This window comes from Flavobacterium sp. LAR06 (assembly GCF_041946075.1).
In the GTDB taxonomy this organism is placed as follows: Bacteria; Bacteroidota; Bacteroidia; order Flavobacteriales; family Flavobacteriaceae; genus Flavobacterium.
In genome coordinates this window covers 115,056-172,726 of the sequence record NZ_JAUTYT010000007.1, presented here as the reverse complement: position 1 = coordinate 172,726, position 57,671 = coordinate 115,056, and the positions used below count along the sequence as shown (strand labels likewise).

At 34.2% G+C, this 57,671-nt stretch carries 51 protein-coding genes; 45 read left to right on the top strand and 6 right to left on the bottom strand.

The genetic code is table 11. The features are described from left to right. Positions 1–85: 85 nt before the first annotated feature. From Q7C23_RS12050 to Q7C23_RS12005, 10 genes are all read left to right on the top strand, one after another. Entirely contained in the window at positions 86–3,217 is a 3,132-nt protein-coding gene (locus Q7C23_RS12050) for a SusC/RagA family TonB-linked outer membrane protein (RefSeq protein ID WP_375032754.1), read from the top strand. Between the two features lie 15 nt (positions 3,218–3,232). Then, positions 3,233–4,705 (top strand): RagB/SusD family nutrient uptake outer membrane protein, encoded by a 1,473-nt coding sequence (locus Q7C23_RS12045; protein ID WP_375032753.1) that lies wholly within the window; start codon positions 3,233–3,235, stop codon positions 4,703–4,705. A 28-nt stretch (positions 4,706–4,733) separates the two neighbouring features. Continuing rightward, a complete protein-coding gene (locus Q7C23_RS12040; protein WP_375032752.1) occupies positions 4,734–6,659 on the top strand; it encodes an arylsulfatase in 1,926 nt (641 codons plus the stop codon). Positions 6,660–7,030: 371 nt separating this feature from the next. Further along, complete coding sequence (locus Q7C23_RS12035; RefSeq protein WP_375032751.1) at positions 7,031–8,092, top strand: sterol desaturase family protein; 1,062 nt, start codon at positions 7,031–7,033, stop codon at positions 8,090–8,092. A 105-nt stretch (positions 8,093–8,197) separates the two neighbouring features. Then, the gene (locus Q7C23_RS12030) at positions 8,198–8,917 is read left to right on the top strand and encodes a thioredoxin domain-containing protein (protein WP_375032750.1); all 720 of its coding nucleotides are present in this window, start codon (positions 8,198–8,200) and stop codon (positions 8,915–8,917) included. A gap of 244 nt (positions 8,918–9,161) precedes the next feature. Then, positions 9,162–9,650: a hypothetical protein gene (locus Q7C23_RS12025; RefSeq protein WP_375032749.1), complete on the top strand. Its 489-nt coding sequence runs from the start codon at positions 9,162–9,164 to the stop codon at positions 9,648–9,650. Positions 9,651–9,660: 10 nt separating this feature from the next. Next, complete coding sequence (locus Q7C23_RS12020) at positions 9,661–10,425, top strand: YeiH family protein (protein WP_375032748.1); 765 nt, start codon at positions 9,661–9,663, stop codon at positions 10,423–10,425. A 50-nt stretch (positions 10,426–10,475) separates the two neighbouring features. Next, the gene (locus tag Q7C23_RS12015; protein ID WP_375032747.1) at positions 10,476–12,131 is read left to right on the top strand and encodes an arylsulfatase; all 1,656 of its coding nucleotides are present in this window, start codon (positions 10,476–10,478) and stop codon (positions 12,129–12,131) included. Between the two features lie 353 nt (positions 12,132–12,484). After that, the gene (locus Q7C23_RS12010) at positions 12,485–15,472 is read left to right on the top strand and encodes a SusC/RagA family TonB-linked outer membrane protein (protein ID WP_375032746.1); all 2,988 of its coding nucleotides are present in this window, start codon (positions 12,485–12,487) and stop codon (positions 15,470–15,472) included. Positions 15,473–15,483: 11 nt separating this feature from the next. Beyond that, positions 15,484–16,875, top strand: coding sequence for a RagB/SusD family nutrient uptake outer membrane protein (locus Q7C23_RS12005; protein ID WP_375032745.1), 1,392 nt, complete (start codon positions 15,484–15,486; stop codon positions 16,873–16,875). 128 nt (positions 16,876–17,003) lie between these two features. On the opposite strand, the gene Q7C23_RS12000 is transcribed toward Q7C23_RS12005, so the two are convergent. After that, positions 17,004–17,456: a DUF1810 domain-containing protein gene (locus tag Q7C23_RS12000; protein WP_375032744.1), complete on the bottom strand. Its 453-nt coding sequence runs from the start codon at positions 17,454–17,456 to the stop codon at positions 17,004–17,006. Between the two features lie 235 nt (positions 17,457–17,691). Continuing rightward, a complete protein-coding gene (rocD, locus tag Q7C23_RS11995; RefSeq protein ID WP_375032743.1) occupies positions 17,692–18,945 on the bottom strand; it encodes an ornithine--oxo-acid transaminase in 1,254 nt (417 codons plus the stop codon). 216 nt (positions 18,946–19,161) lie between these two features. On the opposite strand from rocD, the gene Q7C23_RS11990 reads away from it, so the two are divergent. From Q7C23_RS11990 to Q7C23_RS11965, 6 genes are all read left to right on the top strand, one after another. Further along, on the top strand, positions 19,162–19,614 hold the full coding sequence (locus tag Q7C23_RS11990) for an Lrp/AsnC family transcriptional regulator (protein WP_026984584.1): 453 nt from the start codon (positions 19,162–19,164) through the stop codon (positions 19,612–19,614). A 25-nt stretch (positions 19,615–19,639) separates the two neighbouring features. After that, positions 19,640–20,503, top strand: coding sequence for a cyanophycinase (locus tag Q7C23_RS11985; RefSeq protein ID WP_375032742.1), 864 nt, complete (start codon positions 19,640–19,642; stop codon positions 20,501–20,503). A gap of 2 nt (positions 20,504–20,505) precedes the next feature. Next, complete coding sequence (locus tag Q7C23_RS11980) at positions 20,506–22,707, top strand: penicillin acylase family protein (protein WP_375032741.1); 2,202 nt, start codon at positions 20,506–20,508, stop codon at positions 22,705–22,707. A gap of 98 nt (positions 22,708–22,805) precedes the next feature. Next, positions 22,806–23,579, top strand: coding sequence for a dienelactone hydrolase family protein (locus tag Q7C23_RS11975; RefSeq protein WP_375032740.1), 774 nt, complete (start codon positions 22,806–22,808; stop codon positions 23,577–23,579). A 39-nt stretch (positions 23,580–23,618) separates the two neighbouring features. Then, on the top strand, positions 23,619–24,629 hold the full coding sequence (locus tag Q7C23_RS11970) for a DUF3667 domain-containing protein (RefSeq protein ID WP_375032739.1): 1,011 nt from the start codon (positions 23,619–23,621) through the stop codon (positions 24,627–24,629). 8 nt (positions 24,630–24,637) lie between these two features. Continuing rightward, a complete protein-coding gene (locus Q7C23_RS11965; RefSeq protein WP_375032738.1) occupies positions 24,638–25,654 on the top strand; it encodes a M28 family peptidase in 1,017 nt (338 codons plus the stop codon). A gap of 151 nt (positions 25,655–25,805) precedes the next feature. On the opposite strand, the gene rho is transcribed toward Q7C23_RS11965, so the two are convergent. Beyond that, positions 25,806–27,626, bottom strand: a complete 1,821-nt coding sequence (gene rho / locus Q7C23_RS11960) for a transcription termination factor Rho (protein ID WP_375032737.1) — start codon at positions 27,624–27,626, stop codon at positions 25,806–25,808. 183 nt (positions 27,627–27,809) lie between these two features. Here rho and Q7C23_RS11955 point away from each other — a divergent pair, with 183 nt between their 5' ends. The 3 genes from Q7C23_RS11955 (at position 27,810) to Q7C23_RS11945 (ending at position 29,111) form a co-directional block, all read left to right on the top strand. After that, on the top strand, positions 27,810–28,229 hold the full coding sequence (locus Q7C23_RS11955; protein ID WP_375032736.1) for a DUF4293 domain-containing protein: 420 nt from the start codon (positions 27,810–27,812) through the stop codon (positions 28,227–28,229). A gap of 144 nt (positions 28,230–28,373) precedes the next feature. Then, positions 28,374–28,595, top strand: coding sequence for a hypothetical protein (locus tag Q7C23_RS11950; protein ID WP_375032735.1), 222 nt, complete (start codon positions 28,374–28,376; stop codon positions 28,593–28,595). A 309-nt stretch (positions 28,596–28,904) separates the two neighbouring features. Then, positions 28,905–29,111, top strand: coding sequence for an ATP-binding protein (locus Q7C23_RS11945; protein WP_375032866.1), 207 nt, complete (start codon positions 28,905–28,907; stop codon positions 29,109–29,111). Positions 29,112–29,120: 9 nt separating this feature from the next. Here the strand turns inward: Q7C23_RS11945 and Q7C23_RS11940 are convergent, their stop codons facing one another. Next, positions 29,121–29,615: a metallophosphoesterase family protein gene (locus Q7C23_RS11940; RefSeq protein WP_375032734.1), complete on the bottom strand. Its 495-nt coding sequence runs from the start codon at positions 29,613–29,615 to the stop codon at positions 29,121–29,123. Positions 29,616–29,816: 201 nt separating this feature from the next. Beyond that, complete coding sequence (locus Q7C23_RS11935; RefSeq protein WP_375032733.1) at positions 29,817–31,730, bottom strand: SPFH domain-containing protein; 1,914 nt, start codon at positions 31,728–31,730, stop codon at positions 29,817–29,819. 366 nt (positions 31,731–32,096) lie between these two features. Here Q7C23_RS11935 and truA point away from each other — a divergent pair, with 366 nt between their 5' ends. The 11 genes from truA to Q7C23_RS11880 all read left to right on the top strand — a co-directional run bounded on the left by truA (position 32,097) and on the right by Q7C23_RS11880 (position 43,901). Beyond that, positions 32,097–32,831, top strand: a complete 735-nt coding sequence (gene truA / locus Q7C23_RS11930) for a tRNA pseudouridine(38-40) synthase TruA (protein WP_375032732.1) — start codon at positions 32,097–32,099, stop codon at positions 32,829–32,831. Positions 32,832–32,900: 69 nt separating this feature from the next. Then, positions 32,901–34,655, top strand: a complete 1,755-nt coding sequence (locus Q7C23_RS11925; protein ID WP_375032731.1) for an ABC transporter ATP-binding protein — start codon at positions 32,901–32,903, stop codon at positions 34,653–34,655. Positions 34,656–34,798: 143 nt separating this feature from the next. Beyond that, positions 34,799–35,383 (top strand): NUMOD4 domain-containing protein, encoded by a 585-nt coding sequence (locus Q7C23_RS11920; protein WP_375032730.1) that lies wholly within the window; start codon positions 34,799–34,801, stop codon positions 35,381–35,383. Between the two features lie 341 nt (positions 35,384–35,724). Then, a complete protein-coding gene (lpdA, locus tag Q7C23_RS11915; RefSeq protein ID WP_070907207.1) occupies positions 35,725–37,113 on the top strand; it encodes a dihydrolipoyl dehydrogenase in 1,389 nt (462 codons plus the stop codon). A 142-nt stretch (positions 37,114–37,255) separates the two neighbouring features. Further along, complete coding sequence (locus Q7C23_RS11910) at positions 37,256–38,155, top strand: arginase family protein (RefSeq protein WP_375032729.1); 900 nt, start codon at positions 37,256–37,258, stop codon at positions 38,153–38,155. 119 nt (positions 38,156–38,274) lie between these two features. Next, positions 38,275–38,937 (top strand): carbonic anhydrase, encoded by a 663-nt coding sequence (locus Q7C23_RS11905; RefSeq protein ID WP_375032728.1) that lies wholly within the window; start codon positions 38,275–38,277, stop codon positions 38,935–38,937. A 181-nt stretch (positions 38,938–39,118) separates the two neighbouring features. Beyond that, positions 39,119–39,658, top strand: coding sequence for a DUF2975 domain-containing protein (locus tag Q7C23_RS11900; RefSeq protein ID WP_375032727.1), 540 nt, complete (start codon positions 39,119–39,121; stop codon positions 39,656–39,658). 2 nt (positions 39,659–39,660) lie between these two features. Continuing rightward, on the top strand, positions 39,661–39,864 hold the full coding sequence (locus Q7C23_RS11895; protein ID WP_375032726.1) for a helix-turn-helix domain-containing protein: 204 nt from the start codon (positions 39,661–39,663) through the stop codon (positions 39,862–39,864). A gap of 316 nt (positions 39,865–40,180) precedes the next feature. After that, a complete protein-coding gene (locus Q7C23_RS11890; protein ID WP_375032725.1) occupies positions 40,181–40,570 on the top strand; it encodes a DUF1801 domain-containing protein in 390 nt (129 codons plus the stop codon). Between the two features lie 71 nt (positions 40,571–40,641). Continuing rightward, entirely contained in the window at positions 40,642–43,065 is a 2,424-nt protein-coding gene (locus Q7C23_RS11885; protein WP_375032724.1) for a hypothetical protein, read from the top strand. A gap of 155 nt (positions 43,066–43,220) precedes the next feature. After that, positions 43,221–43,901: a DUF4919 domain-containing protein gene (locus Q7C23_RS11880; RefSeq protein WP_375032723.1), complete on the top strand. Its 681-nt coding sequence runs from the start codon at positions 43,221–43,223 to the stop codon at positions 43,899–43,901. Positions 43,902–44,187: 286 nt separating this feature from the next. Here Q7C23_RS11880 and Q7C23_RS11875 read toward each other — a convergent pair whose 3' ends face one another. Further along, positions 44,188–46,695, bottom strand: a complete 2,508-nt coding sequence (locus Q7C23_RS11875; RefSeq protein ID WP_375032722.1) for a M14 family zinc carboxypeptidase — start codon at positions 46,693–46,695, stop codon at positions 44,188–44,190. 178 nt (positions 46,696–46,873) lie between these two features. Here Q7C23_RS11875 and Q7C23_RS11870 point away from each other — a divergent pair, with 178 nt between their 5' ends. The 15 genes from Q7C23_RS11870 (at position 46,874) to Q7C23_RS11800 (ending at position 57,655) form a co-directional block, all read left to right on the top strand. Beyond that, the gene (locus tag Q7C23_RS11870) at positions 46,874–47,368 is read left to right on the top strand and encodes a DinB family protein (RefSeq protein ID WP_375032721.1); all 495 of its coding nucleotides are present in this window, start codon (positions 46,874–46,876) and stop codon (positions 47,366–47,368) included. A 12-nt stretch (positions 47,369–47,380) separates the two neighbouring features. Further along, positions 47,381–47,977, top strand: a complete 597-nt coding sequence (locus Q7C23_RS11865) for an NAD(P)H-dependent oxidoreductase (RefSeq protein ID WP_375032720.1) — start codon at positions 47,381–47,383, stop codon at positions 47,975–47,977. 143 nt (positions 47,978–48,120) lie between these two features. Continuing rightward, positions 48,121–48,594, top strand: coding sequence for a hypothetical protein (locus Q7C23_RS11860; RefSeq protein WP_375032719.1), 474 nt, complete (start codon positions 48,121–48,123; stop codon positions 48,592–48,594). Between the two features lie 42 nt (positions 48,595–48,636). Then, positions 48,637–48,978: a nuclear transport factor 2 family protein gene (locus Q7C23_RS11855; RefSeq protein WP_375032718.1), complete on the top strand. Its 342-nt coding sequence runs from the start codon at positions 48,637–48,639 to the stop codon at positions 48,976–48,978. A gap of 269 nt (positions 48,979–49,247) precedes the next feature. Next, positions 49,248–49,733 (top strand): SRPBCC domain-containing protein, encoded by a 486-nt coding sequence (locus Q7C23_RS11850; RefSeq protein WP_375032717.1) that lies wholly within the window; start codon positions 49,248–49,250, stop codon positions 49,731–49,733. An 80-nt stretch (positions 49,734–49,813) separates the two neighbouring features. Then, positions 49,814–50,227 carry a hypothetical protein gene (locus tag Q7C23_RS11845; RefSeq protein ID WP_375032716.1) on the top strand — a complete coding sequence of 138 codons (414 nt, stop codon included), beginning with the start codon at positions 49,814–49,816 and terminating at the stop codon, positions 50,225–50,227. 189 nt (positions 50,228–50,416) lie between these two features. After that, on the top strand, positions 50,417–50,785 hold the full coding sequence (locus Q7C23_RS11840) for an ester cyclase (protein ID WP_194656880.1): 369 nt from the start codon (positions 50,417–50,419) through the stop codon (positions 50,783–50,785). A 43-nt stretch (positions 50,786–50,828) separates the two neighbouring features. Then, positions 50,829–51,878: a serine hydrolase domain-containing protein gene (locus tag Q7C23_RS11835; RefSeq protein ID WP_375032715.1), complete on the top strand. Its 1,050-nt coding sequence runs from the start codon at positions 50,829–50,831 to the stop codon at positions 51,876–51,878. 3 nt (positions 51,879–51,881) lie between these two features. Continuing rightward, positions 51,882–52,307, top strand: a complete 426-nt coding sequence (locus Q7C23_RS11830; protein ID WP_375032714.1) for a DUF1801 domain-containing protein — start codon at positions 51,882–51,884, stop codon at positions 52,305–52,307. A 7-nt stretch (positions 52,308–52,314) separates the two neighbouring features. Further along, the gene (locus tag Q7C23_RS11825; RefSeq protein WP_375032713.1) at positions 52,315–53,412 is read left to right on the top strand and encodes an MBL fold metallo-hydrolase; all 1,098 of its coding nucleotides are present in this window, start codon (positions 52,315–52,317) and stop codon (positions 53,410–53,412) included. Between the two features lies 1 nt (position 53,413). After that, a complete protein-coding gene (locus tag Q7C23_RS11820) occupies positions 53,414–53,944 on the top strand; it encodes a GNAT family N-acetyltransferase (protein WP_375032712.1) in 531 nt (176 codons plus the stop codon). 24 nt (positions 53,945–53,968) lie between these two features. Next, a complete protein-coding gene (locus tag Q7C23_RS11815; RefSeq protein WP_375032711.1) occupies positions 53,969–55,093 on the top strand; it encodes a lactonase family protein in 1,125 nt (374 codons plus the stop codon). A gap of 138 nt (positions 55,094–55,231) precedes the next feature. Beyond that, positions 55,232–55,759: a GNAT family N-acetyltransferase gene (locus Q7C23_RS11810; protein WP_375032710.1), complete on the top strand. Its 528-nt coding sequence runs from the start codon at positions 55,232–55,234 to the stop codon at positions 55,757–55,759. Positions 55,760–55,761: 2 nt separating this feature from the next. Beyond that, the gene (locus tag Q7C23_RS11805) at positions 55,762–56,343 is read left to right on the top strand and encodes a TIGR00730 family Rossman fold protein (protein WP_375032709.1); all 582 of its coding nucleotides are present in this window, start codon (positions 55,762–55,764) and stop codon (positions 56,341–56,343) included. An 85-nt stretch (positions 56,344–56,428) separates the two neighbouring features. After that, complete coding sequence (locus tag Q7C23_RS11800) at positions 56,429–57,655, top strand: tRNA modification GTPase (RefSeq protein ID WP_375032708.1); 1,227 nt, start codon at positions 56,429–56,431, stop codon at positions 57,653–57,655. Positions 57,656–57,671: the final 16 nt, after the last annotated feature.

Genomic DNA, 57,671 nt, shown 5'->3' with positions numbered 1-57,671 from the left:
TATCGCTAAATCAAGAACACATTTATAGGTGCTGAAAAATCAGTGCCCAAGGAGTCTTGTTAATTACTTAAACCAGTACAAAGAAATGAAAAATAATTTAAAAATATACTCACTACTATTTCTCCTGCTTCTGACGGCAGGGATTAATGCTCAAAATACGACGCCATTAATTCAGTCAAAATTAGATGGAACTATTGTTGATGACGTTACAAATCAACCCATTATTGGAGCTTCCGTTATTATTAAAGGAACAACTCACGGAGTGCAGACAGATGCAGAAGGAAAGTTTTATTTTCAAACCGGTCAGAAATTACCTTATACTTTAATCATAAGTTATATTGGATACAAAAAAACCGAAGTTATTGTTGATAAAAATCCGGTAACGATAGGCATTAAAGAAGAACGCCAGGAACTAGATGAATTAGTAGTTGTAGGATACGGTTCTCAAAAGCGAAAAGACATTACAGGTTCTGTAGCTTCGGTTCCAAAAGCCAATCTTTCGCAGGTTACCTCATCGGCAGATAACTTATTGCGTGGTGCCATTCCAGGCGTGGTAGTTACACAAAGTTCTGGTCGTCCCGGCTCGTCGTCCAGTGTGCGTATTAGAGGAGGAAACTCAATTACGGCGGGTAATGAGCCGCTGTATGTTTTAGATGGAATCTTAATTTACAATGACAATAACAACAGTACTGCCGGAGTAACAAATGCCGGAGCAACTCTCAATGTATTATCAACTATTAATCCCGCGGATATCGAATCGATTGAAGTCTTAAAAGATGCTTCTGCGACAGCTATTTACGGATCACGTGGAGCTAATGGAGTTGTAATTATCACCACAAAAAAAGGAACAAAAGGTCAGGATATTATTTCTTACCAGGGCTATTTTGGATTTCAAAATGTTTCTAAAAAACTAGATTTAATGAATGCCAGCCAATGGGCTAGCTTACGTAATGATGTTCAGGCAAGTGTTGGTCAGGCGCCTTCTTTTTCAGCTGATCAAATAGAAGCGTTTAAAACTTCAGGAAGTTATGACTGGCAAGATGCTGTTTTTAGAACTGCTGCACCAATACAAAATCATCAATTATCTTTTTCAGGCGGAGATGAGAAATCACGCTACTCCATTTCAGCAGGTTACTTTCAACAGGAAGGAATTGTAATCGCTTCCGATTTTAAACGAATCTCTCTTCGTGCTAATTACGAAAGAAATTATTCTCAGAATTTTAAATTTGGAGTAAATGCAAACTATAGTAATTCGATATCCAATGGTATCGGTACTAATGGTGGTTCTTCTGCAGGAAGACAGCCAAACCCGTTAGTTGTAGCCTTGTATCAGCCTCCGGTAGTGCCAATCAAAAACCCTGATGGAAGTTATAATTTAACCGATAATCCTTACGCTACAGCTGTTAACGGTATTGTTCCTAATCCAATTAATGACTTAGAAAATACTATTAACGAAACTAAAATCAACAGAATTTTGGCGAGTTTATTTGGTGAATATAAGATTACTAAAAAACTTACTGCAAAAGTGGCTGTGAGCGGAGATGTCCTTGATACCAAACAAAACTATTATGCTCCATCAACTACCACTACCGGAGCCGGAACTAAAGGTTTAGCTTCTGTTGGAAACAGATTAGTAAGTTCTGTTTTGAATGAAAACACTTTAAACTACAACACTAATTTTGGCGAAAATCACAAGTTCTCTGTTTTAGGAGGATACACACTTCAATACACAAAAGGAGAAGTTGTAAATGCTGGTGCCAATACTTTTGTAAATGATGCCAATACGTACAATGCTTTACAAGATGGTGTTCCGGTAAAACCTTATAGTGATGCTTTTGAAAGTGTTTTAAAATCATGGTTAGCCAGAGTAAACTACTCGTATAAAGGAAAATACAACTTTACGCTTTCAGGACGTGCAGACGGTTCTTCAAGATTTGGTTCAGAATCGCTTTGGGGTTACTTCCCATCGGCAGGATTTTCATGGAATATTACGGATGAAGAATTTGCGAACAACATCAAAGGTGTAACAGAAGCCAAACTGAGAATAACAGCAGGAACAACCGGAAATCAGGAAATTGGAAACTACCTTTCTTTAGCGCAAATGGGTTCTGTAAATTATGCTTTTGGAGGAACATTGCAAACAGGTTTAGCTCCTACCCGATTGGCCAATCCGGATTTGAAATGGGAAAAAACAAATCAATATAATATAGGTTTGGACTTATCCTTACTGGATAGAAAAATCAATTTTGTTTTTGATGTTTATTACAAGAAAACTAATGATTTGCTGATCAATGTGCCAATTCCGTTGACTTCTGGTTATGCAACCGTTCTACAGAATATTGGTGGAGTTGAAAATAAAGGTCTTGAAATTGGTTTGATTACTGAAAACATCAAAACAGATCATTTCTCATGGAATTCTAATTTCGTATTCTCTACCAACAAAAACAAAGTCGTTTCTATTGGAAATGGAGTTAATCAGTTTTTCCCGGTAGTTCCAAACGGTTCGTTATTGCAACAACAGCCTGTAACCGTAAAAGTTGGTTTGCCTTTAGGAACTTTCTGGGGATACAGAACGAATGGAATTTTCCAGACTCAGGAAGAAGTTAACACACAACCAAAAATAAACAGTCTAGCCAACACAAAAGTTGGAGACAGAAGATATGTTGATACCAATGGAGACGGTGTAATTACGGCTCTTGATAAAGGAAATCTTGGAAGTTCTCAACCAAAATTTGTTGGAAGTTTCAGCAACACGATTTCGTACCACGATTTTGATTTGAATTTCTCTTTTCAGGGCGCTTCTGGCGGAAAAATATTCAATGCACTGAATCAGCAATTAGAAATTTCAACTCTTGGAACAAATGCCAATGTTACGCTTGAAGATCGTTGGACACCAACAAACCCAAGTAATGAAATTCCGAGAGCAACAAGTTCTCCTCTTGGAATTGTTTCAGAACGTTATGTTGAAGATGCTTCTTTCTTAAGATTAAAACTGATCACATTAGGCTATACTTTACCTAAGAGTATTTCAACAAGATTAAAAGCAAAGAGTATTAAATTCTACGTTTCTGCAGAGAACTTAATTACATGGACAAAATACACTGGCTATGATCCAGAGGTAAGTTCATACGAACAAAACAACTTATACCCGGGAATTGACTTTGGTTCTTATCCAAACTCTAAAACATTCATTTCGGGACTGAACATAACTTTCTAAGTAAAAAAATAAACGATGAAAAAGATATTTATAACATTCCTATTAAGTGCCGGTCTATTTGTATCGTGCGCAGATTTAGAGGTAACACCAACCTCTTTTGTAACCGAAGATAATTACTTCAAAACACAAGACGACGCTGTTGCAAGTGTAACTGCCATTTATGCTTCTTTAAGCCTTGATCCGGGAGAGCAAAGTTTATTCGGAAGAAATCTTTATTTCCTAACCGATATGGGATCTGATTATGCGGCGGCAGGAGTTTCTGCAACTAATCCTCAGGTAAGGGCAATGAGCAGTTTAACGCACGATGCCACTAATGACCGTGTTCAGGTGGCCTGGCGCCAAATTTATGCAGGAATCAACAGGGCGAATGTATCGATTGATAATATCCCAAAGGTTGCTGGTACGGAAGCGGTTAAGACGAGATTGATTAACGAAGCTAAATTCATCAGAGGATTATTATACTTTCAGGCAGTTCGTATTTGGGGAGGCGTCCCAATTGTTTTACACGAGCCAACTTCTATTGAATTGGAAAGCTTAAAAGCCAAGAGAGCTTCTGTTGAAGAAGTTTATACTCAAATTATATCCGATTTAAAAGATGCTGAAAGTTTGCCAGCAACTTATCCTGCAACTGATGCCGGACGCGCAACTTCTGGAGCCGCAAAAGCAATTTTAGCCAAAGTCTATCTAACCAGAAAAGACTGGCCAAATGCGATTGCAAAATCAAGAGAAGTAATTAATGGAGGATACGGATATGCCCTTTTTGAAAATTTCGCAGACATTTTTAATAAAGCAAAAAAGAATGGCAAAGAACATATTTTTTCTGTTCAGTTTGAAAAAAACCAAGCAGGAAACGGTTCAAGCGGAAGTACTTTTCAATCTACAGCTTTTACAGGATTTACTGCAACAGAACCCGCTGATATTATCTCGGATGTAGCTTTGTTTTATGATATTTATGCTCCTGAAGATACTAGAAGAGATGTGAGTTATGCCAAACAATTAATAAATCCGGCAACAGGAACGCTGTATACTTTTCCGAAGCCACTCTTCAAAAAGTATCTGGATTTAACCAATTTAGCAACTCCGGGCAACGTAGCAATCAATTTCCCCCTTATTCGTTATGCCGACATTTTATTGTCTTTAGCGGAAGCGATAAACGAGCAGGGAGCACCAACTCCGGAAGCTTATGAATTGATTAATCAGGTGAGAAGAAGAGCTTACGGAAAAGATATCAATACGCCAGATCCAACAGTAGATTTAGCTGGGTTAACGCAAACCTCTTTTAGAGCTGCTATTCAGGAAGAGCGCAAAAAAGAATTTGTGCAGGAAGGACAAAGATGGTTCGACTTAGTACGCTGGGGAACTTTGGTTACGGAAGTAAAAAAGGTAACCGCTAAAAACTCTGTTTCAGAAAGAAATAATCTATACCCGATTCCGCAAAGCGAAAGAAGCATCAATCCGGATGGTTTACCACAAAATCCTGGATATTAACAATTAACCACAATTAAAACTATAAATTATGAAAGAATTTAAAAATAACATTTCAATCAAAAGTCCTAAAAAAGGACTCTTGATTACGGCATTGCTGGCAGTACAATTTGGCTTTGCCCAAACAAAACCAGAAGAATTTAAAGGTGTAATCGGAAAAACCTTAGCCGATTCTAAAGAATATTGGCCAGAGCCCGTAAAAGCACCTAAAGGGGCACCAAACGTAATCTGGATTTTGTTGGATGATGTAGGATTTGGGGCTTCGACAGCTTTTGGAGGTTTGATTCAAACGCCAACTTTTGATGCTTTAGCAAATAATGGTTTACGTTATACTAACTTTCATACAACTGCGATTTGTGCCCCTACCCGTGCGGCGCTTTTAACTGGAAGAAATTCAGGAAGAGTTCATGTAAGCGGTTTTTCACATACTATTTTATCCGCCGGTTTCCCTGGTTGGGACGGAAGAATTCCTTCTGACAAAGGAACGATTGCAGAAATCTTACGCGAAAACGGTTATAACACTTTTGCTGTTGGTAAATACGGTGTGACTCCAGATGAAGAAGCAACAGATGCAGGACCATTTGACAGATGGCCAACCGGAAAAGGTTTCGATCATTTCTACGGATTCTTAGGTTCACAAACCGATCAATACAATCCAGATTTAGTTGAAGATCAAGCTCATGTTAAACCAGATGGACGTCACTTAAACGAATTGATCACAGACAAAGCAATTAGTTATATCAAAACGCAGCAAAAAGCAGCACCCGGAAAGCCTTTCTTTTTGTATTATGCACCCGGAGCTGCTCACGCACCCCATCAGGTGGCGACAAAATGGAGCGATCCATACAAAGGAAAATTTGACAAAGGCTGGGATGCTTACCGTGAAGAAGTTATTTCAAACCAAAAGAAACTGGGTGTAATTCCGGCTAATGCAGTTTTACCAGAACGTAATCCGTTAATTACAGACTGGAAAAAACTAACTCCGGATCAAAAGAAAGTTTATGCCCGTTTTATGGAAGTTTATGCAGGATTCCTGACCTATACTGATTATGAAGTGGGGAGAGTTGTTAATTATCTAAAAGAAACCAATCAGTTAGACAATACCGTAATTTTCGTGGCTATTGGAGATAATGGAGCCAGTAAAGAAGGTACGACAGAAGGCACAATCAATCAAAGTTTGTTCTCGCAAGGAACATCTGATGAAGAAAACCTGAAGAAAAACTTAGCTAACATTGACGAAATCGGAACGGCAAAAGGTTTAAATACCAACTTCCCTTTAGGATGGGCACAAGCAACAAACGTTCCTTTCAAAAACTGGAAACAAGATGCACAATCTGAAGGAGGAACTCATAATCCGCTTATTGTTTTTTATCCAAACGGAATTAAAGACAAAGGTGGTATCAGAAATCAATACAGCCATGTAACCGATTTGCTTCCTACCACTCTTGATATTACAGGAATAAAAGCGCCGGAATACATCAAGAATGTAAAACAGGATATTATTCAGGGTTCTTCTTTTTATGCTTCTTTGGATAATGCTAAAGCAGAATCATTACACAAAGTTCAGTATTACTACATTTTTGGAAACAGAGCGATTTATAAAGATGGTTGGAAAGCCGGAGCTGCACATTTACCAGATTCCTTTGCTGTTAAAAAGTCTTTTGGGAAAAATGAAAAACCAGCTCCAAGTAATTTTGATGCAGATGTTTGGGAATTATACAATCTAAAAGAAGACTTTAACGAGCGTAATAATCTGGCACAAAAATATCCAGAGAAATTGGCCGAACTTAAAAAACTGTTTGATGAACAGGCCAAAGAAAATAACGTTTATCCGTTAATCGACTGGCAAGATGTATACAACAGAAGAATACACAATACTGGTGCCGATAAAGGTAAAACGGTTCAGGATTTAATTAAACAAGCAACAAAACCAGGAAGCGCAGGAAGTTCTAATTAATAAAATTTTATCCTGCAAGTTTTAGAAACTTGCAGGATAAAATTCAATTTGCAAAGAATAAAGAACGCAAAAATAGAATTAAAACAACTTATATAACAAAATCTTACAAAATAATTAAATTTAACTCTACTAATTAGATAGAATTAATAGTTTTATTTTTTATTTTTACACCAATCTAGTGGTGGATTTTAAAAACAGGTTTAAAAAGATTTTATAAAGCACTTAAGTAATAAAAAAAAGAAGCAATGAAACGAGTAGACTATGAAATTATAGGAAAAAAAATCATCGTGGGAGCGATTGTTTTTTTAGTTCCGCTAGTCATATTGGCGGGAGGTTTAGCATTAATTAATCAATTTTTAAAATAAGAAATCATGGCAATAGTTCAAAAAGAAAAACTAACAAGAGATTTAAGTATTAGTCTTTTAATATACAGTTTGCCTGTATTGGCAATTTTCCTTTATTTCAAAATAACGAATGGCGTTGTAGCAGAATCGCATATTACATTGCCATCGTATTTAGAATTTATACAACCGGCTTTCCAAAATATCCGTACTTGGGGACTAACCGTTTTCATGTTGGTTTTAGGTGCAGTCGAATTTACAGCAGGTTTGTACGATGATGAATGGACAGGACAAGAACGCAAAGTAGATATCATTTGTTTCTTAGCGCCTAAATTGCTTTTACCACCCGTAATTGCCTTTTTCAGTTTAACCGCTTTGCCTTATTTAATTCCAAATCTGGCCAATTCACTTTCATGGGTTCCTTTTTGGGGTGGATTTTTCCTGATTGCAATTGCTGACGATTTAACGCAATATTGGTATCATAGATTGCACCATCAGGTTCCGTTTTTATGGCGTTTTCATAGAACACATCACTCTGCTCCATATATGGGAATGGCGATGGCTTCAAGACAAAACTTTATTTATACACTTTTCTTCTCTCAAATTTATTTGACTGCTACTTTAACGTATTTAGGTTTAGGATTGCCTGCCTTATTTGTTTTGGTTATCAAAAGCATTATTACTTTGGGAGCACACTCAAGTCTAAAATGGGATAAACCCTTTTATAAATACAGAGCATTGCACCCGATTGCTTGGGTTTTAGAGCGTTTTATTTCGACTCCGGCAACGCATCACGCGCATCACGCAGATACAAGCGGAGACGGTGTTGGGCACTTTAAAGGAAATTTCGGAAACATGTTTTTCATTTGGGATGTGATTTTCGGAACCGGTTTAATCACTCGTAAATACCCGGAATCGTACGGAACAAAATCATACAAACAAGAAGAATGGTATGCACAGTTTTTATGGCCAATATTCAAATCTAAAAAAGAAGGAAGCCCTCTTGCCGAAGGTGTAGTTGCATTTCCATTAAAAGCCAAACCAGAAAACGTTACACCGAGTCCGGTTTATTACGAACAGGTTCAGTCTTAAAAACTAAAATTAGTTTTCTAAAATTAAATGTAGCAGTGCAATCAAAATTAAACTTTGAAAGCACTGCTGATTTTTATTGCCCCGGAAAATTCTAAATCTCAAATCATGACAAACAAAATATTCAAAAGTAGTTTTACAGTCTTATTTTTTCTTTTTACCACAAGTGGTTTTTCGCAAGATAAAAGCTCCAGTAGTATTGTATTACTGGATGCCTTTTATGCGAAAATTAAAAGTCAAAAAAATCCACAAATAATTGATGCCAGAGGTGCTGATGAATTTGCATTAAACCATATTGAAGGTGCTGCAAACTTCAATCTTAAATCAGAAGATTATGAAAAACAGGTTGCGGCTCTAAATCCGTCAAAACCTGTATTTATTTATTCAATTGCCGCCTACAGAAGCGGACTTTTATCAACCGAATTAATAAAAAGAGGCTTTTCTGAAGTGTATATTTTAGAAGGCGGAATTGCTAGCTGGATTGGTGGCGGAAAACCTTTTTATACCAATTTAAAAAGCAAATTAACATTGCCGGAATACAAAAAAATCATTGCTGATAATACTTATGTTTTGGTTGACATTGGTTCAAAATATTGCGCGACCTGCAGAACAGTAAAACCAATTTTAGAAAATCTCAGAACACAATATGGCGAAAAACTAAAAATTGTTCAAATTGAGCTGGAAGAAAGTCCGCAAGTTATAGCAGACTTAAAAACGGTAAAGGTCTTCCCTACTTTGATCTTATATCAAGATGGAAAAATTGTTTTCAAAAAAGACGGTTTGGGTGACTTGAAGAATGATTTAGATGTTGCTTTGGCTTCTAAATAACAATAAAACTATGGGCTTAATTAGAAGAATTACATACAGCCTTACAAAACTGGGAAAAAGGTTTGGTTAAACCTTTATAGCCCAATTTAATACATTATGAATTTGACTTTGGCAAACAAAAATACTTTGTCGATTTGTAAAACCTATATTCCTGCAAGGTTTTCAAAACCTAATAGGTTTAATTTATTTAACCAACTAACAATACCTACAAGGTTTTGGAAACCTTGCAGGAAATAAATATAAAATGTCTACCCAAACAAAACAATTTACTATCCACGAAGATTGGACCGTCGTTATTCTTGGGTTCCTGATCATCGGAATTTCGCTTTTTCTTTTCCTTCCAGAAGTTCCTCTTTTTAAATGGTCAAACGGAATAGAATTGTCAAAGGATGTCTTTGATTTTGAAAATCTGAAAATCCTTGGAATCCAATTTCTATATCTGATTTCAATTGGAACTTTAGGCGCTTTTTTAATTGGAAAATCGGTTAAATATTTTTTACTGGTTTTTCCACTAGTCTATTTCTTAACTGCAATTGCCCTCATAATTGCAGGAAATACTGAAATAAAAGCGTTAAATTTAGAAGCCGTAATTTTCAGTTTGATAATTGGTTTGGCAATTGGCAACTTTTTCAAACTTCCAGAATGGTTTCGTTCTGCCCTTTCTACAGAAGTTTTCGTAAAAATAGGATTGGTTTTTATTGGGAACCAGCGTAATTTTTTCCGATATTCTTAAAGCCGGTTCATTGGGATTAATTCAGGCTTTAGTTGTTGTTTTATCGGTTTGGTATTTTGCTTTTTGGCTTTGCCGAAAATTAAAAGTAGATGACGAATTGACGATGATGATTTCGAGTGCTGTTTCGATCTGTGGTGTCTCTGCTGCAATTGCAACATCTGGCGCGATAAAAGGCGATTCAAAGAAACTGTCTTATGTTATTTCGATTGTTTTGGTAACTGCTATTCCCATGATGATTTCCATGCCGATAATTGCCAAATATTTCAATTTTCCGGAAGAAGTTACCGGAGCCTGGCTTGGAGGAAGTATTGACACTTCGGGCGCTGTTGTGGCTTCCGGAACTTTGGTAGGGGAAACAGCTTTAAAAATTAGCACTATTGTCAAGTTTTCTCAAAATGTATTATTAGGATTAGCGGCTTTTGCAATCTCCGTTTATTGGACGTATACGCATAATAATTCGGCGGAAGCCAAAACTTCAAAACCTACATTAAAAGTGATTTGGGAACGTTTTCCAAAATTTGTAATTGGTTTTATTCTGGCATCAATAGTATTTTCTTTTTTTCTTACGTCAGAAGTTCGGGACGGAGTAAAAGACAGTTTAAAAAATTTACAGGGAATCTGGTTTGCGTTGGCATTTACGAGCATCGGCATAGAAACCAATTTTAAGGATCTCTTTCAAAATAATAGTAAAAAACCACTATACGCCTTTCTTATTGCGCAATTATTCAATGTTCTTGTTACACTACTAATATCCTTTTTACTTTTTAGCAAATAATTCGATTACCACTATAAGTCTGAATACCGACTTATTAAATTTAAAATAAAATGAAAAAATTATCTCTTACATTCAGCCTTTTCCTTTCTTCAGTTATGCTGATTCAGTCCCAAAACAAAACGACCTCAACTGCTTCAAAACCCAATATTATCCTGATTATGGTCGATGATATGGGTTATTCTGATTTAGGAAATTATGGTTCTGAAATTAAAACACCAAATTTGGATAAATTGGCCACCGAAGGTTTACGCTTACGCGAATTTTATAACAACTCGATTTGCGCGCCAACCCGAGGTTCACTTTTGACTGGTCAATATCAGCACAAAGCCGGAATGGGTTTCTTTGATGTTAATTTAGGATTGCCGGCTTATCAGGGTTATTTAAATAAAGAATCATTGACTTTAGGAGAAGTTTTCCGTTCCGGAGGTTACAGCACTATTTTATCCGGAAAATGGCACGTTGGATCTGAAGATCAGGCGCAATGGCCGAATCAGCGCGGTTTTGACAAATTTTATGGCATCTTAAAAGGGGCATCCAACTATTTTGATACCAAAGGTTTGCCATTCGGAAAAACGCCTTATCCAGTAAAATTGATTCGTAATAATGAAGAACTGCATCCAAAAGATGATTCGTATTATTTCACAGACGAAATTGGGAATAATGCGGTCACTTTCCTAGACGAGCAAAACAAAGAAAACAAACCTTTCTTTTTGTATTTAGCCTTTACAGCACCACACTGGCCGTTGCAGGCAAAACCGGTTGATATTGCCAAATACAGAGGGAAATTTGACGAAGGCTGGGATGTATTAAGAGAAAAAAGAATTGAGAAACTAAAAGCAAACGGCATTTTACCAGCCGATCAAACGGTTGCACCAAGAGATCCTGAAGTTCCGGAATGGAGTAAACTGACGTACGACGAGAAACAATTCTGGAAAGCAAAAATGGAAGTTTATGCAGCAATGGTCGACAACATGGATCAGAATGTGGGGAAAGTTTTAGAGAAATTAAAAGCCCTTAAAAAAGACAAAAACACGCTTATCATTTTCATTTCTGACAATGGTGCCCAAGGCGGATTTAACACGTATAATCCGCTTGCGAGAGGCTTGGTCCGAAATGAAGGGCCAGTTGGAACCTCCGGATCATTTGATTATCAGGAACAAAACTGGGCTTATTTATCGAACACGCCATTACAGCAATACAAAAACAATATGCACGAAGGTGGTTTCAGTTCGCCCTTTATTGCCTGGTTTCCATCAAAAATAAAAGCAGGCCGAATTGATAAAGGAACCGGTCACATTATCGACCTTGCTCCTACTTTTTATGAATTGGCCGGAATTGAATATCCAAAAGAATACAATGGAGTTAATTCAAATCCGTTAGCAGGAAAAAGTTTATTACCCGTATTATTTGACAATGTTTCTGAGGTAAACAGAGGCGCACCATTATTCTGGGAAAGAGCAGGAAACAGAGCCGTCCGCGATGGCAAATGGAAATTAGTTTCGACATATCCGTCGTATGAATGGGAACTTTACAACATTGAAACGGACCGTGGTGAAACAACCAATGTGGCGCAACAAAATGCTGGAATTGTCAACAAACTTTCTGCTTCTTATTTTGAATGGGCAGACAGAACCGGAGTTGTCGAATACAGCAAATTTAAATTGAAACCAGAGGTAATGCCCGGTGGTGCGTTATTAAAAAAATAACTGCTTTTTTTAATATTTTGAGTTGTTTTCACCAAAAGCGATTGTTCTTCATGACAATCGCTTATTTGTTAACGTTTAATAAAAAAATAAGTTTTATTCTTTAAAAATAAAAAAATAGGTAAATTTAATTCCAAAAAATGTTAAATTACATAAATTTAAATACCATATACAGCAATAGCTATTAAATATTAAATAATTTATTGGCATTATTTTTTCAAAAATCCATTTATTCTCTTCTAAAAGTTACAAATATTACAAAAACATACCTTAATGTTATATTTTACATCGTTGATATTAGTCTTATTAACATATTTTTAAGATATTTGATAAAACTAATCCTAAATATTTGAAAAATGAGAATTAAGTTAAAGCATTTTTTATGGTTCATATTGATACTATTCGTGCAAATAGCAACCGCGCAGGAAGGATATATTTCCGGTAAGGTCACAGATAAAAAGGGAATTCCGATTCCTGGCGTAAATATTATTTTGAAAGGTACAAGTGCAAGTACACAAACTGATTTTGATGGAAATTTTAAAATAGCAGCTAAAAAAGGTGATATTTTAACCCTAAGTTATGTAAGTTTTGCCACTATAAATGTAGCAGCTTCAAATGACATGAAAATTGAATTAGTTGAAACTCAAAACGAATTGGAAGCCGTACTTGTTGTGGGTTATGGTACTCAAACCAAAAGAAGATCAACAGACAATATCGCACGAGTAACTGCAAAAGATATTCAGCAAGTACCTGTTGCCAACGTACAAAACGCATTAGTTGGTAAACTTGCAGGTGTACAAATTACGCAAACCAATGGTAAAGTTGATGGGGGAATGGATATTAGAGTTCGTGGTGCAGTAAGCATAAGTGCAGGTACACAGCCTCTATATGTATTAGACGGAATTCCGTTAATTACTTCAGACGAATCAACAAATGGCGCTGCGACAAACCCCTTAATTACACTAAGTCCAAATGAGATCGAATCTATTGATGTATTAAAAGATGCATCCTCAGCAGCGATTTATGGAGCCCGAGGTGCTAATGGGGTTGTAATCATTACTACCAAAAAGGGAAAAGATGGAAAAGGTACTTTTTCATTTAATATGTCTCAGGGTGTTAGTGAGGCTACTCATAAAAAATCATGGCTGAATACCGATCAATATATTGAATTATTTACAGAAGCTTCTATTAATGGGACAGGAGATGCCGCAGAAGCTGAAAGTACATTTGATTTTCTAGCACAGGGAACAGATTGGAGAAACCGAGAAGTAAATACAGACTGGCAAGATCTTGCTTTTCAGACTGGTCTTGCTACCGATGTTGATTTTTCAGTTTCTGGCGGTGATGCTAAAACAAAATATTTCTTTTCTGGTGCTTATAATAATACAACCGGGATTATTGACAGTAACGAATTAGAAAGAATTACAGCAAGATCAAATATATCTCATAAAATTTCTGATAATTTTACTATGGGAATGAATCTAAGCTTTTCAAGATCTACAATAGATCGTGTACAAGATGATAATTCTTTTACTACGCCACTTCAGGCTGTAGCACAGTCACCATTATCACCAGCACGTTTAGAAGATGGTACAGCAAATCCAAACACATTATATGCTAATTATTTATTAGCTGCAGATAATTCATTTTGGAAAACGATTATGAGAAGAGTCACAGGTAAAGTTTTTGCCGAATATCAAATTATTCCATCTCTAAAAATAAATTCTGATTTTGCATACGATCTTTTAGGTCAGACTGAAGATTACTGGCAAGGTAAAAATGCACCTTTTATGGCAACAGACGGAGAAGCATATGCAACCTCTGTAAACAACGAAACCTACATATGGAGTAACTATCTTACTTATGACGCCGTTTTCGCAGAAAAACATAGTGTAAATGCAGTTGCAGGTATGGAATTCCAAAAATACGAACGCAGATACCAATCGGTTACAAGTATTTATTTTCCAGATGATTCTTTTCAAACTGTGGACGGAGGGGCAGAAGTTAATGCCGGAGAAGGAAATGAGACAGCTAGTACTTTTGTCTCTCAATTTTTGAGAGTAAATTATGCTTTTGATAATAAATATCTTTTTAAAGCAAGTATTCGCCGAGACGGTTCTTCACGTTTTGGAAAAAATGAAAGATATGGAGTTTTCCCTGCATTCTCTGCCGGATGGATTATCTCTGAAGAAAATTTCTTAAAAGATAATACTGTTTTGTCTTTCTTAAAATTAAAAGGAAGCTGGGGAGAAGTAGGAAATGCTGATATTGGAAACTTTGCTTCCCGCCAATTATATGGTCCTAGACCGTACAACTTAAAATCTGGTCTTTCATTTGTTCAGGCTGGAAATCCCGATTTAACATGGGAAAAATCGACTCAAACAGACGTGGGTATTGAATGGGGCTTATTCAATAAATTTAGTTTTGAAGTTGATTATTACGAGAAAAGCCCAGATGGATTGCTATTTGATGTACCAAAACCACTTAGTGGAGGAGGTCCAACAAGTATTACTCAAAACATTGGTAAAGTAAAAAGCAGTGGTTTTGAGGTAACAGTAAATACTAAAAACATTGAGAACCAAAATTTAAGATGGACTACCAGCTTTAATATTACAACAAACAAATCTGAGGTATTAGAAATGCCTAATGGTCAAGATATTGTTTCCACCTTTACAATAAACAGAGTTGGTGAAAACATTTCATCTTTTTATTTAGTTGAATATGCTGGTGTTGATTCTGCAAACGGAGATGCACTATATTACAAGAACACTGTAAATGCAGATGGTTCACTAGACAGAACCACTACTAATGATTACAGCGAAGCAAAAAGAATTATCGCAGGAAATCCGTTCCCAGAATTAATGGCTGGTTTAACTAATACAATCAACTATAAGAATATTGATTTTTCATTTACCTTTCAGGGAGAATGGGGAGCCAGCATTTATAATTCGGCTGGAAAATACCAGTCTGTAGCCGCCGATTACTTTGATAATCAAACTACAGATCAATTAAACCGTTGGCAAAATCCTGGCGACATCACAAATGTACCACAAGCAAGATTATATGGAAGTAACGGAACTGGTGAATCTACAAGATTCCTTGATAAAACTGATTTTGTTCGTCTAAGAAACTTAACAATTGGTTATACTTTACCAAAAACTACATTAAAGGACGCAGGAATAAGCAGTGTACGTTTTTACGCAACAGGTGTAAATCTATTAACCTTTACCAATTACAATGGTTATGATCCTGAAGCCAGAAGAGATGATACAGGTATCGGAGAAGAATTTTACTCTGCTCCTCCCGCTAGAACAATTGCTTTAGGCGTAAATATTAATTTTTAAAAACGACACAAATGAAACCATATAAATTTATCATATTTATACTGTTTACAGCTTTTTTAACAAGCTGTGAAGATGAATTACAAATCGAACCAAGACAAAATCAAGATTCCGAAGTCACCTTAGGTACTGAAACTGGTATCGTAAATATTTTAAACGGAGCGTACGCCATTGCCGCAGATGCAGATGTATTTGGAGGACGAAGCTTAGTTTCTGCTGATTTAATGGCACAAACAGGTTTAACCAGTACTACTGATTTTAGATGGAGAGGAAGTTATGGTGAATTCCGACAAATGTATACTAAATCAGTTCTGGTGGATAATGCTTTTGTTCGACAAATCTATGCTCGTAATTACGAAATCATTAATGCCGCTAATACTGTAATTGAAAATATTGACAAGGTAGCAGATGCTGATAAGAGAACCAGAATGATAGCTGAGGCTAACTTTTTGAAAAGTTTAGCATACTTTGATTTAGTTCGTTTCTTCGGATTGCCATATGAAGCCGGTAAACAAAACACACAGCTTGGAGTTATTATCAGACCTAATGCGATTTATGATTTTAATGCCGATCTTTCAAAAGAAAGAAGTACAGTCGAAGAAGTTTACACCCTGATCATTCAGCAATTGAATGCTGCTTATAACGGACTTCCTGAAGAGAACAGCTTTTATCCAGACAAATATGCTGCCAAAGCATTATTAGCCAGAGTCTATTTACAGCAGCAAAATTATGCAGCAGCCCGAGATGCAGCAAATGAAGTAATAGAAAATAGCGGAAGAGCATTATCAACCAGCTATGCAAATGCTTTTAATCATGATGAAAATCAAATTGAAGATATATTCGCCATTCAGATTACAAAACAAACAGGTGAAAACGAAATTGTTGTAATGTATGCCTCTGAAGGAAATGGAGGGCGTGGCGGTGATGTCGAAATTAGAAATACTTATATCAATAAATTTACAGATCCCAATGATGATCGAGCAAATTTTAACTATATAAATCCAGATAACGACAGACTACTGACTTCAAAATACACTAACCAATACGGAGATGTAGGGATAATTCGTTTAGCTGAAATGTATTTAATCAGAGCTGAGACTAACTTTAGATTAGGAACTTCTGTTGGAGATACTGCTCTAAATGATATCAATTTAATAAGAACAAGAGCGCATGCTGCAAATTTCACAGCTTTAACTCTTGCGACTATTTTAAGAGAACGCGAATTAGAGCTAGCTATGGAAGGTTTTGCAATTCATGACTTAAAAAGAACAAAAGGTTCTATCGATGTAAATGCAGACGGATCAGAATTGATTCCTTACGACGATCCAACTTTAGTTTTCCCAATTCCACTAAGAGAAATGGATGCTAATAAACTAATTACTCAAAACCCAGGTTACGGAAGTTAATTTTAAACCACACCATAAAAACAAAAAAACCATCCCTGCTAAAGGATGGCTTTTTTTATGTAATTTTATAAATAAGGTTGAAAATTAATATAAAATCTATTTTATTTTTAGATGATGAAAGTAAAATTTTACGATGCCATAGCAATTTGTCTGGATGCAGCTGGCATAGACAATGTGAACGGATCTGAATAACCTGAAAAAAAGGTATCTAATATTTCCTGAAAAACAGGATGTGCATTTGCAGCCTGAGAAAAAAGTGTCATAGACGAACGTAATTTTTTAGCGTCTAATTCTCCAAGTATAGCCTCAATAGATCTTGTTTTAAAATTTAATAAAAGCTGTGAGATCTCAATCAAATGTTTTGATAAAATGGGATGATTAAGAAACTCTTCTGCTTCTGTAAGACCATTGAGAGCATAATAATTAGCAATGGTACTTTTTCCTAAACCTTTTATTTGAGGAAAAATAAACCACATCCAGTGCGTCTCTTTTTTTCCCTTTTTAATTTCAGAAAAAGCAGTAAGATAAAGTTTGTTTTGCGCGTCTAAAAAACGTGTTATATCAGTATTTGAATAAGCCATTTGTGAAATTGAATTTAAGTTATAATTCAGTTATTGGTTTTCTGTTTATCTTCTTTCGAGCCTAATAAAAAATGTTTTATTAGTAATTTTCTTTTTCCATTTTGAAGACATCCAAAACTACTTCTCATACTCATTTAAAAATTATATAATTATTTTCACTTGTTACATAATTTTACTGCAATAAAAAAGCTGCAGAAATATCTGCAGCTTATGTTTCTTATTTTGGATTCTAAATTTAATCTCTAAAATCATTCAGGGATTTCTCGATAATTTCAAGACATTCCTGAATTTGAGCTTCTGTCATGACCAATGGCGGCGCCAATCTAATTTTATTTCCGTGAGTAGGTTTTGCCAATAATCCATTGTCTCTGAATCTTAAACAAATTTCCCAGGCTAAATCAGAATCTTCTCCGCAATTAATTACGATGGCATTCAATAAACCTTTTCCACGAACCAGTGTGATCAGATTATTTCTTTCCGCAATTTCGTTTAATCCCTTTCTTAAAATGACTCCCAAACGTTCTGCATTTTCTGCCAGTTTTTCCTCTTTAATTACTTCTAAAGCGGCAATAGCAACTGCTGCTGCAACAGGATTTCCTCCAAAAGTAGAACCGTGTTGTCCTGGTTTAATCACGTTCATGATTTCGTTGTTACACAAAACCGCTGAAACCGGATAAACCCCGCCAGAAATCGCTTTTCCTAAAATTAAAATATCAGGCTGAACATTTTCATGATGAACCGCCAATAATTTTCCAGTACGCGCAATTCCAGTCTGAACTTCATCTGCAATAAACAAAACATTATGTTTCTCACACAAAGCTTTTGCTTTCGCTAAATAACCTTCCGAAGGTACATATACTCCTGCCTCTCCCTGAATTGGTTCAACTAAGAATCCGGCAATATTTTTTGATGATGCTAAAGCTTTTTCAAGAGCTTCAAGATTATCATATTCAATTTTTATAAATCCATCTGTAAACGGGCCAAAGTTTTTACGGGCAGCTTCATCATTAGAAAAGGAAATAATAGTCGTGGTTCTTCCATGGAAATTATTTTCACACACAATAATCTGTGCCTGATTTTCGGGAATTCCTTTTACTTCATACGCCCATTTTCTACAAACTTTCAAAGCCGTTTCAACAGCTTCTGCTCCAGTATTCATTGGCAGTACTTTATCAAAACCAAAATACTTCGTTACGTATTCTTCATAATTTCCTAATTGGTCATTATAAAAAGCTCGTGAAGTTAAAGTCAGTTTTTGAGCCTGATCAACCATTGCTTTTACAATTTTAGGATGACAGTGCCCTTGATTTACTGCAGAATAAGCAGATAAAAAATCATAATATTTCTTTCCGTCTACATCCCAAACATATACACCTTCTCCTCTTTCCAGTACAACTGGAAGCGGATGATAATTATGAGCTCCGTATTTATTTTCTTTTTCAATCAAAATTTCTGATTTTGACGAAAGGGTATTTTCAGTATGAATCATGATCTGTCTTTTTTAGAGTTACAAAAGTATTTAAAAATATTAATTTAAGCTATTTAAAATCAATATTTGACTTTAATTTTAACCAAATAAGTCAAAATGCATAATTTATTACATAAAAAAGCAAAATATGATTTTACTGTAAATTCTCTCTGATAACCTTTTATTAAAAAAAATAATTACTTTTATGAAAGTAAAAAGTAAACTCAATTTAAAAGAATGGAAACATTAGACGAATTTGATATCAATATAATTAAGGAATTGGAAAAAGACGGAAGAATGGCTTTTTCTGCAATTGCGGCTAATTTGAAAATATCAAACACGATGGTGCATCAACGTATCAACAGAATGATAGAACAAGGGGTAATTGGCGGTATAAAACCAATTATACAAGAAAAAAAGATTGGATATGATTGGGCTTCTTTTACCGGAATAACACTAAATAAAGATTCTGATTCTGATCGAATTATTGAAGCTTTAAAAGATATTCCTGAAATCACAGAATGTTATTATGTAACAGGTTCCTTCACGCTTTATATTAAAATTATTGCAAAGAATCACGAGCATATGCGAAGAATTCTTTACGAAAAAATCGATAGCATTCCAGGCATCGCCAAAACGGATTCGATTATTGAATTGGGCTGTGCTTTTAAACGAAATATCACTTTATAAGAAAATCGATTTAACGCCTTAATCCATGAAAAATAAATTTCCTTTTAAATTTTCGTCGAATCAGTTTATTGCATTCCTTTTTCTTTTTGTTTTTAATTTTCTGCATGCACAAACACCAAAAGGAAAATTATTTATTATTGGCGGCGGAGATCGTTCTGACGCTTTAATGAAACAAGTTTTGGCTGTAGCCGAATTATCAAAAAAAGATTATATCGTGGTTTTACCAATGTCCAGTGAAGAACCGGACAGTTCCTTTATCTTTTTTAAAAAACAGATGGCAAAACTCACATCAAACCCAATTGTGATGTTGAACTTTAATGCAGCAACAGCTCAAAATAAAGTTCTTACCGATTCGGTTCAAAAAGCAAAACTGATTTTTATAAGTGGAGGTGATCAAAGTCGGTTTATGAATGTGGTACAAAATACACCACTCAAAACAGCCATTCAAAAAGCTTACGAAAACGGAAGTACTATTTCCGGAACAAGCGCCGGCGCAGCTGTAATGTCTGAAAAAATGATTACCGGAAATCAGAAACTGCAAAAAGAGTATTCAGGAACTTTTGATAACATTCGCTATGATAATTTAGAAACTTCAGAAGGTTTGGGATTATTAAAAACGGCTGTTATTGATCAGCATTTTTTAAAGAGAAACCGCTATAATCGTTTGCTTTCTGCTTTGGTTGAATTTCCTGCTTTAACTGGAATCGGAATTGATGAAGCAACTGCAATTATCGTTCGAAACAATCAAATTGAAGTGGCTGGAGAAAGCGAAGTTATTGTCGTTAGAAATCCGAAAGGCATTATAAAATCTAAAAACAACAACCTGATTTCAATTGAAAAATTAGAAATGAGCATTTATACTGCCGGGCAAAAATTTAATATCAAATAAGCATGTTCAATTATTCCAAAATAATAAAACTTACTTTTTTAAGTGGCTGCATCAGTTTTCAGATTTCGGCACAAAAAATCAATTCAAAAGAAATCAACCGATTAGAAAAACTAGCACAACAAACGACTATAATTCGAGACAATTGGGGCATTCCACACATTTATGGAAAAACCGATGCTGATGCTGTTTTTGGTTTGCTTTACGCACAATGCGAAGACGATTTCAAGAGAATCGAAATGAATTATATTGAAAAATTGGGGCGTCTTTCAGAAATTAAAGGGCAAGCTGTTTTATATAATGATTTAGAGATTAAACTTTTGATTGATGTTGAGGAAGCCAAAGCTGATTATAAAAAAGCACCATCCTGGCTCAAAAAACTATTGAACAGTTATGCTGATGCGATCAACTTTTACCTCTATAAACATCCCGAAGTAAAACCGGCACTTTTAACTCATTTTGAACCTTGGTTTCCACTACTTTGGACAGACGGAAGTATTGGCGCTATTAGCACTGCAGATCTTTCTACGGCCGAACTACAAGCTTTTTATTCTGGAAATAATGATAAAGTGGCTTATGTAGAAAGAGAGAAATATGTTCAGACTGGTTCAAATGGTTTCGCCTTTGCACCATCAAAAACAGCCCATGGAAATGCTATTTTATACATTAATCCACACACCACTTTTTACTTCAGACCAGAAGTTCAGATTACCAGCGAAGAAGGCCTGAATGTTTACGGAGCAGTAACCTGGGGACAATTCTTCATCTATCAGGGATTCAATGAAAATTGTGGTTGGATGCATACCTCTTCAAACGTAGATGTTGCGGATATGTATGCGGAAAAAATCACCAATAAAAACGGTAAACTATTTTATGAATTCGACAAAAAGCTTTTGCCTGTTATCGAAAAAGAAATCACGATTAATTATACTGAAAACGGAAAATTAATTCCGAAGAAATTCAAAACTTATTCCACTAATAATGGTCCGATTATGACTAAACGCGATGGGAAATGGATCAGTTTAAAATCGAATAATCGTTCGATGAAGAGTCTGATTCAGAGTTGGGTAAGAACAAAATCTAAAAATTTTGATGATTATAAAAAGGCAATGGATTTAAAAGCCAACACCTCCAACAATACGGTCTATGCAGATAGTAAAGGAAATATTGCCTATTGGCACGGTAATTTTATTCCGATAAGAGATAAGAATCTGAATTGGTCAAAGGTTATTGACGGTTCCATTTCATCAACACAATGGAAAGGTCTACATAAAGTTGACGAAACCGTTCACTTATACAATCCGACAAACGGCTGGCTTCAAAATTGCAATTCTACACCCTATTCTGTTGCAGGAGAAAATAGTCCGAAAGAAGAAAATTATGTGCCGTATATGGCTCCGGACGGTGAGAATTTTAGAGGAAAAAATGCGGTTCGAATTTTCAGTAAAGGGGATAATTATACTTTAGACAAAGTAATAGCAGATGGTTATGATTCGAAATTATCCATTTTTGAAATTTTGATTCCGGGTCTGGTGAATGTTTTTAAAAAAAATATAAAAACAGATTATCCTGATTATAATGAATTATCAGAAGCAATTTCGATTTTAAAAAACTGGGATTATTATGCCAATGAAAACTCGGTGGCTACTACTTTAGCTGTCGAATGGGCTTATAAATTAGATCCAATCATTCAAAAAGCTTATATAGATGAAGGCGAATTAGATCAAGTTGAGAATACCCAATATTTTGCTAAAAATGCTACAGCTGATCAGCTCATTCCACAATTACAAGCTGTCATTAAAGAATTAAAATCTAATTGGGGAAAGTGGCAGGTAACTTGGGGAGAAATCAATCGTTTTCAACGTTCAAGCGGCGCTATCGATTTAAAATATAATGATGATAAACCTAGTTTACCAATTGGTTTTGGCCCAGGATCCTGGGGGAGTTTGCCTTCGTTCAAAAGCAATTATCAAAACGGTTCTAAAAAACGTTATGGTTATAACGGAAATAGTTTTGTCTGCGCCGTAGAATTTGGGCCAAAAATAAAAGCCAAGTCATTATTGGCGGGAGGAAACAGCGGTAATGAAAATTCAAAACATTTTACAGACCAAACTGAAATGTATCAAAAAGGGCAATTTAAAGACATCTTATTTTATAAAGAAGACGTTGTTAAAAATGCCGAAAAAATCTATCACCCCGGTGAATAATCAAATTTAAACATATCTGTTAAATAACCTTGGAAGAAATAGCTTTCGAGGTTTTTTTGTAACATAATATTTCTGATATTTGTTAAAAATTGTAAGAAATGAAAAATTTAATCGCACTTATTTTTGCAACCCTAATCTTTTCGGGCAACATGAACGCACAATTAAAACCAGTAAAATACGCTGACGGCGATCAAAAATTAAATGGCTTATCCATAAAAGCTGCTAAAAAAAGCAGTAACAATCCAGGGATTTTACTTTTACCGGCCTGGCTCGGAATTGACACTGCCTCAAAAGGAATTGCAGAGAATCTATCAAAAATAGGCTATACTGTTTTTATTGCTGATATTTATGGAGAAGGAAATTACCCAAAAAATACTGCGGAAGCAGGAAAACAAGCTGGTTTCTATAAAACGAATTACGAAGCTTATCAAAAAAGAATCAATCTTGCGTTACAGGAATTAATCAAGTCCGGAGCAAATGCAGATAATATTGTCGTTATTGGATATTGTTTTGGAGGGACTGGAGTTTTGGAAGCTGCACGTGGTCATTTGAATGTAAAAGGAGTAGCTTCATTTCACGGAGGTTTAGGCAAAGATGCTGCGCGACCTGCAACACCAATTACTGCTAAAGTTCTAGTTTGTCACGGTGCTGATGATCCTTTTGTTTCTAAAGAAGAAGTTGCCGCTTTTCAACAGGAAATGCGCGATTCAAAAGCCGATTGGCAAATGATTTATTATGCAGATTCTGTTCACTCTTTCACTAATCCTGAAGCAGGAAATGACAATTCTAAAGGAGCCGCCTACAATGCTGTAGCTGCTAAGCGATCATTTGAACATTTGCAATTGTTTCTTGATGAAGTACTGAAAAAATAAAAACCATAACTAAACCAATCAAAATCCACAAATTAACCAATGTCACATAGTCCGATTAGAAAAGATAAAACCTGTCTTAATTGCAGGCACGTTGTCGAGCAAAAGTTTTGCCCAAACTGCGGTCAGGAAAACACAGATTCACGAAAAACATTTCATCATTTATTTATTCATTTTTTTGAAGATTTAACGCATTATGAAAATGCATTTTGGAAGACCATTAAAAATCTTCTTTTTAAACCTGCCACTTTAACTAAAGAATATTTGTCGGGAAAAAGATTATCCTATCTGGCCCCTGTACGTCTCTATATTTTTATCAGTTTCATCACCTTCCTTTTGATTGCCATGTTCCCTAACAAGGTAACTGAGAATCTTACCAAAGGTGAAAATGAAATTAGTTCAAATTTTGAAAAATCCAGCAAAGATAAAACTGAAAATTTGAACGATAAAAACTACCTTGAATCAAAAACAATGAAACAAGTCAATAAAAATTACTTTCAATTAAAAACAATGAAAGAAATTGACTCTATTCAAAAGTATGGAAAAGAGAGCGAAAAACTTTCTGAATTTTCATATTGGATTTACGAAAAAGCTGTGCATGTTACTGAACATAATACAAAAAAGGAAATTATCGAAAAATTCATCGAGTCTTTTATTCATAATATCCCCAAAATTCTGTTCATTATAATGCCTTTCTTTGCCTTCTTTTTATGGATTTTTCATAGCAAAAAGAAATGGTACTATTTTGATCACGGTATTTTCACCTTACATTATTTCTCCTTTTTACTTTTAATATTTCTCCTTTTATTTATAATCACAAGAATAATTGGCTTTTTTGGAGAAAACGGTCCGCTTACTTTCGTTGGTAATATTATTAATTTCGTTGGAATTGTCTGGATGTCTTATTATTTTTATCCGGCACATCATCGTTTTTATGGCGAAACCAGAATAGTTTCATTTGTTAAAAGTTTTATCTTATTTTTTATAAACTTCTTTTTTATCCTATTTTTACTCACTTTTTATGTGCTATATATATTTATCAACTTACACTAAACTAATCAATGAAAAAAATTGCAATTTTATTACTAATTGCTTCAGCATTTTCATGTAAAAATGTACAGTCTGTTGCTTCTAAAGACAACTCAGACCCAACCAAATACATGAATGCGATTAAAGCAAAGGACTTAAAAAAAATGCTTTATGTTATTGCTTCTGATGAAATGGAAGGCCGCGAAACAGGTTCGAAAGGACAAAAGAAAGCCGGACTTTACATGATTGAGCAATACAAAAAAAATAAGGTCTCGTTCCCAAAAGGTGCTACAGATTATTACCAACACATTCCTGCTGCATTTTTAAATGCAAAACGAAATCAAAATTTACCGGACTCTGAAAATATCTGGGCCTATATTGAAGGCTCTGAAAAACCAGATGAAGTTCTGGTAATTTCAGCGCATTACGATCATATTGGAATTAAAAATGGAGAAATCTACAATGGAGCTGATGATGATGGTTCCGGAACAGTTGCAGTAATAGAAATGGCAAAAGCATTTGCAAAAGCAAAAAAAGAAGGACATGGACCAAAACGTTCTATCTTGTTTCTACATGTAACTGGCGAAGAACATGGTTTACACGGTTCGCGTTACTATTCTGAAAACCCTTTGTTTCCAATTGCAAACACTATTAGCGACATCAACATTGACATGATTGGACGTCGTGATATTGAACATGCTAAAAGCAACAATTATGTTTATGTAATTGGTGCCGACAGACTTTCATCGGATTTACATAATGCAGTTGTAGCCGAAAACAACAAATACACCAAATTAGATTTAGATTTTAAATTTAACGACCCTAAAGATCCAAACCATTTTTATGAGCGTTCTGACCATTATAACTTCGCAAAACACGGTATTCCTGCCGTTTTCTTCTTCAATGGAGTTCACGAAGATTACCACGGTAAAGGTGACGAGCCGGAAAAAATTGAATACGACGCTTTAACAAAAAGAACACAATTGGCATTTGTTGTAGCCTGGGATTTAGCCAATAGAGAAAATAGACCGGTAGTTGATAAAAAATAAGTTGCTGGGATTCTGAGATACCAAGCTTCTAAGTTTTAGAAAAACAAAAAGGGATGAGTTTTGAAACTCATCCCTTTTTTTATATCATTTAGTTTAATCTCAAAGAAAAAGCCTTAGTATCTTAGAATCTTAGCAACTTAGAACCTTCCTCTTAGTCATTCATAGAAATCAAAAACTCTTCGTTATTTCTGGTTTTCTTGAAACGATCGTTTACAAAATCCATAGATTCTACCGGGTTCATATCAGATAGATATTTTCGCATAATCCACATTCTTTGTAATGTTTTTTCGTCTAGCAACAAATCGTCACGACGTGTACTTGAAGACGTAAGATCGATCGCAGGGAAAATACGTTTGTTGGCAATTTTACGATCCAATTGAAGTTCCATGTTACCGGTTCCTTTAAATTCTTCAAAGATAACCTCATCCATTTTAGAACCTGTTTCAGTCAATGCTGTCGCGATGATACTTAATGATCCACCGTTTTCAACATTTCTTGCTGCTCCAAAGAAACGTTTTGGTTTTTGTAATGCATTTGCATCAACACCTCCACTTAATACTTTTCCAGAAGCTGGCTGAACTGTGTTGTAAGCTCTTGCCAAACGTGTGATCGAATCTAATAAGATTACAACATCATGCCCGCATTCTACTAAACGTTTTGCTTTTTCTAAAACAATATTAGCAATTTTTACGTGCTCTTGCGGCTCTCTGTCAAAAGTTGAAGCAATAACTTCTCCACGAACACTTCTTTGCATATCTGTAACCTCTTCAGGACGCTCATCAATCAAAAGAACGATTAGGTAAACTTCAGGATGGTTAGCTGCAATCGCATTTGCAATATCTTTTAATAACATTGTTTTACCGGTTTTCGGTTGCGCGACTATCATACCACGCTGACCTTTTCCTATTGGAGAAAATAAATCGATAATACGGGTTGAAATAGAACTTCCTTTTTCAGCTAATTTAAACTTTTCAGAAGGAAAAACTGGAGTCAGGTGTTCAAAAGAAACTCTATCACGAACTACCTGCGGATCGTGACCATTAATTTTTAGTACACGAACTAAAGGAAAAAACTTCTCGCCTTCTTTTGGAGGACGAACCACTCCTTTTACAGTATCTCCGGTTTTAAGACCAAATAATCTGATTTGTGAAGTTGATAAATAAATATCATCCGGAGAGGCTAAATAATTATAATCAGATGAACGTAAGAAACCATAACCATCAGGCATCATTTCAAGAACACCTTCACTTTCGATAATTCCGTCAAATTCAAAATCTGAATCTCTGAAATTATTTTTTTTATTTTTATGATTTGGATTTTGGTTTCCGTTATTCCCGTTCCCGTTCCCATTTTGGTTTGGATTCTGATTTGGGTTCGGATTTTGATTTTTATTCTGATTTGGATTGATCTTTTTTATCGGAGCAGTTCCTTCAACTTTTTCCGCAACTGACGCTTGAGATATAGCTTCTGTTTCAATTTCTGTATCAGTTTGTTCAGAAGCAACTTCTTTTTCCTTTTGTAAAGCGACCTTTTTCTCGTAAGCTGATTTATTAAATTTTACGATTTTTGGTCCTTTTTTCTCTACTGGTGCAGATTCTGCAGTTTCCTGAACTTTTGGAGCCGGCTGAATTTTTGCATTTGGTTTTGAAATTTTAGGTGTTACGACCTTTTCAGGTGTCTCCTCTATCTTTTCAGCTGTTTCCTCTACCTTATCAAACTCTAGAACAGGAGCACTTTTATTAGGTGCAACTTTTTTAGTCGGAACAATTCTTGCTCTTTTAGGTTTATCATCTTCTATTTCTGCCTGAGGCGCAACATTGACAGGCGGCTTTTCAGTCGCTTCCTGATGTGCTAAAATCTGACTGATTAAAGCCTCTTTTTTAACGCCATTAAACTTTATAGTTTTAGCTAACTTAGCTATTTCTTGAAGCTCAGAAAGCTTCATTTCTTTTAATGCAGAAATATCAAACATGAATATTCTATGAATTTAATTATTTTAAAGGAAATACTGTAAAAAGAATAGGTAGATAATTGTTTTCAATTGACCGCAGTATGAAGTGCTTACGGTATTATGATGCAATAATACGAATAAAATTTAATCATACAATAGTATTTTAAAAAAAGAAAATATATTTTTGTAAAACAATTTTAGACCATGATACAAAGAATTCAAACTGTTTATTTACTTCTTACCTTTGTTGTAACAGGGGTTTTAATGTTTTTTATTCCGCTTTGGACATTAAACACTGGAAAAGCATTCTATTTTATGCAGGACCAGTTTTACACCATTCTATTAGGTCTAAGTACAATGCTTACTATTGTTAGTATTATTTCATTCAAAAAAAGACAAAATCAGTTTGTGATGAACAGACTGAACATAATATTAAATTTAATTTTATTAGGATTATTTGTATATCGCTCTCTAAATTTATCTGGAGAGACAGCAGTAAATGCTGTTTCAGTGAAAGGTATTGGGATGTTTCTACCGATTGTTGCTATCGTGTTATTAGTTTTAGCTAATAAGGCCATCAAGAAGGATGAAGATCTCGTAAAATCTGTAGACCGTTTGAGGTAAACCTATAAACTTAATTTTTTTGTGCGAAGAGAACCCGAATTATATTCGGGTTTTTTTGTGGCTTAAAATGACATACTATTGCTTTATTGAGACAATACAGCAGATACCTTCTTTCTAATTTTGCTTTTTCATTTTCCAAAAACAATGATAACAAACAAAATAAGAATTCATCTTGCCGATGACCATCAGGCTCTTATCGATGGTCTTACCAATTTATTACAAACTGTTCCAAATTTTGAAGTTGTCGGAAATTCATTGAGTGGCACTACTTTCTATAATGATGTTCTTCAAAATAATGCTGATAAATTGCTTCTTTTTTACATGACAACGTCAACTCACTTTTATCATCAGCAGGATTGCATTTGAATGTCTTCACTCCCCAAAACAATATTAATTCGGAAGAAATTCAGAAAACAAAAGCAATTCTGGCAGAAGTCCATGATCTTTTGCGTGACATATCTCACGATCTTGTTCCCGCTCTCTTAGTTCTTTTTGGACTCCTTTATGCCCTCGAAGATTTATGCGAAAGAAATTCTAATTCGAATATTGTTTTTGAATTTCCAAGTACAATTCCGACAGAAAAAGATATGTTGAAAAATTCCAAATGAAGCTTTATTTTATTGTTTCTGAGCTTTTCAGTAATATTATAAAACATAGCGAAGCAAAAAAACTACAATTTCTTTAATCGAAAAAAACTATCAATTAGTTATTTTAATTCATGATAATGGAAAAGGCTTTACAACTAAAAAAGCAAAAGATGCAGAAGGTTTCGGCCTTAACAGAATCAGAGCCCGGATTAAAAAATTCAAAGGAAGTTTTACTATAGATTCAAAACCCAATGAAGGAACAAAGATTAGAATTAAAATTCCGCTTCCCCATTAAGTGAAAAGATTATTTTTTCCCTATTTCAATAATCTCCAAGTCTTTAATTTTATCATCTTCAATCACAAAACGTAGCATGGTTCGCATTTGATGAAATCCGCTTTTCCCACATGCACCGGGATTCATATGTAGCAAATTGTTCTTTTTATCAAACATTACTTTTAAAATGTGCGAATGTCCACAAATAAATAATTTAGGAGGATTCAACGTCAATTCTTCTCTAATCGCCGGATTATATTTTCCCGGATAACCTCCAATATGCGTAATCCAAACTGAAACATTCTCACATAAAAAGCGATTGTGCAACGGAAATTCCAATCGCGCTTGTGACCCATCAATATTACCATAAACGCAACGCAAGGGTTTTAGCTTTTTTATTGTATCGGTAACATGCAAATCTCCAATATCTCCGGCATGCCAAACTTCATCGGCCTGAGCCACATATTTTAAAATAGTCTCGTCAATATGACTGTGAGTATCGGAAAGGAGAAGGATTTTTGTCAATGTAAAGAGGCTAAGATTCTAAGCTGCTAAGGTACTGAGATTTTTTTTAAAGTGGCTATCCCGAAGCTTCGGGACTAAGTTTTTTTTATAAAAAATCCGATTTGCTTTCACAAATCGGATTTTTAAACTTGATGCTAGATATGCTACGTTTCATGTTTCATGTTTCACATTTTACATTTTACATCTTACTATAAACAATTATTAATTCTTAGAATTTTTACCATCTTTCGAATCTTTTGTATCCATCATTTCCATTAGTTTTAATCCTAACAAACCGCTGATTGAACCATCAGATCCGCCATTTCCGGAAATTAATACATCTGGAATTACTTTGATATTTCCTTTACCAATTTCCTCGGTAACTTTATATCTTGTAAAGTTGTCTCCACCCATTGCGCTTACTTGCAATTGATACGATTCTGCAGTTGACTTACCAATTGCCATGATTTTTTCTGCTTCAGCCAAACCTGTTTTCGAGATTCTTTCTGCTTCTGCGCTTGCATTCAATTTGGTTGCTTCAGCCTGTGCTCCTGCTCTTGCTTTTGTTGCTTCGGCTTCTGCATTAGCACGCATTTTTGTAGCTTCTGCTTCAGCATTTACATTCAGTTTTAAACTGGTTGCGTCTCCTTCTGCTTTTTTAACCGTTGCATCAGCCGTTCTTTGCGCAATTTCAACACTTTGCGAAGCTCGAACAATTTCTTTTTGCATATCCGCAATCGCAGTTTCTTTCTCCATTCCCTGACGCTGCTCTTGGGCCATTCTTTGGGTTTGATATGTTTTTTGTTCTTCTTCAGCCAATTTTCTATCCGTTAGTGTTTTCATCAATGAATCTGGCGGAACGATATCTCCAATCAAAGTATCAACTGCATTTACATTATATTCGTCAAGAACTAATTTAATATGATTTTTAGCCGATTCCTGACGCTCTTTTCTTGTTGTTAAGAAAGAAATCACATCGCTGTCCTGAGCTGAGTTCCTAAAATAGTTACCAATTGTAGGCTCTAAAACCTGGGAAACCAGGTTGTTCATACTACCAAAACGTGCAATTACTTTGGGTGCTTCAGCGGCAGGAACGTGAATAATCTGCGCCACATCTAAATTAAATGGGAAACCATCTTTTGAACGCACGGTAATCGTAGAAAGGTTTTTATCCAAATCATGTGATTCACTTCTTGCATTGGCCCAGTTCAAAACCAAGTTCGTTGTCGGAACGGCTTCTAATTTTGTTGTGTATTTATTCAATGCATATTTTCCCGGACCAAGAGGCTCCATCCAAACACCGCGTTGTCCTTTTGAAACAATATTTCCGTGTTTAAAGGTATCACCGGTAACATCCTGACCATCTTCTCCTATATAAGAAATCACAACTCCAACATACCCTATTGGAACATCCGTCATCGGATTTTGTTCAATCAGGATTCCCCACGTATTAATATAGTAAGATCCGGCTAACATAACCTGAGGCTGCAAACCACGATTTCCACCATGTTCTAAGAACTTGTCAAAATCTTGAAAGTTGTTATGATTATCAACAAACTTACCCGCAATTTGTCCCTGCGGAATTGGTTCTCCGTCCAAAGCGGTTACAATACCAATCATGTTCTCATAAATCTTGATTTGATCCGCAATAACGATTTCGAATAAAAACGTATTAATACGATACGAACCTGTTGTAATAAAAGCAGTCTGACGTCCTTTTTGTCCGCCGTTATTCAGGAACGAAGTCGCATCTTGAAAATTGTCGCTTTCTACTTTTCGGGCAAGAATTCGTCCAGTTGGAATCTCTTTTCCGTCTTTACTTAAAACCAACCCAATTTTCCCTTCCGGGATAATTGTAAATCCGGTCATATCGATTGAATATTGCCAGATCCACATTCCCCAGTACAAACCCGGGGCAAGTGTTTGTGCCTGATAACCAGCTTCTCCTTTTGTCGCAATAATACGACCATCAGGAAGCGACCTATCCGCTCCAAACAAAACGAATTTTTTGGTCACAAGACCAATTTTATCCTCCGGAACCATTACCATTCCAAAGAAAACGCGCAAAATAAATTTGTAAAAAATAATGGAGAATAAGATTAAAAGAATCCACCAATAAGAAGTAATTTCATTCATAATTTTTGATATTTAGACTACAAACATAGGAGAAATATTTCCTGTTAAAATAAAATATTTTCAAAATTAACGTTTGGCTATTTTCATCAAAAAAAATTAAAAAAAGCTTCAATTAAATCGTTGGAATTGTCAATTTCTGACACGATTTTTTGTTGTGTAAACTATGATTGGTATTTTGGGTTTTAACAGTTCTTTCGAGTTTCTGAGTTGCTAAGATTTTAAGCTGCTAAGTATTTTTGAAATCGTTAAACACAAAACTAAAAAAAGTGAATGTTTTAAAAAATCTTAGAGTCTTAGCAACTTAGAATCTTAGCATCTTCAAAAAAACCTTTGTACCTTTGCAGCTCAGAACCTCTGCACCTTAAAATGAGATATTTTATTCAATTTGCTTATAACGGAACACATTACCATGGCTGGCAATTTCAGCCGAATGCTTCTTCTGTTCAGGAAACTTTAAACAAAGCACTTTCAGTTTTATTGAATGCTCCTATAAATGTTATGGGCGCCGGGCGAACGGATACCGGAGTTCATGCTGAGGAAATGTACGGTCATTTTGATTTTGAAAGACCTCTTGATATTCCGAATTTGATACATAAACTGAATTCTTATTTACCAAAAGACATTGCCATTTTTGACATTATTTTAGTTCATGACGATGCTCATTGCCGATTTGACGCAACCAAAAGAACGTATGAATATCATATCAACACTGTTAAAAATCCGTTTTTGGAGGAATTGAGTTGGTATTTTAATCAAAAATTAGATGTAGCTTTGATGAATGAAGCGGCAAAAACTTTACTGAATCATACCGATTTTCAATGTTTTTCAAAAGTGAATACCGATGTCAACACATTTGATTGCACGATTTTTGAGGCTCAGTGGAAACAAGAAAAAAGTAAATTAATTTTTACGATTTCTGCGAATCGTTTTTTAAGAAATATGGTTCGTTCTATCGTTGGAACTTTGGTAAATATTGGATTGCATAAAATTTCTTTGGAAGATTTTGAAAACATTATCGCCAGTAAAAGCAGAGAAAAAGCTGGTTTTTCGGCACCGGCACACGGATTATATTTAACCGAAATTAAATACGATTATTTATAGCAATAAGCTATAGGCCTTAAGCTATAAGCCTATTGCCTAAAGCCTACAGCTTAAAGCATAGAAAAATAAATGAAAGCAAAAGCATTCGATACCGGATTATTCAAACGAATTTTAACCTATACAAAGCCTTACAAATGGCGCTATTACGGCGTTATTATTTTTGCAGTCTCACTTTCGATTTTTGCAGCACTTCGCCCCTATTTATTAAAACAAACGGTCGACGGCTATATTAAGACGCATGATAAACACGGTTTATTGATGTACATTATATTGATGGGAATTGTGCTATTGATGGAAGTTTTCTCTCAATTTTACTTTGTTTACTGGGCCAACTGGCTTGGTCAGGACATTGTAAAAGATATTCGTACTAAACTTTTCAAACACATTTTGAGTTTCAGAATGAAATATTTTGATTTGGTTCCGGTTGGACAATTGGTAACCAGATCAGTATCAGATATTGAATCGATTGCCCGTATTTTCAGCCAGGGATTGTTTATGATTATCAGTGACATGATGAAAATGCTGGTGGTCTTGATTTTCATGTTTTATATGAACTGGAAACTGACATGGATTGTAATCGTCGCCATGCCAATTCTGGTTTATATTACCCGAATTTTTCAGCGTAAAATGCAGGTTGCTTTTGAGGAAGTTCGTACGCAGATTGCCAATATGAATTCATTCGTACAAGAACGCGTTACGGGAATGAAAATCGTTCAGCTTTTTAACCGCGAGAAAATTGAAGCAGAAAACTTTAAAGAAATCAACAACAAGCATCGTGTTGCGTGGATCAAAACGATTCTATACAACTCGATATTCTTCCCTATTGCCGATATTATTTCGTCTATAACTTTAGGATTAGTTGTTGTTTATGGCGGATTTAAAATTTTGAATGGCGATCATTTTACAACTTTTGGAGATTTATTCTCTTACACGATGTTCATTGGAATGTTGTTTAATCCCTTGCGTCAGATTGCGGATAAATTTAATGAGATGCAATTAGGAATGATTGCTGCCAATCGCGTTTTTGACATCATCGATACGCAAGATCATATTCAGGATACCGGAACGATTGAAGCTCCTATTTTTAATGGAAGCATTGAATTTAAAGACGTACATTTTAGTTATATTCCGGAAGAAGAGGTAATTAAAGGAATTGATTTATCTGTAGATGCCGGACAAACAGTCGCGATTGTAGGTTCGACTGGAGCCGGTAAATCCACTATTATTAATTTACTGAATCGTTTTTACGAAATTAATAGTGGAACTATCTTTATCGACGGACATAACATCGAAAACTATACTTTGGCTTCTTTAAGAAAACAAATTGCCGTGGTTTTACAGGATGTGTTTTTATTTGCTGATACCATTTACAACAATATCACTTTACAAAATCCTGAAATTACACGTGAACAAGTTTTGGATGCTGCCAAAAAAATCGGCGTTCACGATTTCATTATGAGTTTGCCTGATAATTATGATTTTGATGTAAAAGAACGTGGTGTAATGCTTTCGTCCGGACAACGCCAATTGATTGCTTTTTTACGTTCGTATGTAAGTAATCCAAGTATTTTGATTTTAGATGAAGCCACTTCGTCTATTGACACTTATTCAGAAGAATTGATTCAGCGTGCTACCGAAACAATTACCAAAGGAAGAACTTCTATTATCATTGCACATCGATTGGCGACAATTGTAAATGCCGATAAAATTGTTGTAATGGACAAAGGTTTAATTGTTGAACAAGGTACACATCAGCAATTATTGAATAAGGCAGAAGGCTATTACAAAAATTTATACGATTCACAATTTTCAGTTGCGAACTAGATTTTGAAATGCTAAAAAAGTTCTTAAAAAAGTTAAATTAGCGTTATAGGAATCATAAATGTAATATTGTGTGGAAATTATATAACTTTTTTAACTTTTGGTTTTTTTATCTTTGAGATAATAGAAATCAAATGTAAAAGAAAATGCCACAAAACAGATTTTACCCAAACGAACAATTCAAAGAACTAGAAATAAACGCTTCATTACAATTACGTTACGCCATCTCAAACAGAGGTCGTCTTATAAGCTTTACTGACGAAATTGAAAATGGCCGTCTCCTAAAGGGCGGTTTGAGCGATGGTTATCCTACCTTCAGATTTAAAGTTAAAAAAGACGATAAAATTGTCAACAAATACCTGTTTTTATACAAATTAGTTGCCCAATATTTCCTTCTAAAAGATTCTGAAGAGCAAACTTATGTTTTGCATCTGGACTACAACCGCAGCAATGACGATGTAAGTAATTTACGCTGGGCAACAAAAGCCGAAATGATGGCGCACAGCCGTAAAAGCCCACGCGTGATTCAGGCGAAAAAGAATCTTATCGAACACAATTTAAAAGCGGACGGAAGAAAATTAACCACAACTAAAGTCATGCTGATCAAGAAAATTTTGGCAAGACCGGAACAAAAAACTCGTCTGAAAATGATCGCCAAACAATTCGGTGTAAGCGAAATGCAGATTAGACGAATCGCCAGCGGAGAAAACTGGGGACACGTTAAAGTATAATTATTAATGGTGAATGGTTAATTATTAATTATCCGTCACCTTTATCGAAGTCGAAGCTTTTCAGTACGAAAGGACTTCGACTTTGTTTATTTTGGCAAACACTATAATTTTCAGATTTATCACCACAATTCCAATTTCCAATTCATAATTCACAATTTACAATTAACAATTACATAAGTTTCTGTGAAAAGATCAAAATCAGTGTTGCTAAAAATAAATTTTAAAGTGTTTTTTAAAATAAATCCTTAAATTCGCAATCACAAATAACAAAAGAAGAATCGAAGAGTGAGTTTCGGAATTATAAATCTCATTTTCGGTTATAAATACTAAAAACCAAAAAAATGAAATACGACGTTATTGTTTTAGGAAGTGGTCCTGGCGGATATGTAACAGCGATTAGAGCTTCACAATTAGGCTTTAAAGTAGCTGTAGTTGAAAAAGAAAACCTTGGTGGTGTATGTTTGAACTGGGGATGTATCCCAACTAAAGCATTATTAAAATCAGCTCAGGTTTTTGATTACTTAAAACACGCTTCAGACTACGGATTAAAAGTTTCTGAATTCGATAAAGATTTCCCTGCAGTTGTACAACGTAGCCGTGGTGTTGCTGAAGGAATGAGCAAAGGAGTTCAGTTCTTAATGAAAAAAAACAAAATTGACGTTATTGAAGGTTTTGGAAAACTAAAACCAGGTAAAAAACTTGACGTTACAGATAAAGATAATAAAGTTACTGAATACAGTGCTGACCATATCATTATTGCCACTGGAGCTCGCTCTCGTGAGTTACCAAACTTACCTCAGGATGGAGTAAAAGTTATTGGATACCGTCAGGCAATGACATTACCAACTCAGCCAAAATCTATGATTATTGTAGGTTCTGGAGCTATTGGAGTTGAATTTGCTCACTTTTACAACTCAATGGGAACGGAAGTTACTATTGTAGAATTTATGCCAAACGTTGTTCCTGTAGAAGACGAAGATATCTCAAAACAATTTGAGCGTTCTTTGAAAAAAGCCGGAATTAAAGTAATGACTAACTCATCTGTAGAACGTATTGATACAACTGGTGCAGGAGTAAAAGCTTTTGTTAAAACTGCAAAAGGAGAAGAAGTTCTTGAGGCTGATATTGTACTTTCTGCTGTTGGAATCAAAACAAACATTGAAAACATCGGTTTAGAAGAAGTTGGAATTGCAGTTGACAGAGATAAAATCTTAGTAAACGCTTACAACGCAACTAACATTCCTGGTTACTACGCTATTGGAGACGTTACTCCAGGACAAGCTTTGGCTCACGTAGCTTCTGCTGAAGGAATCAACTGTGTAGAAAAAATTGCTGGTTTACACGTAGACCCAATCGATTACGGAAACGTTCCTGGTTGTACTTACGCAACTCCTGAAATCGCTTCTGTTGGTTTAACTGAAAAACAAGCTAAAGAAAAAGGATACGAATTAAAAATTGGTAAATTCCCTTTCTCAGCTTCAGGAAAAGCTAAAGCTGCCGGAACTCCAGATGGATTCGTAAAAGTAATCTTTGATGCAAAATACGGAGAATGGTTAGGATGCCACATGATTGGTGCTGGTGTTACAGATATGATTGCTGAGGCAGTTGTAGCTCGTAAACTAGAAACTACAGGTCATGAAATCTTAAAATCTATCCACCCTCACCCAACAATGAGTGAGGCTGTTATGGAAGCTGTTGCTGATGCATACGGCGAAGTAATTCACTTGTAATACAAACCGTTTTACGGTTACATATAATTTTCAATTTAAAAATCCGATTTGTGAAAGCAAGTCGGATTTTTTGTTTTGTATTTAATCCTTCATCAAAAACAAACCTATTTATTTTTATAACTTTACAATAAATAAAATTGTTATGAAAGAAGTATACATCGTTGAATTTCCATCAAATCTGGGCTTAAAAGAACCTCAACCCGGAAAAGAACCCAGCGTAAAAAAATTACCAGACTGGCTATGGAAAAACAATTTGCATAAATTCATTCCACATAAAGATATTATACGGCTTGATCCTCCAAAATATTCCCATAGTAAGGATAATCAAACCCAAATTCTCAATGCAAATTCTTTAGTTGAATATGCGCGCGAACAAGCCTATTTAATAAATAATTTATTGACTCAAAATAAATTCCCTTTTATATTGGGCGGTGATTGCAGTATTCTATTAGGATCAGCAATTGCCTTAAAACAAAAAGGAAATTACGGTTTATTCTATCTTGACGGCCATACCGATTTTATGGATGTTTCTTTATCTGAAACGGGAGGAGTTGGTGGAATGGCAGCGTCAATCGTGACCGGAAACGGACACGAAAAATTAACTAATATCCTTAATTTATCTCCTTATATAAAAGAAGAGAATCTTTGGTGCGTGGGCAATCGTGAATACGATGACGAATACGAAAATGAAATTCGAAATTCGACTGCGACTTATTTAAGTCTTGGGATGTTGCGAAAACAAGGCATAAAAAATTGTGTCAATTCTTTTCTTTCAGAAATTCAAAATAAGAACCTGGATGGCTTTTGGCTTCATATAGATGTAGATGTTTTAGATGATGCTGTAATGCCATGTGTTGACAGTCGAACACCAGATGGACTTAGTTATAGTGAATTTAATGAACTGACCTCCTATTTATTTCAAAGCGAAAAACTAAGCGGACTAGAAATTACCATTTTAGATCCTGATTTAGATGTAAACGGACATTACACAAAAGAATTTGTAGCCAATATTTCAGCCACTTTCAACTCATTCAAAAAATAGATTTAAATGATAGTATAAAAACTTCTTGTGGTGAATTTTAAAGAGAAAGCAAAATAATTTTACGCGGTTCAATAAATAACAAAGAAGTAATATTTAAAACATAAATTAAAATTCACAAAATGAAAACAAGAATCGTAATACTTGCTTTAATCGCTTTTTCTGCAATTAGCTGTAAAAAACACACTGTTCCACAAGAAATTAAAACTTTAAATTCGGTGGAACAATTAACCAGTGGCAATGACAGATTTCTAAATGGAAAATCAATTCATCCCCGTCAAAACAAGAAAACAGTTTTAAAGAACCAAGACGGTCAAAAACCTTTTGCGGTTGTGATTACCTGTTCAGATAGCCGTGTTTCACCTGAAATTGTTTTCGATCAGGGAATTGGCGACTTATTTGTAATTAGAAACGCAGGAAATTTAATTTCGGATATTGATATGGGAAGTATTGAATACGCCGTAGAACATTTAGATACCAAATTAATTGTTGTTTTAGGTCACACCGAATGCGGTGCAATAAAAGCGTACATCAATGACAAAGATGGCTCGTATAAAAAGCATTTTAATCACATCGATAATATTGTAGAAATCATTTCACAGGAAAAAGAAGAAATTGATGCCGACAAAGCAACCCCAAAAGCTACTAATTATCTAGGGGCGATTAATGCTAATATTGAGCATTCTGTAAAATTAATTCAGGACAATCCAATTGTAAAAGAGCATCAGGTAAAAATCGTTTCTATGCGATATGATGTACATACAGGAAAAGTAGTTGAGTTATAATTAAACTCAAACAAACATCAAAATCCGATTTGTGAAAACAGATCGGATTTTTTTTGAATAAAATGGCAGTAGAGTTAGAATAACATCCGTTTAAAATATTTCTCTCTTAAAAATAAAAATTTACTGATAAACAATAAATTTTTATCTATATTTGCTATATATTTATTTAAAATCAAAAATCATGTCAAAAAAATCAACTTACATTTTGAAACTGCTGAATGTCGTTTCTTGGATTGTTTTTATTGGACTTTGTATAAAAGCGGGTTCACTATTGTGCTCTTACGGAGTAAGCATGTTTATCAATGAGGTCGGAGCAAAAAACCTGTCATTGGGTTTAGATTTGTCCCAATTAAAAGCTTATGACGTTGTAGATTACTCCATTATGGTTTTCTGCATTACAACAATTACTATATTCGAAGCATTGCTGTTTTATGCCGTTATTCAAATTTTCTTAAAAATTAATTACGTTAGTCCATTTCATGAAACAATTGGAAAATTGATCCAGAAAATGAGCGGTTTCTCTCTATTAATTGGTATTTTCAGTAACATAACGGTTTCTTATTCCGGAAAATTCACCGCTATGGGAATGAACCTGTCACACTTAACGGAACATATTGGACATGGTGATGCCTTTTTATTTTTTGCCGGAATCTTATACTTCATCTCACAGCTTTTTGCAAAAGGAATTGAATTACAAAAAGAAAACGAATTAACAATCTAACTATGCCAATAATAGTAAACTTAGATGTGATGATGGCCAAAAGAAAAATGTCATTAAACGAACTTTCAGAAAAAGTAGATCTAACCCTTTCTAACCTTTCGATCCTAAAAACCGGTAAGGCTAAAGCCGTACGTTTTAGTACTCTCGAAGCAATTTGTAAGGTCTTAGAATGCCAGCCAGGCGACCTACTAGAATTTGCAGAATAAAAGTACAGCAAATATCTTTTTCAGAACAAAATCCGATTTGTGAAAGCAAGTCGGATTTTTTATTTGGGCGTGCCACCATCGATAAGAGGGCAAAATTACTTTGAGCCTATACGTCCTCTTATCGTGATGCTGTCGGGCTATCCATGCTACTTCAAAAGCCTGCTCCTATCCCTCACGCAGTCCGGTTTTCATAAGAACTTATTTTTTCTTAATTTTTAGCAATAAAAAAAAAGATTAATTTAGCTCATAGCAGTAATTTCAGCATTGAGTAAAGAAAAGTAAATTAACCAAATTGTAAAACTTAAAAGTTGTCAAGATGAATGCAGCCGTACAAGATTATAACAATTTACAAAGTGATTCAGACAAAGAAATTTGTAATCAACTTGCCGTAATAATTAATGAACATCTGTTAGATGCAGAAAACAAAATATGGCATGCCCACCCTGTTTGGTTTTTAGACGGAAATCCGATTGTTGGTTATAGTAAATTAAAAAATAATGTTCGTTTACTCTTTTGGAGCGGGCAATCTTTTGACGAAGAAAAACTTTCAAACGAGGGCTCTTTTAAAGCAGCTGAATTTCGCTATACTTCATCGGAACAAATCAATAAAGACGATTTAAAACGCTGGCTCAATAAAGCAAGAGAAATACAATGGGATTATAAAAACATCGTCAGGCGAAAAGGAGTTTTGTTACGATTAAAATAATATTTTGAAATAACTACAACTTTAATATAATAATTCCAAAAATTAAGAACCGCTTCAGTGGCCACTAAAAAATGAAGGTTTTATTTTTGAAAACACCTTTTATGAGTAACTCTTTTTCATCGAAATCTACGAATACGATACAGATAAAACTACACTTTCTGATAGCATCAATTTTACTACTTTCTTGCAGTTTTTCATTTTCACAAGAAAACACAAGAATAAAAAATCCTTCAGAAAAAACAAACACAGACACTTTAACAAAAACAACATTTGAAGAAACTGTAATTCTTCCATTGCAAAAAAACCAATTGTATTTTGAAAAAGTATTTCTTCATCTTAATAAAACGTCTTATTTCGCCGACGATATTATTTGGTTCAAAGCGTATGTAAGTGACATAAAAAACAAGCCATCAAATCAAACAAGCCGTCTTCATGTTTCTCTTTTGAATGCCGACGGCAAAACAATTCAAAACCAAAATATTTTTATAAATAAAGGTATTGGGAAAGGACAGTTTGTATTGAATGATACTTTAAAAAATGGTACTTACTACCTATTGGCTTCTACAAATTACATGAGAAATTTTGGAGTGGACCATAACTTTTTTCAGGAAATCAATATTATAAACAAACTTGTATCAAAAGAAAGTAAGGAAAAAAACAATTATGACGTTCAACTTTTTCCGGAAGGTGGCTATTTATTAGAAGGAACTCAGAACGTAATCGGAGTAAAATCATTACTAAATGGTAAGGGACATGATTTTTCGGGTAAAATTATTAATCAAAGAAATCAAGAAATTGCAAGTTTTAAAAGTGAGCATTCGGGAATGTCAAAATGCCATTTTTTCTATGAACTAAACGAAAACTATACAGCTATAATTAAAACGAATGACACGCTGCTTAAAGTTAATCTTCCCGTTGCTCAAAAAAACGGTATACTCCCGAATATTGACAACAGCAATTCGGACATTTTAAAATTAATCATTAAAACTAACCACAGTCCGACATCCAAAAGCAATTACAAAATCTTATTTCACCAACGTAATCAAATTATTGATTATGTCGAGATTCCCACTTTAGAAACTCAAAACACTATTTTCGAATTCGACAAAAAAAACTTCTTCGAAGGCGTTAACACAATTACGTTATTCAAAGATAATCAACCCATTGCAGAGCGTAAATTTTATAATGAAGACAGAGGAAAAACAGTAAGCCTTGCCGTAGAAAAAAATAATTTAGAAAATGATTCTATCTTTTATAAAATTAAGATAGACAAAAGTTTACAGGCCAATTTAAGTGTATCAGTACTGCCCATAAATGCCGCCAATTACGCTGAAACTGTTACTATCAAAAGTGCTTTTTTATTATCACCATTCATAAAAGGACACATTGAAAATCCAGCTTATTATTTTAATATAGAAAACCAAAAAAGAAGTGAACATCTTGATTTACTACTACTCACCCAAGGATGGACCCAGTTTTCTGTGAAAGAAATGATAACAGATTTAAATCCTCCTTACCAATATGATTTTGAGACTGGATTTAAAATAAAAGGAAATGTTTTTCCTAAACCAACTAATCAGCTAGCCTTAATGACAAAAGACAATGTGATCATTGACAAAATATTTCTAAACGACAAAAAAGATTTCAGCTTTAATAATCTCTTAATTTACAAAGGAGATCATATGAAAATTTCATTTATAAAAAATCAAAATGAGGCTATTAAGCCCGAAAATCTTCATTTGGATTCTGTTCAATCATCTCCTTTTTTTAATTTCAATATAGAAAAAAGTAAAACAACAGATTCAGTCTTAAATTCTGATTTGTGGACTGAACTACATACTTCAGGTTCAATAAAACTCAATGAAATAAGTATTACCTCAAAAAACAAAACGTATACGGAACGAAAAAAAATTATTCGAAAATATAAACCGTTAGTTTTTGACATTGGAAAATATTACAATTTACCAATAGCAGATCATTTTAAAAATAAAGATTTAATGTACTTTTTGAATTTTGACCAGGATACTAAATTGGTAAAATGGAATGGCATTGAAACCCACTTAGAGACCGGTATAAATAAGGAAGCTCTTTTGTATATTGACGGAAAACATATTACTTCAAGCGAGCTTTCAAGTGTTTCATTACAAATAAATGAAATAGATAATATTTTAGTTCAGCCTATTCGGGGCAATAAAATTTTTCAGGTTTTCACTTCAGAAAATTACCAAAAAGACATTATAGAACTTTTTGCAGAATATCTTGTGACCGACGGATTTGATCGAGAAAAAAAATACTATACTCCAATCTACGATTTCGACGAAAATAAATATTCTAATTGGCTTGAAATTGACTGGAAACCAGATTTAGTAATCAAAAATGACGGCGAAACTTTCATTAAAATTAAACAAAATAAACAATTACAAGGTTATCTTTTTTCAGTTCAAGGCTATACACAAGACGGCTCTTTGATCTCAGAAATCATAACAATTAAGTAAAATAAATTAGCTAGTTTCTTTTGCTTTTAATTGGCTAAAAATAAAACGCTTATCATAATTCAAATCTTTTACTGTTCTATTTTTCTTATAATAGAAAACATGAGTACTAATTTGTACTTTAGTTTTACCAAAAACCACAAACTAAATCATAACCTATGATCAGAAAAATTTTCATCTTAGTCATATTATTTATGGGAGTACATGCTTTCTCTCAGGAACCTGCTTTTAAAATTCCAGATTATAAAGCGATCGAAAAAGAAATTAAAGACAAAAACTCTTCTTACTATTATCCGAAATTAATGGAAAGACTAGTGAAAAATGATACGCTTTTAACCACTGAGGATTATCAGCATTTATATCTTGGCTATGTTTTTCAACCAAAATACAATGCGTTCTGGAGGTCTCCGGATGAAAAAAAACTTCGTGAATTTTATAGCAAAGAGCAGCTCGACACCAAGGATTATGATGAAATCATCAAGTTAGCCAATCATTCCCTAAGTGATTTCCCTTTTGATTTAAAGCAGTTAAATTTTCTAAGTTACATCTATCACTTAAAAGGAGATGAAGAAGCTGCTAAAATGGCCTCGTTAAAATTCCACAGCATTCTAAATGCTATTTTTTCGACAGGAGACGGAAAACAGTGCGAAACCGGGTTTCATGTTATACTTGTTGAACATGAATATGTAATGCTTAATGTTTTTGAAATCGAAAGTAAATCCCAGGCTTTAGTTGGTAATTGCGATTATCTAAGTTTCGAAAAAGGGAAATACAAAGTGGATGGTATTTACTTTAATATCGAAAAGATGTTGGAGAACGAATCTAAGGCTTTGAAGTAGAAAAGCATTAGATTATACAATAAAAAAACAAAAGCCGTCAAAACGACTGTTCCTGTTGAAGAAATCCAACTGGGAATGGGAATAAGTACTTTTTGAAAAACAAACCTCTTCTCTAGTCCTGATGGGAGCGGTATCTCCCCATTTAGAAAGACAAGGCTTTTTAGCCGTAGTTTTTGTTAATTGGGAATATTGGGGACAGCGGGACTGGCGCACTTTTGAAAATGAAATCTTCCACTTCTAAATAAAAAAAAGCTCTTCAAATTTTATAACTGAAGAGCTTTTTTTGTTAGTTGACTAAAAACAATGAATTGCTGAATAACAGTATTCCGTTTTCCCAGAAACCTCTAAAGAGCGGATTGTCCATCATATAGATTACACTTCCGTCTCCTCTTTTATCTACCGCAAAACTTACCGTCTCATTGAGTTTTTTACTGATCGTATGTCCGACGAAACCATAACTGACAAATCCTTTTGGAATATAGGCCACATTGATGGCACTCTTTAAAAGCGAATAGGATCTTTCGTTGGTTTTAAGACTGAAATAAGTATTGCCCAAACCAAAAGCCATTGGGTAGGTTTTGTCTAATTTATTTTCGATAATCGCGCCCGGAATTGTACCAGAAATCTCTCTTCGCTCTGACCCTTCGAAGTCTAAAAAGCGTTTTTTAAGCTCGACTTCCTTTTCTTCTTTCTCTGATTTTTCTTTGTCTTCTTTGCTTGCAAACAAACTCAAAGCGTAGCCTTCGCGATCCTGAAATAAGGAAATTGCACTGCTCATGGCAATTACTTTTCCTCCACTTTTAACCCATTCGTCTATTTGTTTTTTCTGATCGTCTGAAAAATCATAAGAACCGTCATTCAGAATTAAAGTATTGTAATTGTATAATTTAACTCTGTTGAAATTGGCTGTTTCGACAATACTTACCGGATAACTAATGGTTTCATCTAAATAATGCCAGGTTGCACCGAACTCGGTTGAAACAATTCCTTTACCTGATAACATCAGGATTTTTGGTGCTTTTAGCAGTACAAAATTCTCCCCTCCAATGTCTTTCGAATTGGTAGAAAATCCGGTTGTGATAAAACTATAATCGGTTTTGATTTTGATGATATCTGAAACTGTTTTCTCAAAATCGGCTATTTTTGGATTATCGGCGCGGCTGATAATTAAGCCTCCCGGTTCAATTGTTATGGTTCCGAAAACCGCTTTTTTCACAGCCGAACGAACTTTTATTCCGCCTTGATGTAATAAGGAAAGTACCTGTGCCGAAGTTCTGTTATTCCATGGTACATAGAATGCATAAACGCTGGCCGGAACCGTTTTTGCAGCTGTTTCTATTTTAGCTTTTGTTTTAACAGAAAGATTATTTTTTACCGCATAACCTTCAACTCCATACGCCAAAGGCAAAGCCCAGGCCGTGATATCGTAAGATAAGCTATCGTTTAGTTTTTGATTCGGTTCAAATAAAACCTGCGCCAGAACTGATCTCGGCTGATCTGCTTTTATAATTAAATCATTTGGTTCAATTTTAAAACTTTCATTTTTTTTATTTTGATAATGAAATCCTGATGCGCTCCCTGAAGCATCTGCATAGCTGAATTCAATATCATTTTTCTTTAGCATTTCTGCCAATTGATCTAGTTTTGGGTTCGCTTTTAAAACATAAGTATTATAAACCCCTTTCGCTTTTATTCGCGCATTGGTATGAAAATCCCTGAATCCTTTTAAGAGAATGTCTTTTTGCGAAGCGGCACTTTCTACAACCGTCAAAACTGCTGCTGCGTGATGTGTTAATCGATCTTTGATTGTTACATTAGCACCGTTTTCCATTGTTATTTCGCGACCTGCTCCTATTCCGCCCTGTTCTAATGTTAGTCCAACTGCACCGTTGTATGTTGGATAGGTATCGCCGTAACTAGGATAAAACAAATCGAAACGCTCTCTGGTATTGTACATCCAGTTTTGCTTGTCGAATTTCTGCGAAATATTTTTACCCAAAACATTGTAAAAATCTTTTTGGTATTGTTCTATAAATTCATGCAAAGGTTCTGCTGCAGGTGGAAAAAAGTAGGGTGAATTGTAACTCATTTCGTGTACATCAGTATGTACTTGCGGCATCCATTGATTGTATAATTTAATACGTTGCTGCGATTCGATTTGTGTTTGCCATGCCCAATCTCTGTTTAAATCAAAAAGATAGTGATTGTAACGTCCGCCCGGCCACACTTCCATATGTTCTCTATCGTATAAACCTGGGTGATTTTTTTTGCCTGTGATTTCTCTAAGCCAGTTTCCGTAACGCGAATAACCGTCAGGATTGATACATGGATCTAAAATTACAATGGTGTTTTTCAGCCATTGTTTGGTTGCCTCGTTTGATGGATTCAAAAGCTCATAAGCAACTGTCATAGCACTTTCGGTTCCGGCAAATTCATTTCCGTGAACGTTGAAACTTAGCCATACAATTATTTTATCATCAACTGTTGTGGTTTTATTTCCTGATAAACCTATTGCTGCTAAATTGTTGTTTCTTATTTGTTCCAGATTGGAAAGGTTTTCCGGAGTTGAGATATAATAGACATTCAGGTCGCGCTGTTCGTTTGTTGCTCCGTATTTCTGTTTTTTAATGAACTGAGATTGTTCTGTCAGATATTTAAAATAATCTTCTACCTGATGATAGTAACTGATTTGTTTTCCATAATTGGGAATAAACTCTGATGGTGTTTTTAATTGTGCAAAAACAGAAAAAGAAGTACTTAACAGTAATACTGCGGCGCAAAATGTTTTCTTCATAAGTGAATTGAATTTGTAGATGGTTAAAAATAAGAATTAACTTTACAATGACCTACAAATCACAAAAAATAATACTGTTTTAAGCAAAACATTACATTATTTATTCTGAATTTGATTTTTTACTTCGTTATCTTTAATCTAGTTTTAATTTGTATTTTCGTTTAGCAAAAAAACTGTTATGGACCATTCTTTAAAAGAAATACTCTGGAGGCAATTTGGAGCAAGTATCGACATGTTGAAAAATGCAATCGAATTTTGTCCGGAGTCGTTTTGGGATACGGAACAACAATTTGGATATAACGCTTTTCATTGTGCTTTTTTTCTGGATTATTATTTGACGCTTGATCCGAGAGGTTTTACACCTCCACAGCCTTTTTCACTTTCAGAATTTGAAGACAGAATGCCTGAAAGAGTTTATACGAAAAACGAAGTATTGACTTATTTAGAATTTTGCAGAGAAAAATGTCGTAACCTAATTGCGACAATGACTGATGAGATTTATAAAAGTAATTGGAAAAATGAATCCAAAACAATGCGTTACAATGTGGTAGAAATACTGCTTTATAATATGCGCCATGTTCAGCATCATGTCGCACAATTGAACTTATTATTACGACAAAATATTGATGATGCCCCAATGTGGGTTCGTGAAGCAAAAGACAATCTTTATTAAATATAATGTAAAATGAATATTTTAATCGTTTACGCACATCCAAGTAAAAAGTCTTATACTTTTCAGGTTTTGGAACATTTGAAATCTCAAATTTCAAAGCAAAACTGGAATCTTGAAGTCTCGGATTTATACGCGATGAATTTTCAGAGTGATATGTCTGAGCAAGAGTATGAGAGAGAAGGTTTTGCCAAAACGGAACTTTCTATTTCTAATGATGTTCTGGATGAACATGCCAAAATCGAAAAAGCAGATTGCATTATATTTCTTTATCCGGTTTGGTGGAGCGATTGTCCTGCTAAACTCAAAGGCTGGTTTGACCGGGTTTACTCTGTTGGATATGCTTACGGACAAAATGAAACTTCTCAAAAAATGAAAACCATTCCGTTTGGACTTGTGATTTGTACAGCCGGTCATCCAAATGAATTTTTGAAAGAAATAAATATGGCCCAGAGTATGGAAATCATTATGCTGGAAGACCGACTTGGAAAACGTTTTGAAAATAAAGAAATGTTGATTTTAGGCGGAACATTGGAATTGGAGAAAGTGATGGCGAAGCATTTTATTGAAATTGAAGAAGTTGTTGATAGGATTCGTAAATATTGTCATTAAGTTGCAGGCAGATTTTGCAGATTTAAGCGGATCTACACAGATTTGTTTTAGTTTACTAAAATAAATTTTGTAGTTATTATTGCAGTGAATATAAAATTGTTATTTTCGTATTTATCCACAATTTCTTACAATTTAAACAACGTATGATCCTAAAAAAAATAAAAGCCCACCACTTATTTTTAATTGTTTCGATTCTTATTTTATTGATAGGAATGTATCGAAGTACTGATCCCAATTCAATTCTGGACATTAATGTTCATGATACCTATTATGTGATATCCAATTATGATTGTACATTAGTTTTGTTTACTACTTACTTTTTGACTGGACTACTCTACTGGCTATTTGAAAAACTACCTCAAAAGCAGCTTATAAAACCTTTAACTATAATTCATTCTACTATTTTGATTGGAAGTTTTATAATCTATTGGTTACTTATTTTTCTTGATGATAAATTGTTTGTAATTGACCCTAATTTTCCTTTACTCAATTATAAAGATCAAGTTATAAATATAACTTTAGTTTTAGAATTGTTTATTATAACTTTTGTAGGGATCCCAATTTTTATAATTAATTTATTGATTGGGCTGCTGAGAAGAACTGATAATAAAATTTAATTTAACCCCAAGGTTTGCAAAGATTAATTCAATTAAACTAAAATGAAAATACAAGAAATCATTGACAGACAAATGTCAGCCTTTAACAACAAAGACATTGTAAAGATGATGTCTCTTTATACAGATGATACTAAGATTTATACTTTTTCAGATCATGAATTAGTAATTAATGGCAAAAAAGAATGTGAGGAAATGTTTGTCAAACTCTTCGAGCAATCTCCGGATTTGAATGCCGATTTTATAAAAACCATTTACTTTACTAATAAAGCAATCGTTCATGAATATGTTTACGGACGAAATGGAATTAAGGAAAAAAAAGAACAAGTCGTTATTTTTGAAATACAAGACCAAAAAATAAGCAGGATGGATATTATAAGGGAATGATTTTTTATTTCTTAAAAAAACTAAACTTCTAATATACCCCGATGAGAGCTATCTCCCATCGGGACTGGTCGTTCTGATGAAAATGATTCTTCTGCTCCTGAAAATTAAATTCCAAAATTTAAATTCCAAATTCCAAATTCCAAAAATCTAAAATCTAAAATCTAAAATTAAAGCTTGTCTGATTCACCCCTTACAATTGTCTTGAAAACACCCTAACATATTGATTTTTAGATTGTAAATTTGTTATCTAACTTTCTAAACTACACAAAATGAGTGCGCAAGATTTTACCACGATCCTTATAGTTGACCAATCTCCGGAAGAAGTTTTTAATGCTGTTACAAACGTTCGAGGATGGTGGTCTGAACAAATTGATGGCAATACAGCCCAATTGAACGATGAATTTGATTATCATTATGAAGATATACATCGCTGCAAAGTCAAATTGATTGAGGTAATTCCGAATGTGAAAATCGTCTGGCTGGTGGAAAAAAATTACTTCAAATTCACCGAAGACGCAACGGAATGGACGGGTACAAAACCCACTTTTGAGATCTCGGAAAAAGATGGAAAAACTGAGCTTCGATTTACGCATGTAGGCTTGGTTCCGGATTATGAGTGTTTTGATATTTGCAAAGATTCGTGGACCAATTACATTCAGAACAGTTTAAAAAAACTAATTACTACCGGAAAAGGTCTGCCCAACGGTAAAGACAAACCGCAGACAGAAAACGAAAGAAAACTGAGTGCGAAGTAATTAGACTTCTGAAATATTAGATTTGGTTCTTTTTACTAATGATATTTTTCATAAATTAGTGTAATTAAAAACCAAAATTTATGAATCCCATTTTAAAAAATACTTTGGCCGTTATTGCTGGCCTTATTGTTGGAAGCATTGTTAACATGAGTATTATTTTAATGAGCGGTTCTATTATTCCGCCTCCAGAAGGAGCCGACAACACCACTATGGAAGGTTTGCAAAAGACGATGCATTTGTTTGAACCAAAACATTTTCTTTTTCCATTTTTAGCACACTCCATCGGAACCTTTACCGGTGCACTTACAACTTCTTTAATCGCATTTAATCACAGAACAAAACTCGGTTTAATTATTGGGGCTTTCTTTTTGTTAGGCGGCATTGTGAGCGTTTGTTCTTTGCCTTCGCCAATGTGGTTTACAGTTCTAGATTTAGTTTTTGCTTATATTCCAATGGCTTATCTAGCAATTAAACTGGTTAAAAGAAGAGTTTAGAAAATGAAATTTCATCTCCCTGACAGACATTTTATAGTGCCGAATTACGTCAAAAAGAATTCAAAAAATTGACTATTGCCACTACTCAAATCAAATCGGAAGATTTATAAAACTTCCTTTCTGAGGCTTTATTTCCTTGAAAACCTACTGCTAAATTTCATAACTTAGTTTGTTTTTAATTTTAGAGTCATGACTAAGAAATATATTGCCCAGGAATTTTTAAAACTCGCTGCAAATGGGCATTCACATGAAGCTTTCCGGCTTTATATAGGCGAGAATTTTAAGCATCATAATGCTTATTTTAAAGGTGATGCCAATACTTTGATGATAGCCATGGAAGAATCTTCCAGAAAAAATCCGAATAAGACTTTCAAAATTCATCACGCTTTACGAGATGGCGATTTGGTTGCGGTACATTCCTGTGTTAAACAGAATTCAGCTGACCTAGGAACGGCCGTCGTACATATTTTTAGATTTGAAGCAGATAAAATAGTAGAACTTTGGGATTTAGGACAACCGATTCCAAAAGAAACAATTAACGAAAACGGAATGTTTTAAAACCTGAAACCTGAAACAAATAAATTAAAACCAACTATACTCAATGAACCCATTTTCCCGATTTCTATCTCTGCTCTCTATCGTTTTTCTATTTTCTAACTGTAATTCGTTTGCGCAAAAAAAAGATAGTTATGTCACCAAAATAGACAGTTTAATAAAAGTTGCCGATCCTAAATTTAATGGTGTAATTCTGATAGCTCAAAACGGAAAAACATTATACAATAAAGCTTATGGTTTTGAAAATTTCGAAACTAAGAAACCTTTACAATTAGACAGCCGCTTTGAAATTATGTCGAACACGAGACAGATTACAGCTGTTTTAATATTAAAAGAAGTTGAGAAAGGCCGAATCGATTTACAAGCTTCAATCAAAAAATATTTGCCAGAATTAAAGCAAACCTGGGCAGATTCTGTGACTGTTCATCAATTATTAAATCATACACATGGAATAGTTGATTTAGAAAAACCACTTTTATTTAAACCGGGAACCGAATTTAAATATGGAAATTTAGGCTACAGTTTATTGGGGAAAATAATTGAAGCTACTTCTAAAAAAAGTTACTCAGAAATAGCAAATGCATTTTTTAAAGAATTAAAAATGAAAAATACATTTTGCTATTCTAAAGATAAAATGAAGAATATCGTTTCGGGTTACATTGATACAAATAATACATTCGAGCTAGTAGAAAAAACAATGATTACGACCGAAAGTATAGCATCAAATGGTATCATTTCAACCGTTGGCGATTTAGCAATTTGGAATCAAAATTTACACAAAGGAAAACTGCTAAAACCAGATAGCTATTCATTATTGTTTAAGTACAATATAACGGCGCAACATGCCTTTTTTGGAAAAGAAAAAGAAGGTTATGGATATGGCTTTAGAATTATTGAAAAAGATGCAGTAAAATATGTTGGACATACCGGTTTAGGCGATGGATTTTCTTCGGTTAATGTATATATTCCCAAAAATGATTTAAGTATGATTGTATTGGAAAATCAATCTAATGCTGATATGGATTTATTTTATGCTACGGAAATTAAAATCAGAAATATTCTCTTTAAAAGCGATTTACTTCATCAAAAAAATTAAATCATGGCAAAAAATAAAACGACAGAAACAGAAACCAGTGTCTTAGACTTTATAAACACTTTTGTAGAAGATGAAGCAAAAAAAAATGACGCTTTTGAGCTTGTCAAAATAATGCAGAACGTAACCGGTTTTGAACCCAAAATGTGGGGACCAAGCATTATTGGTTTTGGAAGTTATCATTACAAATATGCCAGTGGACACGAAGGAGATGCACCTCTTGCAGGGTTTTCTCCGAGAAAAGCCGCTATTTCGTTATATGTTTATTTGTCTGAAGAAAACAGAGAAGATTTACTTTCGAAATTAGGAAAACATAGAGCAGCAAAAGGCTGTATTTACATCAAAAAACTAAGTGATATTAATGTCGAAATTCTCAAAGAAATGACTACAGCTTCAGTTGAAAATTTACTGAAATTATATCCTTCTAAATAAAAAAAACATGATCCTTACCATAACACTTCTTTTACTAGCCGTTATTTTTTATTTTTTATTCCACCCAAGATTTGGAAAACAACCTTCTGGAGAGCGGCTAGCTTTAATACAAAAGTCGCCTCAATACAAAAATGGAAAATTCGAAAATGAAAGTTTCACTCCGGAACTTGCCGAAGGTTACGGTTATTATGATGTTTTAAAGCAATTTTTCTTTAAGAAAGTTAATCGAAAAATTCCAACTGATAGTATTCCATCTTTAAAGACCAATTTAAAAGAACTTCCTTTAGATCAGGATGTTTTAGTTTGGTTTGGACATTCCTCTTATTTTATTCAATTGGAAGGCAAACGTTTTTTAATCGATCCTGTTTTCAGCGGCAACGCCTCTCCTATTTACGGCACTACAAAAGCCTTTAAAGGAACTGATATTTATACCTACGATGATATTCCGGAAATTGATTATTTGCTAATCACACATGACCATTATGATCATTTAGATTATAAAACCATTATGGAACTCAAACCAAAAATAAAAAAGATAATCACGGCACTTGGCGTTGGTTCGCATTTTGAATTTTGGGGTTTTTCTTTAGAAAATATTATAGAAAAAGACTGGCATGAAAAAATAGAATTAGATGAGAATTTGACCATTTATACTGCTCCATCAAGACATTTTTCTGGCAGAAGTATTAAACGCTGTAATACACTTTGGACTTCATTTATTTTAGAAACCAAAGACTTTAAAATGTATTTGGGCGGCGACAGCGGTTACGATTCTCACTTTGCAGCAATTGGAGAGAAATACGGTCCTTTTGATATAGTATTAATCGACAATGGGCAATATAATCCGGCATGGAAATACATTCACAATTTACCGGAAGATGTAATAGAAGCTATGAAAGACTTAAAGACAAAAAGAGTATTTCCGGTACATAATTCAAAATTTCCTTTATCTCTGCATTCCTGGGATGAACCTTTGATTAAAGTGACAGAATTGAATGGTTTATCTGAAAATCCGATTCCGTTGATTACACCGAAGATTGGAGAAATAGTAGAATTGAAAAATGAAAAACAGGAATTTAAACAATGGTGGAAAGGAATAAATTAAAATGACAAAATCTCAATATAAAATTAGAAATGCCTTTCCTTCAGAATTTGAGGCAATAGGAAAATTACTCATTAGTGTTTATTCGCAATTAGATGGTTTTCCAAAAGAAAATGAACAACCTAATTATTATAAAATGCTGGCTAATATTGGCGATTTTACCAACCATGCGGAAACGGAACTTTTAGTAGCGGTTGATAAGAATAATGCTATTCTTGGCGCAGTCGTTTATTTTAATGACATGCAATATTACGGTTCAGGCGGAATTGCAACTAAGGAAAAAAATACTGCTGGATTTCGATTATTAGGCGTAGACAACGACGCACGAGGAAAAGGAATTGGTAAACTATTGACGCAGGAATGTATTAGAAAAGCAACTCAAAATAGTTTAAACCAAGTTATCATTCACTCCACTTTAGCCATGCAAACTGCCTGGAAAATGTATGAGAATCTTGGATTTAAACGCTCTGAAGATTTAGATTTCATGCAGGGAGAATTAGCCGTTTTTGGCTTCAGATTAAAAATTATCAACTAAAATTAATTTCCAAAAAACAATACTTTGAAACCAAAAGCAATCTTTCTAACACTTGCCTTTCTTACAACTTCAGCTATTTTTTCTCAAAATACTTACGTCTTCTTGGGCAGTTACAATAAAGATAAAAACGCCGAATCAATTCAGATATATCAATTAGATACTTTAAAAGGAAAACTGACTAAAGTGACTTCTGCAAAAAATGTCATAAATCCATCGTATTTAACCGTTTCTCCAAATGGAAAATATGTGTATGCCTGCACCGAAACCAAAACGCCAAATGATGGAAATGTCAGCAGTTTTGAATTTAATACCGAAAATAAAACACTGACCTTTTTAAACAAACAGAAAAGCGGCGGCGAAAATCCGGTTTATGTTTCTGTTCATAAAAGTGGTAAATGGTTGGTTAATGCGAATTACACAGAAGGAAGTGTTTCCGTTCATCCGTTATTAGAAAATGGAAAAATAGATTCGCTTGCGCAGAATTTTCAATATACAGACGGAAGCGTTCATAAGGAAAGACAAACTAGATCGCATGTACATTCGGCTGTCTTTTCGCCTCAGAATGATTATCTATTTTTACCTGATTTAGGTGCAGATAAAATACGTTGTTATCGTTTTGATGAAACTCTGAAAAAACCTTTAGTCGAAACAAAAAATCCGTTTATAAAAACCGATTTAGAAGCCGGTCCAAGACATTTTACTTTTCATCCGAATCAGAAATTTGGTTATTGTATTGAAGAAATGGCTGGTGCGATTCGTGTGTATCAATACGATAATGGAACATTGAACAAAATTCAACGCATCAATACGCACCCGGATAAAATTACAAAAGGTTTTGAAAGTTCAGATATTCATATTTCGCCCGATGGAAAATTTCTATACGCTACAAACCGCGGAAAAGAAAACAACATTGCTATTTTTTCTATTGATGAAAATGGTATTTTAAAAAACATTGGTTATCAATCAACTTTAGGAAAACATCCGAGAGTTTTTTCTCTTGAAGAAAGCGGAAAATTCCTTGTTGCCAGCAATGTAATAACCGGAAATGTGGTAGTTTTTAAAAGAAATGAAAAAACAGGTTTGCTAAAGAAAACTGGAAACGAGATTAAAATGGAAAACGTTTCTTGTGTTCAGGTTAAAAGGATATAAATATTAAAATTTCACGCAGATTTACATAGATTTCTATTCTCATTTTATGTCATTTCTGTAAAAGTTACTTATTTCGGTAACAAGAGAAAAAGAACCTTTCAATCCTCTTAATCTGCGGTAAAATAAAAACAGTAGAAAATGAAAAATCAAGAATTCAACTTACAGCCAGATCTTTTAGAAGATGGCATTACCAAATTAGTTCCCCTTAAAGAAACCGATTTTGATGCACTATTTGAAATAGCTTCAGATCCTTTGCTTTGGGAACAACACCCTATAAAAGACCGTTATAAAAAAGAAGTTTTTCAAACTTTTTTTAATGCTGCTTTGAGTTCTAAAAGTGGCTTTTTAATTTTGAATGCAGTTACCAATGAAGTAATAGGCACTACGCGATTATATGATTACAAACCGGAAAATTCAAGTATTGCTATTGGTTACACTTTTATTGGCCGAAAATACTGGGGTGGGCTTTACAATAAATCGAACAAAAAGCTATTAATTAATTATGCTTTTCAGCAAGTAGATTCGGTGTTTTTTCATATTGGAGCTGAAAATTTCCGTTCTCAAAAAGCAGTTTTAAAATTAGGTGCGACAAAAGTAAACGAGATGAATTTCCCGCCTACTACCGATGGCATTTTACATTACGAATATGAATTAAAAGAAGAATAAAAATGAAAAGGATAACTGTTTTTTGCGGCTCAAGTTTTGGAACTGAAGCAATTTATACAGAGCAAGCCACATTACTTGGCGAAACATTTGCAAAAGAAAACATAGAACTCGTTTACGGCGGCGCAAACGTAGGCTTGATGGGCGCAGTAGCCGATGGAGTTTTAAATAATGGAGGAAAAGCAATTGGTGTTCTTCCAAACTTTTTAAGATCAAAAGAAATCGCGCATCTCGGTTTAACCGAATTAATTTTGGTAGAAAGCATGCACGAAAGAAAAACCAAAATGAATGATTTATGTGATGGTGTAATTGCACTTCCGGGTGGTTTTGGAACGCTGGAAGAACTTTTTGAAATGATAACATGGGCACAACTAGGGCTTCATAAAAAACCAATCGCGATTTTAAATATCAATGGCTTCTATGATTGTTTGATTGAACTAACAAAAACTATGGTTGAAAAAGGTTTATTAAAAGAAGCGAATCAAAAAATGCTTTTAGTTAGTGATACTATCTCCGATTTATTAGATAAAATGAGGAATTATAAACCTCCAACAGTTGGGAAATGGATTGATAATCAAAAGGTTTAATTAGAGTACAAAATTAGTTCTTTGTAGTAAAAATATTTCATATATATTTGCGCAAAAATAAAAAACTAATTAACCTAAACCCAGAATGAAGAATAAATTACTTATTTGCTTACTGTTTCTTTTAAGCTTCCAAACGTACTCACAAATTATATTTGAAAAAGGATATTTTGTTGACAATAATGATAAAAAAACAACTTGCTTAATTAAAAACTTTGATTGGAGCAATAATCCAACAGAAATTCAATATAAGTTAGACGAACAAGATCAGCCCATAAGCATTTCAATAGCACAAATAAAGGCATTCGGAATTGACAATCAATCCAAATACGAGCGATTTACTGTGGATATAGACAAATCTACTCAGGTAATTAGCAACATGAATTATGATAAAAACCCTGAATTCAAAAAAGAGACTGCGCTATTGAAAGTTTTATTAGAAGGAAAAGCTAGTTTATTTGAGTATATTTCAGGCAATTACACACGTTACTTTTTCAAAACAGATTCTTTGTCAATTAATCAGCTGGTTTACAAATCTTATAAAACTTCTGAAGAACAGATTGCACAAAACAATCAATACAAACAGCAATTATGGATGACTTTAAAATGTGATAATATTGCTATTACTACTATTGAGAAACTTAGTTACAGAAAAAATAGTCTATTGAAATTTTTCACAAAGTATAATGAATGTAATAACTCAGACTATACAGTTTTTAAATCTAATGAAAAAAGAGATTTATTCAATCTAAACATTAGACCAGGAATTACCACTTCTGCAATATCAATTAGTAATTCCTCACTGCCAACACCTGATTACGATAGAGATTTCGACAATAAAATTGGCTTTCGCTTTGGTCTTGAAGCCGAGTTTATTTTACCAATAAATAAAAACAAATGGGCTTTAATTTTTGAACCGACTTATGTAGGAGGGTATAAAGCAGAAAAATCTAGATTAGATTCAAAAACAAATGAAGAGTTAAAAGGAAATATTGAATACAATTCCATCGAATTACCAATTGGAGTAAGATACTATATGTTTTTAAACAGTAATTCTAGTTTGTTTATCAACGGACAAGCCGTTATAGAACACACAATTAATTCAGAAGCTTATGTTGAATATTCTACACAGAGAAATACTACTCTTGAACTAAAGCCAACTACCAGCTTTACTTTTGGTTTAGGATATAAATTAAAGAAAAAGTACAGTGTCGAATTTAGAGCTAATTTTGGCAAGAATATTCTTGACAATTACAGGGAATGGAATTCTAACTATAAGTCATTCGCTTTAACTTTTGGTTATTCTATATTTTAAGAACCATAACAAAGGA

Excerpts from the sequence above, each read along its gene's own strand:
- Q7C23_RS12050 (WP_375032754.1), top strand. The coding sequence starts at position 86 with ATGAAAAATAATTTAAAAATATACTCACTACTATTTCTCCTGCTTCTG.
- Q7C23_RS12045 (WP_375032753.1), top strand. The coding sequence starts at position 3,233 with ATGAAAAAGATATTTATAACATTCCTATTAAGTGCCGGTCTATTTGTA.
- Q7C23_RS12040 (WP_375032752.1), top strand. The coding sequence starts at position 4,734 with ATGAAAGAATTTAAAAATAACATTTCAATCAAAAGTCCTAAAAAAGGA.
- Q7C23_RS12035 (WP_375032751.1), top strand. The coding sequence starts at position 7,031 with ATGGCAATAGTTCAAAAAGAAAAACTAACAAGAGATTTAAGTATTAGT.
- Q7C23_RS12030 (WP_375032750.1), top strand. The coding sequence starts at position 8,198 with ATGACAAACAAAATATTCAAAAGTAGTTTTACAGTCTTATTTTTTCTT.
- Q7C23_RS12025 (WP_375032749.1), top strand. The coding sequence starts at position 9,162 with ATGTCTACCCAAACAAAACAATTTACTATCCACGAAGATTGGACCGTC.
- Q7C23_RS12015 (WP_375032747.1), top strand. The coding sequence starts at position 10,476 with ATGAAAAAATTATCTCTTACATTCAGCCTTTTCCTTTCTTCAGTTATG.
- Q7C23_RS12010 (WP_375032746.1), top strand. The coding sequence starts at position 12,485 with ATGAGAATTAAGTTAAAGCATTTTTTATGGTTCATATTGATACTATTC.
- Q7C23_RS12005 (WP_375032745.1), top strand. The coding sequence starts at position 15,484 with ATGAAACCATATAAATTTATCATATTTATACTGTTTACAGCTTTTTTA.
- Q7C23_RS12000 (WP_375032744.1), bottom strand. The coding sequence starts at position 17,456 with ATGGCTTATTCAAATACTGATATAACACGTTTTTTAGACGCGCAAAAC.
- rocD (WP_375032743.1), bottom strand. The coding sequence starts at position 18,945 with ATGATTCATACTGAAAATACCCTTTCGTCAAAATCAGAAATTTTGATT.
- Q7C23_RS11990 (WP_026984584.1), top strand. The coding sequence starts at position 19,162 with ATGGAAACATTAGACGAATTTGATATCAATATAATTAAGGAATTGGAA.
- Q7C23_RS11985 (WP_375032742.1), top strand. The coding sequence starts at position 19,640 with ATGAAAAATAAATTTCCTTTTAAATTTTCGTCGAATCAGTTTATTGCA.
- Q7C23_RS11980 (WP_375032741.1), top strand. The coding sequence starts at position 20,506 with ATGTTCAATTATTCCAAAATAATAAAACTTACTTTTTTAAGTGGCTGC.
- Q7C23_RS11975 (WP_375032740.1), top strand. The coding sequence starts at position 22,806 with ATGAAAAATTTAATCGCACTTATTTTTGCAACCCTAATCTTTTCGGGC.
- Q7C23_RS11970 (WP_375032739.1), top strand. The coding sequence starts at position 23,619 with ATGTCACATAGTCCGATTAGAAAAGATAAAACCTGTCTTAATTGCAGG.
- Q7C23_RS11965 (WP_375032738.1), top strand. The coding sequence starts at position 24,638 with ATGAAAAAAATTGCAATTTTATTACTAATTGCTTCAGCATTTTCATGT.
- rho (WP_375032737.1), bottom strand. The coding sequence starts at position 27,626 with ATGTTTGATATTTCTGCATTAAAAGAAATGAAGCTTTCTGAGCTTCAA.
- Q7C23_RS11955 (WP_375032736.1), top strand. The coding sequence starts at position 27,810 with ATGATACAAAGAATTCAAACTGTTTATTTACTTCTTACCTTTGTTGTA.
- Q7C23_RS11950 (WP_375032735.1), top strand. The coding sequence starts at position 28,374 with ATGATAACAAACAAAATAAGAATTCATCTTGCCGATGACCATCAGGCT.
- Q7C23_RS11935 (WP_375032733.1), bottom strand. The coding sequence starts at position 31,730 with ATGAATGAAATTACTTCTTATTGGTGGATTCTTTTAATCTTATTCTCC.
- truA (WP_375032732.1), top strand. The coding sequence starts at position 32,097 with ATGAGATATTTTATTCAATTTGCTTATAACGGAACACATTACCATGGC.
- Q7C23_RS11925 (WP_375032731.1), top strand. The coding sequence starts at position 32,901 with ATGAAAGCAAAAGCATTCGATACCGGATTATTCAAACGAATTTTAACC.
- Q7C23_RS11920 (WP_375032730.1), top strand. The coding sequence starts at position 34,799 with ATGCCACAAAACAGATTTTACCCAAACGAACAATTCAAAGAACTAGAA.
- lpdA (WP_070907207.1), top strand. The coding sequence starts at position 35,725 with ATGAAATACGACGTTATTGTTTTAGGAAGTGGTCCTGGCGGATATGTA.
- Q7C23_RS11910 (WP_375032729.1), top strand. The coding sequence starts at position 37,256 with ATGAAAGAAGTATACATCGTTGAATTTCCATCAAATCTGGGCTTAAAA.
- Q7C23_RS11905 (WP_375032728.1), top strand. The coding sequence starts at position 38,275 with ATGAAAACAAGAATCGTAATACTTGCTTTAATCGCTTTTTCTGCAATT.
- Q7C23_RS11900 (WP_375032727.1), top strand. The coding sequence starts at position 39,119 with ATGTCAAAAAAATCAACTTACATTTTGAAACTGCTGAATGTCGTTTCT.
- Q7C23_RS11895 (WP_375032726.1), top strand. The coding sequence starts at position 39,661 with ATGCCAATAATAGTAAACTTAGATGTGATGATGGCCAAAAGAAAAATG.
- Q7C23_RS11890 (WP_375032725.1), top strand. The coding sequence starts at position 40,181 with ATGAATGCAGCCGTACAAGATTATAACAATTTACAAAGTGATTCAGAC.
- Q7C23_RS11885 (WP_375032724.1), top strand. The coding sequence starts at position 40,642 with ATGAAGGTTTTATTTTTGAAAACACCTTTTATGAGTAACTCTTTTTCA.
- Q7C23_RS11880 (WP_375032723.1), top strand. The coding sequence starts at position 43,221 with ATGATCAGAAAAATTTTCATCTTAGTCATATTATTTATGGGAGTACAT.
- Q7C23_RS11875 (WP_375032722.1), bottom strand. The coding sequence starts at position 46,695 with ATGAAGAAAACATTTTGCGCCGCAGTATTACTGTTAAGTACTTCTTTT.
- Q7C23_RS11870 (WP_375032721.1), top strand. The coding sequence starts at position 46,874 with ATGGACCATTCTTTAAAAGAAATACTCTGGAGGCAATTTGGAGCAAGT.
- Q7C23_RS11865 (WP_375032720.1), top strand. The coding sequence starts at position 47,381 with ATGAATATTTTAATCGTTTACGCACATCCAAGTAAAAAGTCTTATACT.
- Q7C23_RS11860 (WP_375032719.1), top strand. The coding sequence starts at position 48,121 with ATGATCCTAAAAAAAATAAAAGCCCACCACTTATTTTTAATTGTTTCG.
- Q7C23_RS11855 (WP_375032718.1), top strand. The coding sequence starts at position 48,637 with ATGAAAATACAAGAAATCATTGACAGACAAATGTCAGCCTTTAACAAC.
- Q7C23_RS11850 (WP_375032717.1), top strand. The coding sequence starts at position 49,248 with ATGAGTGCGCAAGATTTTACCACGATCCTTATAGTTGACCAATCTCCG.
- Q7C23_RS11845 (WP_375032716.1), top strand. The coding sequence starts at position 49,814 with ATGAATCCCATTTTAAAAAATACTTTGGCCGTTATTGCTGGCCTTATT.
- Q7C23_RS11840 (WP_194656880.1), top strand. The coding sequence starts at position 50,417 with ATGACTAAGAAATATATTGCCCAGGAATTTTTAAAACTCGCTGCAAAT.
- Q7C23_RS11835 (WP_375032715.1), top strand. The coding sequence starts at position 50,829 with ATGAACCCATTTTCCCGATTTCTATCTCTGCTCTCTATCGTTTTTCTA.
- Q7C23_RS11830 (WP_375032714.1), top strand. The coding sequence starts at position 51,882 with ATGGCAAAAAATAAAACGACAGAAACAGAAACCAGTGTCTTAGACTTT.
- Q7C23_RS11825 (WP_375032713.1), top strand. The coding sequence starts at position 52,315 with ATGATCCTTACCATAACACTTCTTTTACTAGCCGTTATTTTTTATTTT.
- Q7C23_RS11820 (WP_375032712.1), top strand. The coding sequence starts at position 53,414 with ATGACAAAATCTCAATATAAAATTAGAAATGCCTTTCCTTCAGAATTT.
- Q7C23_RS11810 (WP_375032710.1), top strand. The coding sequence starts at position 55,232 with ATGAAAAATCAAGAATTCAACTTACAGCCAGATCTTTTAGAAGATGGC.
- Q7C23_RS11805 (WP_375032709.1), top strand. The coding sequence starts at position 55,762 with ATGAAAAGGATAACTGTTTTTTGCGGCTCAAGTTTTGGAACTGAAGCA.
- Q7C23_RS11800 (WP_375032708.1), top strand. The coding sequence starts at position 56,429 with ATGAAGAATAAATTACTTATTTGCTTACTGTTTCTTTTAAGCTTCCAA.